The organism is Marinomonas algicola, assembly GCF_014805825.1.
Lineage (GTDB): Bacteria > Pseudomonadota > Gammaproteobacteria > Pseudomonadales > Marinomonadaceae > Marinomonas > Marinomonas algicola.
In genome coordinates, this window is the sequence record NZ_CP061941.1 from 4210021 (window position 1) to 4267691 (window position 57671).

General features: G+C 42.4%; 49 protein-coding genes (2 of these 49 only partly in view). 34 read left to right on the forward strand and 15 right to left on the reverse strand.

What is annotated here, in order from left to right; translation table 11 throughout:
* The 3 genes in view from fdhF to IEZ33_RS19375 are tightly spaced (at most 1 nt apart) and all read right to left on the reverse strand, a layout consistent with a single transcriptional unit that may run on beyond the window.
* A protein-coding gene (gene fdhF / locus IEZ33_RS19365) for a formate dehydrogenase subunit alpha (RefSeq protein WP_191601614.1) crosses the window boundary here: on the reverse strand, positions 1 to 1317 show its start. It extends 1554 nt beyond the left edge of the window; only the first 1317 of its 2871 coding nucleotides appear in the window; its start codon is at positions 1315 to 1317; its stop codon lies beyond the left edge, outside the window.
* A gap of 1 nt (position 1318) precedes the next feature.
* Positions 1319 to 2887, reverse strand: coding sequence for a formate dehydrogenase beta subunit (locus tag IEZ33_RS19370; RefSeq protein ID WP_191601615.1), 1569 nt, complete (start codon positions 2885 to 2887; stop codon positions 1319 to 1321).
* Entirely contained in the window at positions 2884 to 3408 is a 525-nt protein-coding gene (locus tag IEZ33_RS19375) for a formate dehydrogenase subunit gamma (protein ID WP_191601616.1), read from the reverse strand. The genes IEZ33_RS19370 and IEZ33_RS19375 overlap by 4 nt, the downstream gene beginning before the upstream one ends.
* A gap of 242 nt (positions 3409 to 3650) precedes the next feature.
* Here IEZ33_RS19375 and IEZ33_RS19380 point away from each other — a divergent pair, with 242 nt between their 5' ends.
* Positions 3651 to 4718, forward strand: coding sequence for a substrate-binding domain-containing protein (locus IEZ33_RS19380; RefSeq protein ID WP_191601617.1), 1068 nt, complete (start codon positions 3651 to 3653; stop codon positions 4716 to 4718).
* Between the two features lie 102 nt (positions 4719 to 4820).
* On the opposite strand, the gene IEZ33_RS19385 is transcribed toward IEZ33_RS19380, so the two are convergent.
* Positions 4821 to 5543, reverse strand: coding sequence for a siderophore-interacting protein (locus IEZ33_RS19385; protein WP_191601618.1), 723 nt, complete (start codon positions 5541 to 5543; stop codon positions 4821 to 4823).
* A gap of 367 nt (positions 5544 to 5910) precedes the next feature.
* On the opposite strand from IEZ33_RS19385, the gene IEZ33_RS19390 reads away from it, so the two are divergent.
* The 6 genes from IEZ33_RS19390 (at position 5911) to IEZ33_RS19415 (ending at position 12315) form a co-directional block, all read left to right on the forward strand.
* On the forward strand, positions 5911 to 6975 hold the full coding sequence (locus tag IEZ33_RS19390; protein ID WP_191601619.1) for a zinc-binding metallopeptidase family protein: 1065 nt from the start codon (positions 5911 to 5913) through the stop codon (positions 6973 to 6975).
* 296 nt (positions 6976 to 7271) lie between these two features.
* The gene (gene sbmA / locus IEZ33_RS19395; protein ID WP_191601620.1) at positions 7272 to 8546 is read left to right on the forward strand and encodes a peptide antibiotic transporter SbmA; all 1275 of its coding nucleotides are present in this window, start codon (positions 7272 to 7274) and stop codon (positions 8544 to 8546) included.
* Between the two features lie 265 nt (positions 8547 to 8811).
* Complete coding sequence (gmk, locus tag IEZ33_RS19400; RefSeq protein ID WP_191601621.1) at positions 8812 to 9435, forward strand: guanylate kinase; 624 nt, start codon at positions 8812 to 8814, stop codon at positions 9433 to 9435.
* Positions 9436 to 9492: 57 nt separating this feature from the next.
* Positions 9493 to 9717: a DNA-directed RNA polymerase subunit omega gene (gene rpoZ / locus IEZ33_RS19405; RefSeq protein WP_191601622.1), complete on the forward strand. Its 225-nt coding sequence runs from the start codon at positions 9493 to 9495 to the stop codon at positions 9715 to 9717.
* A 58-nt stretch (positions 9718 to 9775) separates the two neighbouring features.
* Positions 9776 to 11890, forward strand: a complete 2115-nt coding sequence (locus IEZ33_RS19410; RefSeq protein ID WP_191601623.1) for a RelA/SpoT family protein — start codon at positions 9776 to 9778, stop codon at positions 11888 to 11890.
* A gap of 38 nt (positions 11891 to 11928) precedes the next feature.
* Positions 11929 to 12315 carry a RidA family protein gene (locus IEZ33_RS19415; RefSeq protein WP_191601624.1) on the forward strand — a complete coding sequence of 129 codons (387 nt, stop codon included), beginning with the start codon at positions 11929 to 11931 and terminating at the stop codon, positions 12313 to 12315.
* 58 nt (positions 12316 to 12373) lie between these two features.
* Here the strand turns inward: IEZ33_RS19415 and IEZ33_RS19420 are convergent, their stop codons facing one another.
* A complete protein-coding gene (locus tag IEZ33_RS19420) occupies positions 12374 to 13234 on the reverse strand; it encodes an NAD-dependent epimerase/dehydratase family protein (protein ID WP_191601625.1) in 861 nt (286 codons plus the stop codon).
* A 95-nt stretch (positions 13235 to 13329) separates the two neighbouring features.
* Between IEZ33_RS19420 and IEZ33_RS19425 the strand changes: the two genes are divergently transcribed.
* Together IEZ33_RS19425 and recG are read left to right on the forward strand one after the other, a co-directional pair.
* The gene (locus tag IEZ33_RS19425) at positions 13330 to 14235 is read left to right on the forward strand and encodes a hydrogen peroxide-inducible genes activator (RefSeq protein WP_191601626.1); all 906 of its coding nucleotides are present in this window, start codon (positions 13330 to 13332) and stop codon (positions 14233 to 14235) included.
* 36 nt (positions 14236 to 14271) lie between these two features.
* Positions 14272 to 16350 carry an ATP-dependent DNA helicase RecG gene (gene recG, locus IEZ33_RS19430; protein WP_191601627.1) on the forward strand — a complete coding sequence of 693 codons (2079 nt, stop codon included), beginning with the start codon at positions 14272 to 14274 and terminating at the stop codon, positions 16348 to 16350.
* Between the two features lie 10 nt (positions 16351 to 16360).
* Here recG and IEZ33_RS19435 read toward each other — a convergent pair whose 3' ends face one another.
* The gene (locus IEZ33_RS19435; protein WP_191601628.1) at positions 16361 to 16837 is read right to left on the reverse strand and encodes an Lrp/AsnC ligand binding domain-containing protein; all 477 of its coding nucleotides are present in this window, start codon (positions 16835 to 16837) and stop codon (positions 16361 to 16363) included.
* 551 nt (positions 16838 to 17388) lie between these two features.
* On the opposite strand from IEZ33_RS19435, the gene IEZ33_RS19440 reads away from it, so the two are divergent.
* The 9 genes from IEZ33_RS19440 to phoR all read left to right on the forward strand — a co-directional run bounded on the left by IEZ33_RS19440 (position 17389) and on the right by phoR (position 26526).
* On the forward strand, positions 17389 to 18411 hold the full coding sequence (locus IEZ33_RS19440; RefSeq protein WP_191601629.1) for an amino acid ABC transporter substrate-binding protein: 1023 nt from the start codon (positions 17389 to 17391) through the stop codon (positions 18409 to 18411).
* A gap of 105 nt (positions 18412 to 18516) precedes the next feature.
* Positions 18517 to 19692 (forward strand): amino acid ABC transporter permease, encoded by a 1176-nt coding sequence (locus IEZ33_RS19445; RefSeq protein WP_191601630.1) that lies wholly within the window; start codon positions 18517 to 18519, stop codon positions 19690 to 19692.
* Between the two features lie 9 nt (positions 19693 to 19701).
* Positions 19702 to 20805: an amino acid ABC transporter permease gene (locus tag IEZ33_RS19450; RefSeq protein ID WP_191601631.1), complete on the forward strand. Its 1104-nt coding sequence runs from the start codon at positions 19702 to 19704 to the stop codon at positions 20803 to 20805.
* A 24-nt stretch (positions 20806 to 20829) separates the two neighbouring features.
* Positions 20830 to 21609 (forward strand): amino acid ABC transporter ATP-binding protein, encoded by a 780-nt coding sequence (locus tag IEZ33_RS19455; protein ID WP_275672790.1) that lies wholly within the window; start codon positions 20830 to 20832, stop codon positions 21607 to 21609.
* Positions 21610 to 21716: 107 nt separating this feature from the next.
* Positions 21717 to 22976 carry an HDOD domain-containing protein gene (locus IEZ33_RS19460; RefSeq protein ID WP_191601632.1) on the forward strand — a complete coding sequence of 420 codons (1260 nt, stop codon included), beginning with the start codon at positions 21717 to 21719 and terminating at the stop codon, positions 22974 to 22976.
* 50 nt (positions 22977 to 23026) lie between these two features.
* Positions 23027 to 23581, forward strand: coding sequence for a chorismate--pyruvate lyase family protein (locus IEZ33_RS19465; RefSeq protein ID WP_240009581.1), 555 nt, complete (start codon positions 23027 to 23029; stop codon positions 23579 to 23581).
* A complete protein-coding gene (gene ubiA / locus IEZ33_RS19470) occupies positions 23578 to 24432 on the forward strand; it encodes a 4-hydroxybenzoate octaprenyltransferase (RefSeq protein WP_191601633.1) in 855 nt (284 codons plus the stop codon). Before IEZ33_RS19465 ends, ubiA begins: the two co-directional genes overlap by 4 nt.
* Before the next feature lie 84 nt (positions 24433 to 24516).
* Complete coding sequence (phoB, locus tag IEZ33_RS19475) at positions 24517 to 25215, forward strand: phosphate regulon transcriptional regulator PhoB (protein WP_191601634.1); 699 nt, start codon at positions 24517 to 24519, stop codon at positions 25213 to 25215.
* Between the two features lie 3 nt (positions 25216 to 25218).
* Complete coding sequence (gene phoR / locus IEZ33_RS19480) at positions 25219 to 26526, forward strand: phosphate regulon sensor histidine kinase PhoR (RefSeq protein ID WP_191601635.1); 1308 nt, start codon at positions 25219 to 25221, stop codon at positions 26524 to 26526.
* A 51-nt stretch (positions 26527 to 26577) separates the two neighbouring features.
* Here phoR and IEZ33_RS19485 read toward each other — a convergent pair whose 3' ends face one another.
* Positions 26578 to 27471, reverse strand: a complete 894-nt coding sequence (locus IEZ33_RS19485; RefSeq protein WP_191601636.1) for a response regulator — start codon at positions 27469 to 27471, stop codon at positions 26578 to 26580.
* Between the two features lies 1 nt (position 27472).
* Entirely contained in the window at positions 27473 to 28246 is a 774-nt protein-coding gene (gene cysZ, locus IEZ33_RS19490) for a sulfate transporter CysZ (RefSeq protein WP_191601637.1), read from the reverse strand.
* 321 nt (positions 28247 to 28567) lie between these two features.
* Between cysZ and IEZ33_RS19495 the strand changes: the two genes are divergently transcribed.
* The 6 genes from IEZ33_RS19495 (at position 28568) to IEZ33_RS19520 (ending at position 36190) form a co-directional block, all read left to right on the forward strand.
* The gene (locus IEZ33_RS19495) at positions 28568 to 30178 is read left to right on the forward strand and encodes a peptide ABC transporter substrate-binding protein (protein ID WP_191601638.1); all 1611 of its coding nucleotides are present in this window, start codon (positions 28568 to 28570) and stop codon (positions 30176 to 30178) included.
* Positions 30179 to 30322: 144 nt separating this feature from the next.
* Positions 30323 to 31243: an oligopeptide ABC transporter permease OppB gene (oppB, locus tag IEZ33_RS19500; RefSeq protein ID WP_191601639.1), complete on the forward strand. Its 921-nt coding sequence runs from the start codon at positions 30323 to 30325 to the stop codon at positions 31241 to 31243.
* Between the two features lie 12 nt (positions 31244 to 31255).
* Positions 31256 to 32182: an oligopeptide ABC transporter permease OppC gene (oppC, locus tag IEZ33_RS19505; protein WP_191601640.1), complete on the forward strand. Its 927-nt coding sequence runs from the start codon at positions 31256 to 31258 to the stop codon at positions 32180 to 32182.
* Between the two features lie 9 nt (positions 32183 to 32191).
* The gene (gene oppD, locus IEZ33_RS19510) at positions 32192 to 33181 is read left to right on the forward strand and encodes an ABC transporter ATP-binding protein (RefSeq protein ID WP_191601641.1); all 990 of its coding nucleotides are present in this window, start codon (positions 32192 to 32194) and stop codon (positions 33179 to 33181) included.
* Positions 33181 to 34185 (forward strand): murein tripeptide/oligopeptide ABC transporter ATP binding protein OppF, encoded by a 1005-nt coding sequence (gene oppF / locus IEZ33_RS19515; RefSeq protein ID WP_191601642.1) that lies wholly within the window; start codon positions 33181 to 33183, stop codon positions 34183 to 34185. The genes oppD and oppF overlap by 1 nt, the downstream gene beginning before the upstream one ends.
* A gap of 202 nt (positions 34186 to 34387) precedes the next feature.
* Positions 34388 to 36190: a sensor histidine kinase gene (locus IEZ33_RS19520; protein ID WP_191601643.1), complete on the forward strand. Its 1803-nt coding sequence runs from the start codon at positions 34388 to 34390 to the stop codon at positions 36188 to 36190.
* A gap of 9 nt (positions 36191 to 36199) precedes the next feature.
* Here the strand turns inward: IEZ33_RS19520 and IEZ33_RS19525 are convergent, their stop codons facing one another.
* The 6 genes from IEZ33_RS19525 to IEZ33_RS19550 form a co-directional block, all read right to left on the reverse strand.
* On the reverse strand, positions 36200 to 36709 hold the full coding sequence (locus IEZ33_RS19525) for a GAF domain-containing protein (protein WP_191601644.1): 510 nt from the start codon (positions 36707 to 36709) through the stop codon (positions 36200 to 36202).
* Positions 36710 to 36840: 131 nt separating this feature from the next.
* Positions 36841 to 37548 carry a phosphate signaling complex protein PhoU gene (gene phoU / locus IEZ33_RS19530; protein WP_191601645.1) on the reverse strand — a complete coding sequence of 236 codons (708 nt, stop codon included), beginning with the start codon at positions 37546 to 37548 and terminating at the stop codon, positions 36841 to 36843.
* 23 nt (positions 37549 to 37571) lie between these two features.
* Positions 37572 to 38402 (reverse strand): phosphate ABC transporter ATP-binding protein PstB, encoded by an 831-nt coding sequence (pstB, locus tag IEZ33_RS19535; RefSeq protein WP_191601646.1) that lies wholly within the window; start codon positions 38400 to 38402, stop codon positions 37572 to 37574.
* A gap of 21 nt (positions 38403 to 38423) precedes the next feature.
* A complete protein-coding gene (gene pstA / locus IEZ33_RS19540; RefSeq protein WP_191601647.1) occupies positions 38424 to 40118 on the reverse strand; it encodes a phosphate ABC transporter permease PstA in 1695 nt (564 codons plus the stop codon).
* 22 nt (positions 40119 to 40140) lie between these two features.
* Entirely contained in the window at positions 40141 to 42396 is a 2256-nt protein-coding gene (locus IEZ33_RS19545) for an ABC transporter permease subunit (protein WP_191601648.1), read from the reverse strand.
* A 107-nt stretch (positions 42397 to 42503) separates the two neighbouring features.
* Entirely contained in the window at positions 42504 to 43472 is a 969-nt protein-coding gene (locus tag IEZ33_RS19550) for a PstS family phosphate ABC transporter substrate-binding protein (RefSeq protein WP_275672817.1), read from the reverse strand.
* Between the two features lie 398 nt (positions 43473 to 43870).
* On the opposite strand from IEZ33_RS19550, the gene IEZ33_RS19555 reads away from it, so the two are divergent.
* The 10 genes from IEZ33_RS19555 (at position 43871) to IEZ33_RS19600 (ending at position 56923) form a co-directional block, all read left to right on the forward strand.
* Positions 43871 to 44395 carry a TRAP transporter small permease subunit gene (locus tag IEZ33_RS19555; RefSeq protein ID WP_191601650.1) on the forward strand — a complete coding sequence of 175 codons (525 nt, stop codon included), beginning with the start codon at positions 43871 to 43873 and terminating at the stop codon, positions 44393 to 44395.
* Positions 44396 to 44399: 4 nt separating this feature from the next.
* Positions 44400 to 45785 (forward strand): TRAP transporter large permease, encoded by a 1386-nt coding sequence (locus IEZ33_RS19560; RefSeq protein WP_191601651.1) that lies wholly within the window; start codon positions 44400 to 44402, stop codon positions 45783 to 45785.
* Positions 45786 to 45848: 63 nt separating this feature from the next.
* Positions 45849 to 46808: an NADPH:quinone reductase gene (locus tag IEZ33_RS19565; protein WP_191601652.1), complete on the forward strand. Its 960-nt coding sequence runs from the start codon at positions 45849 to 45851 to the stop codon at positions 46806 to 46808.
* 154 nt (positions 46809 to 46962) lie between these two features.
* A complete protein-coding gene (locus IEZ33_RS19570; protein WP_191601653.1) occupies positions 46963 to 47265 on the forward strand; it encodes a putative quinol monooxygenase in 303 nt (100 codons plus the stop codon).
* Positions 47266 to 47298: 33 nt separating this feature from the next.
* Positions 47299 to 48072 carry an AraC family transcriptional regulator gene (locus IEZ33_RS19575; protein WP_191601654.1) on the forward strand — a complete coding sequence of 258 codons (774 nt, stop codon included), beginning with the start codon at positions 47299 to 47301 and terminating at the stop codon, positions 48070 to 48072.
* Between the two features lie 305 nt (positions 48073 to 48377).
* Positions 48378 to 51500, forward strand: coding sequence for a bifunctional proline dehydrogenase/L-glutamate gamma-semialdehyde dehydrogenase PutA (putA, locus tag IEZ33_RS19580; protein WP_191601655.1), 3123 nt, complete (start codon positions 48378 to 48380; stop codon positions 51498 to 51500).
* Between the two features lie 12 nt (positions 51501 to 51512).
* Positions 51513 to 52202 carry a 1-pyrroline-5-carboxylate dehydrogenase gene (locus tag IEZ33_RS19585; protein ID WP_191601656.1) on the forward strand — a complete coding sequence of 230 codons (690 nt, stop codon included), beginning with the start codon at positions 51513 to 51515 and terminating at the stop codon, positions 52200 to 52202.
* A 194-nt stretch (positions 52203 to 52396) separates the two neighbouring features.
* Entirely contained in the window at positions 52397 to 53791 is a 1395-nt protein-coding gene (locus IEZ33_RS19590; protein ID WP_191601657.1) for a DUF4856 domain-containing protein, read from the forward strand.
* A 65-nt stretch (positions 53792 to 53856) separates the two neighbouring features.
* On the forward strand, positions 53857 to 54852 hold the full coding sequence (locus tag IEZ33_RS19595; protein WP_191601658.1) for a sterol desaturase family protein: 996 nt from the start codon (positions 53857 to 53859) through the stop codon (positions 54850 to 54852).
* A gap of 205 nt (positions 54853 to 55057) precedes the next feature.
* A complete protein-coding gene (locus IEZ33_RS19600) occupies positions 55058 to 56923 on the forward strand; it encodes a di-heme-cytochrome C peroxidase (protein ID WP_191601659.1) in 1866 nt (621 codons plus the stop codon).
* A 103-nt stretch (positions 56924 to 57026) separates the two neighbouring features.
* On the opposite strand, the gene IEZ33_RS19605 is transcribed toward IEZ33_RS19600, so the two are convergent.
* Positions 57027 to 57671, reverse strand: partial view of a TRAP transporter substrate-binding protein gene (locus IEZ33_RS19605; RefSeq protein WP_191601660.1) — the 3' portion only. The gene runs 465 nt beyond the window's last position; 645 of the gene's 1110 nt are visible here — the last part of the coding sequence; its start codon lies beyond the right edge, outside the window — the gene reads right to left on this strand; the stop codon is at positions 57027 to 57029.

Consider the following 57671-nt stretch of genomic DNA (forward strand, 5'->3'; position numbering starts at 1 on the left):
AACGATCAGTTTTGCACCTTCACGTAAGCGACGACGCATCATAGAACCAAATACAGGATGGGCATCCGTTGGATTCGCGCCAATAACCAACATCACATCGGTCTCACGAATGGAATCGAACGTTTGTGTCCCAGCGGATTCACCCAAGGTCGTTTTCAATCCGTAACCCGTTGGGCTATGACACACCCGGGCACAGGTATCAGTATTATTATTGCCAAACGCGGCACGAATCAGTTTTTGTACTAAATAGGTTTCTTCATTTGTACAGCGAGATGAGGTAATTCCACCAACACTTTCACGACCGTATTTCTCTTGAATACCTTTTAAACGCGTTGCGGCAAACTCAAGTGCGTCTTCCCAACTCACTGCACGCCAAGGCTCATCAATATTGTCGCGAATCATAGGTTCTTTTATACGGTCTTTATGAGTGGCATAACCAAAGGCAAAGCGCCCTTTCACACAGGAGTGTCCTTGGTTCGCATCGCCTCCTTTATAAGGCACCATACGCACAACTTGGTCGCCTTTCATTTCCGCTTTAAATGAACAACCCACACCACAATAAGCGCAGGTTGTTACCACACTGTGCTCCGGTTGTCCCATATCAATAATGCTGTTTTCGACCAGCGTTGAGGTTGGGCAAGCTTGCACACACGCACCACAGGAAACACAGTCAGAATCTAAGAAACTTTCATTCTGACCCGCCGCCACCTTGGAGTCAAAGCCGCGACCATCGATGGTTAATGCAAAGGTGCCTTGAACCTCCTCGCAAGCTCGTACGCAACGAGAGCAGACGATGCATTTACTTGGGTCAAAGGTAAAATACGGATTCGAGGTATCTTTTTCCGCATCCAGATGATTATGACCATCAAAACCATAGCGTACTTCACGTAAACCCACCGCACCGGCCATATCTTGCAACTCGCAATCACCATTTGCAGGACAGGTTAAGCAATCCAACGGGTGATCAGAAATGTACAACTCCATAACATTTCGACGCAATTTAGCAATTTTTTCATTTTGCGTTATGACTTTCATTCCGGCATTAACAGGCGTCGTACAGGATGCAGGGAAACCTCGACGACCTTCTATTTGTACTGTACATAAACGGCAAGAACCAAAGGCCTCCAGATTGTCCGTCGCGCACAATTTAGGAATGGTGATATCGGCAATCGCGGCGGCGCGCATGACGGATGTGCCTTCCGGAACCGTGACCTCAATGCCATCAATTTCTAATGTCACCAATTCGGTAGAAAGACTGGCGGCCGTTCCATAATCTTTGTTAGGATCACTTTTTGTTGGTTCAAAATAATGCAACATATCAATGTACCTCGGCTGACGTAGAATTGGCGATGGCGTTATCTATATCTTCTGGAAAATGCTTAAAGGCACTTTGTACAGGAAAAGGCGTCATACCTCCCATAGCACAAAGTGAGCCATGGATCATGGTGTCACATAAATCCTCTAGGAGTGTCAGGTTCGCACCCACATTGACCCCAGAGCGAATTTTATCGATGACTTCGACCCCACGAGTCGAACCAATACGGCAAGGAGTGCATTTACCACAAGACTCTTCGATACAGAACTCCATGGAAAAACGCGCTTGCTCTGTCATATCAACAGTATCATCAAAAATAACAATCCCCCCATGACCTAAGACCGCTTCAATCGCGGCAAACGCTTCATAATCTAGGGGCGTATCCCATTGGCTTTCTGGCAAATAAGCCCCTAATGGCCCCCCCACTTGAATGGCTTTCATTGGACGACCTGACGCCGTACCACCACCAAAGTCATCGATCAATTGACGCAGTGTTGGACCAAAAGCCAGCTCAATCAAGCCACCTTGTTGCACGTTCCCGGCCAACTGAAAAGGCAAGGTGCCACGGGAGCGTCCCATGCCGTAATTCGCATACGCCTGACCACCTTCCGCCATAATGTAAGGCACGGCCGCTAAGGACAAAACATTGTTTACGATAGTCGGTTTACCAAACAGTCCTTCAATCGCCGGTAACGGCGGTTTAAATCGCACTAAACCGCGTTTGCCTTCAAGACTTTCCAGTAAAGACGTTTCTTCACCGCATATGTAAGCCGCCGCCCCTAAACGCACTTCTAAATCAAATTTTTTGCCACAGCCTAATAAATCGTCACCCAAATACCCTGCTGCATAAGCATTGGCAATGGCTTCTTTAAGAATATCAAAAGCCACTGGATACTCTGATCGTAAATAGATATAACCCTGAGTGGCTCCCACCGCTAACCCCGCAATGGTCATGCCTTCTATTAACATAAATGGGTCCGCTTCCATCACCATTCGATCGGCAAACGTACCGGAATCCCCTTCATCAGCATTGCATACTATGTACTTTTGATCTGGCGGGCAGTCGTGCACGGTTTGCCATTTAATGCCTGTTGGAAAGGCCGCGCCTCCACGTCCACGTAGACCGGATACCTTGACTGCATCAACAATTTCTTGACCAGTCAGCTGTAAGCTTCTGGCTAACCCTTTAAAGCCATCTAACGCTTTATAGTCATCAATGGAAACCGGATCAATGATACCTGCACGGGCAAAAGTTAAACGCTGCTGTTTTTTAAGGTAAGGCAGTTCTTCTGGTTTTCCCAAAGACAATTTATGACTCTCGCTTCCGGTTAAAAAGCCAGTATCAAATAAGCCGGTAACATCACGTGCTTCAACAGGCCCATAGGCGACTCGACCTTGATCTGTTTCGACTTCCACCATAGGCTCTAACCAGAATACGCCACGCGAGCCATTGCGAATCAGTTGAATGTCCTCACCGCGAGACTCGGCCTCCGCAACAATCGCAGCCGCTATGTGGTTACCACCCAAAGACAACGTCGTTGTATCACGAGGAACATACACTTTAATACTCATGACTCTCTCTCCTGTCTCATGGAACTTAACGGAGCCAAATCCAAGGGGACTGTCGTTAATTCATCCACCAGCTGATCAAATTTTTCTTCTGTCACTCGGCCGACAATGTCGTTATTGACTCTAATAGAAGGTCCACAGGCGCAATTTCCTAAGCAATACACAGGCTCTAATGTGAATTCTTTATCCAAAGTTGTCCCTTTATAGTCCACTCTGAGCTTTGTTTTTACGTGCTCTTCAAGCACTCTGGACCCTCGCGCTTGGCAAGCTTCGGCACGGCAAATTTGCACAACATGCTTACCAGGAGGCGTGGTACGAAACAGGTGGTAAAAAGAAATCACACCATGCACTTCGGCACGAGTTTGATTTAATGCGTCCGCTATCAGAGGGACAGCCTCAGGCGGCACGTAACCTTGAGTGTCTTGAATACCATGCAATATTGGCAGCATGGCGCCTGGCATGTCTTTCAATGACGCGATGATGTGCGTCACTTCGGCTAAATTCCATTGGGCGTGGTTTGTCATTTTTATTACCTATTCCGCTGTCGTTGGAAGCTTAGGGTTATCGTTATCCGCCTACGGTAACACTCTCGATGCACTCTTCAAATATGAAAATATGTGCCTATTTATAGGTAACCCCACTAACTTACTATTCTTATTAGATAAAGTGCTTTATTCTATTTATATATGCACAAAAACACCTATTTAATTGGGTTTTAAAAATCCTATTTGGAAAGGATAATCACTCTCAAATAGAGCGGCTATGTATGACATCAAAACGCATTCACATTGACCCTACGTGGCTATTTCGCGATGAAGCGGGTAACACACTTGACCCTCAATTATTTAGGTTATTAGCCGAGATTTATCACCATAAAAAATTGACAGAAGCCTCAAAAAGCGCGGGCATATCGTATCGCCACAGCTGGAATTTATTAGGGAAATGGGCCGACTTCTTTGGAACCCCTTTGGTCTCACTAGAAAAAGGCCGTGGTGCCTTTTTAACACCCTTAGGTGAGAAACTATTATGGGCTGAGCAACGAGTCTCAGCTCGATTCCAACCTCAAATGGAAAGCCTTGCTTCAGAACTTAATATTGAAATCCAAAAAGCCTTAGTAAACTTAACGCCTTTATTACGAGTTCAAGCCAGTCATGGCTATGCGGTCGCTTTATTACCGGATGCCTGCAAAGACATCCAATTAGACTTGCAATACAGCAGCCCAATAGAAGCCTTAGCCGCGTTAAATAGAGACGCGTGTGATTTGGCAGGGTTTCATGTTCCAAGTGGCATTGTGATAAAAAAACGTCTTAAACAATACCAACAGCTACTTAAGCCAAGAGCCCATAAAATCATACGTTTTATTACCCGTAGACAAGGCTTAATGGTTCGTCAAAACTGTCCATTAGAGATTCATGGTATAGACGATTTAGTGTCCGAGGGAGTACGCTTTATTAACAGACAAGAAGAGTCCGGTACTCGTGCCTTATTCGATCAATTACTTTTAGAAAAGCCGCTGTCCAGCAAACGTATTACGGGTTACAACAATCGAGAATTTACCCATTCAGCCGTGGCCGCTTACGTCGCATCCAATATGGCTGATGTTGGGTTTGGAGTAGAAGAAGCCGCACATAAATTTGGTTTGCGGTTTATTCCAATTTGCACCGAAGATTATGTCTTTGTTTGTCATCAAAGAAACCTCAACAAAGCCGCGATGGTTGAATTTATTCAAGCGATTAAAAGTAAAGCATTTCAAGAAAAAATCACCTCACTCGCAGGCTATGAAGGGCATCATTTAGGCGTCATTGAAGACATATCACACTTTATGCCAAGCTAAAACAGGGTGTTTTTGCTAGCGCTTTATTGCTCTTATTAAAAGCCAAATCCGTTTTTATATTGATTTGGCACTTTCAACATTGCATCTGTGAAACAAATACCGTTAATCCATGTCTTGTTGCTTAATGACTTTATGCTGGTCTTCATTATTGCCCAATTTCCAATAACTTGAGATATAAAGATTGTCTTTCGAGATGGCTTTTTCTTGCTTAAAGAAAGGTCGTAGAGCTTTCATACTAGTAAATTCACAGGCGGCCCAAACGGAGACAGTCCCTTCCAACCACGTTAATGATTTTACTTGATCGAGCAAAGCAAGTGCATTTTCACCAGGATGGGCGTTAATTACCCATTTAATATCCATGCCTTCAGGGTGTTTTAACGTTTGAATATCGTCTTCTGACACCACTTCAATGACTGCATAACCTGTTGCATGATCAGGTAGGTATTCTAAATTCACACTGATTGCGGGTAACGCTGTCATGTCTCCGACTAACAAATACCAGTCCGCATTGGTCTCAATCATCTTTCTAGGACCGGGTCCGCCAACTAAAATAGTCTCCCCCGCGTTAACCTCTTGCGCCCATGTAGACGCTGGCCCACCGTCAGCATGCAACATAAAGTCGATATCAATTTCATTTTCTCTTTGATGTCGAATGGTGTAAGTTCGCATCAAACGTTGTGCTTCCGATTGAAAAATCAATTTTACATAGGCGCTTTCTTGATCATTAGGTAGAGAGGTAACATCGTCTCCTCCCAAGGTAACCCTTAGCATATTTGTTGTTACTGGCGCTTTTCTAATGACATGCATTTTTCTAGGACTTTTCATTAAATACCCGTTTTAAAAAATCAGTGAGAATGATTATCAATTTAAACCATTTTATGGATAAATCCAAATACTGGGCCTCATATACTGGGTTTTTACTTATTTCTTATTAAAACATAGACCACGATCTGGGTTTTAATACCGGTGAATGAAACCCAATAGCATAGAAAATATCCGTCCTTTATAACAGAAGATAGGTATTTTCGCTCCTCACAGATTTCAAAAGAGTTTGCTATGGTATTTTGAATGGGTAAAACCAATAAAAAGAGGTATGTGGTTACAAAATATACATTGCTCTTTTGCACAAAAAGCCGATACTAGCGCCCTATTCCATTCCTTTTATACGCACTTTTAAAGTGGCAGGAACAGCATGAAACTATTTAATTGCCAGCAATGCACGCAAATTTTATTATTCGAAAATACACACTGTGAACAATGTCAGTCTGAGCTAGGATTTCTTGCTGATCAACTAGAGTTAAGCGCTCTGCAACCGGAAGGGAGCGTCTATATTGCTTTAGCCGATACACACAGCGAAAGACGTTGGAAATATTGTGAAAATCACCAACATAATGTGTGTAACTGGCTAGTAGATACAGCCAGCGAAGATACTTTTTGTGTTGCGTGTGAACTAAATCGCCACATTCCGAACTTAGGCAAAATAGAAGAGCGTACGGCTTGGCAGCGCTTGGAGTTTGCTAAGCACCGATTAGTGTATTCACTGCTCCGGTTGAAATTACCCTTGATAAGTAAACAAGATGAGCCAGATACCGGTTTATCGTTTGATTTTATTTCTGAAAACAATGTCATTCCTGAAGACGCGGCATCGACAACCGGCCATGCTCTTGGTCAGGTTACTATTAATGCCTCTGAAGCAAACAGCTCAGAAAGAGAACAGATGCGAGAAGATTTAAACGAATCTTATCGTACGCTTATCGGCCACTTTCGCCATGAAGTGGGACATTATTATTGGGACCGTTTAATTCTAAAAAATAAAAAAGGACTTCGAGCGTTTAGAAAGCTCTTTGGGGACGAACGCGTCAGTTATGCGGACTCATTGAAAACACATTACGAAATGCCTAATGAACACTGGAAAGAGAACTACATCAGTGTTTATGCTTCTTCTCACCCATGGGAAGATTGGGCGGAAACATGGGCGCACTATCTCCACATTGTTGACACATTAGAAACGACAACTCAACTTGGATTAAGCTTGCAACCCGCGTCAGCGTCACTAAGCAGCTTAAACGTCGTCTCCAACATTACGCCTTATGAACACAGTAGTTTTGACGACATTTTAACGCAATACGTGCCTTTAACGTTTGCGGTAAACAGTTTAAATAGAGGCATGGGGCAACCGGATTTATACCCTTTTGTACTGGTCCCAAGCGTGAAAGAAAAATTGCACTTTATCCATTCAATATTGCAACAACTCTAAACGTCACACGAATAAAAACAGCGGCTTACTATGTCGGCCGCGGTTTTTCAATCGATCTTAATAAACCTTCATATTACACATTCAAGTTGTATATTTACTGAACATAAAATAACGATAAGTAGAGGCTCTGTTCAAACTCTCTGTGTCTTTCGCCAATTTTTAATAAACTTTTCGTCAAGAAAGAACACCTTAATTGTCCTTCTTATGGCGCTAGTGTAAGCTGATGATCACCTGCCTAAACAAAGACTTCCCTTTGTCTTTGTGGCTTTTTCTTTCATTATAAGTGGGTAGATAACGTGTTCTTTTCTTTTTTTCCTAAGCCAAAACTATTTTTTCTAAGCTTTGCCATCTGGGCATTATTCTCTGTCGTTGCTTGGTATTTGATCGTACAAGATTGGGGGCCAACCTTGAGTCTTGGCGGTATCTTTGGGTATGGATTTCCTGATTCTTTAGTAGAAGGGGCAGACGATGCGGCACAAGCTATTTATAACGCCAATTTTGCAAGTGCTTTAGACATCTGGTTATACCAGTATATGTTGCTTTGTTATGGCCTTTTTGTCGGCTGCTGGATGTTTTGGGGGGGGCAAAAATGGGGCCGTTGGTCTGTCGTTGGATCAGGCCTGATTGTTTTCATTACCTGGTTTCAGGTACAGGTCAGTGTGATGCTAAATGAATGGTACGGTAACTTTTATGATTTAATTCAAAAAGCCTTATCCGAGCCTCAAAGTATTACTGCCGAGGAATATTATGGCCAATTGGCTTCCGTTGTTTTACTCCTGATGATTGCGATTACTGTCGCTGTTCTCAATAGTTTCTTTGTCAGTCATTATGTTTTTCGCTGGCGTACGGCCATGAACAATTATTACACCAGTAAGTGGGATCAGGTTCGACATATTGAAGGGGCCTCTCAGCGAATTCAGGAAGACACGATGCGTTTTGCTTCCATAGTAGAAAGTCTCGGAGTGCGTTTTTTAGATTCCGTTATGACACTCATCGCGTTTTTACCCATTCTCTGGGGGTTATCATCTTACGTCACCACCTTACCCTTGATCGGAGAAGTGCCTCAAGCACTCGTTTTTGTTGCGATCATTTGGTCTATTTTTGGCACCTTCTTATTGGCGGTAGCGGGAATACGATTACCTGGCTTAGAGTTTAAAAATCAACGTGTAGAAGCCGCATTTCGTAAAGAGTTAGTCTACGGAGAAGATTATCAGGATCGAGCACAACCACTTGAATTGGCGGAGTTGTTTAGCCACATTAGACACAACTATTTTAAACTCTATAAAAACTATCTCTATTTTAATATTGTACGTTATGGTTACTTACAAGCGGGTAACTTCATGCCACTGGTTGTTTTGGCGCCGTCCATTATTGCCGGCGCGTTTACATTAGGCGTAATGCAAAGAATCATCAATGCATTTAATCAGGTCGAAGGGTCATTCCAGTTCCTAGTAAATTCCTGGACAACCATTGTTGAATTATTATCTATTTACAAGCGCCTTAAAGCATTTGAAGCGGTGATTCATGATCAACCACTGTCTAAAATTGATCAAGATTACTTGCAAAAATAACCAACGGATCAAACTCCAGTAAATGAGCGATAAGACGTCTCTAATTATCTATTTAGTGGCGTCTTTTACCTTTCATAGCCTCACTGTTTAGGGAGTCGCTTACTCCTTTTTATTTTCTTTCTCTCTTTTAAAAAAACACAGGGAGCCCTCATTTTAAAAAACCAGAAAACAAGTGAGATAAGCTTTTTTTACTCTGTATTTATTATGCTATTATCCATCCTAGCTGGTAATAAATTCACCGATAGTAGAGAGCATTGATAGTCAAATGGACCAATCTAAAGGCAACCTTTTCATTCTTTCTGCCCCATCAGGCGCTGGAAAGTCTTCTTTGTACAAGGCATTGATAGCTGAAGACTCCCAAGTGAGAATTTCAATTTCTCACACGACCCGAAAGCCAAGAACTGGAGAAGAGCATGGACGAGAATATTACTTTGTCGATGTAGATGATTTCCTTGATATGATCGCCGATGACGCTTTTTTCGAGCATGCCCAAGTATTCGATAATTATTATGGGACATCAAAACAGGCTATCTTTGACATGCTTAATAATGGGCTCGATGTCATATTAGAAATTGATTGGCAAGGAGCGAAACAGGTACGTCAACAATACCCAGACGCTATCGGTATTTTCATTTTACCACCTTCTACGGACACGCTTGAGCATCGTTTACGAGACCGCGGGACCGATTCAGAAGAGGTCATTACCAGACGCATGGCAAAAGCCGTTAATGAAATGTCACATTACAATGAATACGACCATGTTATTGTAAACGATGATTTTCAGACGGCGTTGAACGAAATGAGTGCGATATTTAAAGCCATGCGCACTCAAAAGCACATAATTGAACAAAAACATGCCAAACTTATCAATGATCTCTTGTCATTATAAGAAGCGGTTAAGTAGAATTGAACATTATTTATATCATCGATTAAAGTAGGAATTAGAATGGCTCGCGTAACAGTAGAAGATTGCTTAGAAAATGTAGAAAACCGCTTTCAACTTGTGATGATTGCATCCAAACGTGCTCGACAATTAGCAACAGGCGGTGAAGAGGCGAAGGTTGATGTTGAAAATGATAAATTTACAGTGGTTGCTTTACGTGAAATTGCTGATAATTTAGTGAATGCAGGTAATGTTGATATTAAAAAGCAGCCTATTCACGAGTTTTAAACGTCCATGAAGATCGCTCATTTCAAAATACAGTTTGAATTAATTAATGGAGTGAGCGATGTACCGCATTGAAGACTTAGCCGTTACACTTAGCAAATACCTCCCGTACGAGCAGGTTGCGACGATTAAGCGTGCGTATTATTACGCTGAGCAAGCGCATGATGGCCAACGTCGAAAAAGTGGCGAACCTTATGTCATACACCCTTTAGCGGTAGCCCAAATTTTAGCCGACCTCCGTATGGACTGCGATGGTCTGACGGCGGCGCTCTTACATGATGTTATAGAAGACACAGGCATTAGTCGTGAAGCGCTCACTGAGCAATTTGGTGAAAGTGTTGCGAGTCTAGTGGATGGCGTCAGTAAGTTGACCCACCTTGAGTTTAATAGCCAGGTCGAGAAACAAGCCCATAACTTTCAAAAAATGGCCATGGCCATGGCGGAAGACATTAGAGTCATTTTAGTGAAACTGGCCGACAGACTGCATAATATGCGCACTCTCGATTCTATGCCCGCACATAAAAAACGTCGAATAGCCAAAGAAACACTCGATATTTATGCCCCTATTGCCAATCGCTTAGGTATGTATAATTTTCGTATTGATTTAGAAAGCCTTGCCTTTGATGCTTATTATCCAATGCGTTCTAGAATGCTTCAAAGAGCCATCCATAAACGCTATGGGCAACGAGCACAAGACAAAGAAACACTAGAACAATATATCCATGGTGAGTTAGCCGCTGATTATATCGAAGCCAGTATCAGCGTAAGAGAAAAGCATATCTACAGCATCTACCAAAAGATGCAAAGAAAGCGCCGTTCACTTGGCGAAATTATGGATGTGCTAGGCGTAAGAATCGTCACCGATAGATCTGACAATTGCTATCGAATTCTAGGGATAGTTCACTCTCTTTTTAAACCAGTAGAAGGCCGCTTTAAAGACTACATAGCCGTACCAAAATCAAACGGCTATCAGTCTCTTCATACAACCGTTGTTGCCAACGGGCTACCAATGGAAGTCCAGATTCGAACCAAAGAAATGGAAATGGTTGCCAGTAATGGTATTGCGGCTCACTGGGCTTATAAAGCCAGCAACCCTCAAGCCACGGTTTCATTTAGTCATGACAGAGCCATGAAGTGGGCTCAAGGCTTGATCGAAATTCAGCAAAAGGCGGGGAATGCCGTTGATTTTGTTGATAATGTGAAAAACGATCTGTTCCCTGGCGAAGTATACGTCTTTACGCCTAAGGGAGAGATTGTTGAATTGCCAACCGGCGCTACACCCGTTGATTTTGCTTATGGTGTGCACACTCAAATAGGCAATACCTGTATATCATGCCGAATTAATCGACGATTAGCACCGTTGAGCACTCAACTAGAAAGCGGACAAACCGTTGAAATCATTACCGCCAAAAGCGCGCAACCAAACGTGGCTTGGCTAAGCTTTGCGATCACTGGCAAGGCCCGCACTAATATTCGCCATTATTTAAAAGATAAACAAACCGAAAATGCCATTGCGGTCGGCCGTCGTTTATTAACCCGCTCTCTGAACGCCTTTAAAACCAACATTGACGATTTAGCAGAAGAACAAATCAATCAAGTACTCGAGTTTTACCAACTGTCTTCACTCGATGAACTGCTTGAATCAATCGGTAAAGGTCGACATGTCGGCTATTTAGTGGCCCGCCAATTATTCCCAAATTTTGATGAAGAAGAACTTGTGACACCCACTTCCTTCAAATTAAATGGCTCAGAAGGCATGCTTGTTTCCTATGCGAAATGCTGCTCTCCCATACCGGGAGACCCAATAGCTGGCTATGTACAGGTTGATAAAGGCATTGTGATCCATCATTTAAACTGCCCGAATATTCAAGACCATCTAGAAAACCCCGAACGCTATATACGTATGTCATGGGGCAAAGAAATTGAAGAAGATTTAAACATTAGCCTGATCGTGAGCTTCCATAACGAAAGAGGCGCGGTATCTAAGATCGCCAGCTCTATTGGTGACACAGACTACCAAGTATCCAATATTGTGATTATTGAAAGAGGAAGGATCAGTCGCTTACGTTTAAGTATTACGGTTTCTAGTCGTATCGGTCTTGCTGATGTCATGCGTAGAATCAAATCCGTTCGCTGTGTTGAAAAGGTCATTCGAGAAACGATTATCTCAAAATAACAATTTCTTAATCGTCATTTATAGTAAGGAGTTTTAATATGTCAAAAGAAGTCATTTTTACTGAGAAAGCACCGAAAGCCATTGGCCCCTATTCACAAGCTGTTCGCGCAGGCAACACGGTTTATCTTTCCGGCCAAATTCCTCTCGTACCGGAAACGATGGAAGTCATTGGTGACGATATAAAAGAGCAAACAACGCAAGTATTTAAAAACCTACAAGCCGTTTGCGAAGCGGCTGGCGGCTCTTTGAAAGACATCGTGAAACTTAATATTTACATGACAGATTTAGGTAATTTTGCGGCCGTAAATGAGGTTATGATGACGTTCTTCCAAGAGCCTTATCCAGCACGAGCGGCGCTTGGCGTTCGCGCTTTACCAAAAGATGTTGCTGTCGAAATAGAAGGTGTTATGGTCTTAGAGGACTAGATTCCTTAAACACCACAGACTGTTTTGTACTCATGTGACACACTAAAATACAAGTTAATCATGAGTACGAAACATTGGCTTTATGCTCTTCCAATAAACCTCGGTAGCCTGATAGATAGCTAGGATAAAGAAATTCATATCCTAAGCGGAGTAACCTTGCATTAGAAAGCTGTTTACCCGATACAGGCAAGAAAGACTCAACGCCCAGCTCATCTGGTAAGTTTGGTTTTACATGCAGCTGGTTAGATAGCCACAACTTAACCTCCCATTGGCTCACGGGGTTGCAATCCGTGCCAATATACACGGGCTCGACTCGCACGCCACTGAACACTTTTTCCGCCAGAAAAGCCATTATATTAACGCAATCGTCTCGATGAACTCGATTAGTCCACTGGTTTGCTTTCCATGGCTCAGATTTAGCAAGGGACTCAATCAGTCTTAAACGCCCTGGTCCATAAATACCAGAAAAACGCACACTGGTTGACGAAAAATGTTCGTTCAATAAGCGCTCCACTTCAATTAATACTTTAGCCGTGGCACTTTGCGGCAACGTAATGCTTTCCTCATCTAATTCCTCTCCAGAGTTCTGACCATAAACACTGGTGCTAGAGACAAAAAATACTTTAGGTGTTTTATCATGGCCTGCGTAGCGATCAACCAATCTTTGAGCCGTCCTCCAATACGCTTTGGTATAGGCTTCTTCGGTACGACCTTTGGGTGTCATAATTAAACACACCAAATCGACCTCGGGCAACCGATCGTCTGTCATCGTAGTTAAATCTTGCGTAATCCCTATAGCGCCCTTAGGAAACGCTGTTCCGCGGTGACGAATAGCCGTAACTGTATGATCTAATTCTATAAATTTTTCTGCGAGGCGTGAACCAATATCTCCGCAGCCAGCGATCAGTATGTTAGCCATAACATTTCCTATTTTTTCAGAATCTTAGAGTACATTTTATCAAAATATGTATTATCATAGTTATTAGTAATGAACCAAAAAAGGGCATAATCACTATGACATTAACGGAATTGAAATACATAGTCATGCTAGCGGACGAGCAACATTTTGGTCGTGCAGCACACAATTGTAACGTATCTCAACCAACATTAAGTGTCGCCGTGAAAAAGTTAGAGGAAGAGCTTGGAGCGGCCATTTTCGAAAGAAGCAAGAATTCTGTTTACATCACCCCTATCGGCGATCAAATCATTCAACAAGCCAAAAAAGTCTTAGAACAAGCAAACGTGATAAAAGAACTGGCATCATCAGGCCAAAATCAGCTAAAAGGTCCATTAAAGGTTGGCGCCATCTATACCATAGCACCTTATCTCTTCCCCCACATTATACCATCGCTGCATGCACTAACGAGTGGTATGCCATTAATGATAGAAGAAAACTTAACGGAAAACCTGAGGCCAAAGCTGCGTAATGGGGAACTTGATGCCATTATTGTAGCCCTACCTTTTAAGGAGCCCGATGTTGTCACCCAATCCATCTATGAAGAAGAGTTTGTGGTGTTAATGCCAAAAGATCATCCTTGGACCAAGTTACCAGAAATACACACAGACCAATTAAGCACAGACAATTTATTGGTGCTAGGAAAAGGGCATTGTTTTAGCGACCAGGTAATGGAAGCCTGCCCCATTCTTAATGAAGATGAATACGGCAATGCTCGTACCATAGTCAATGGCAGCTCATTAGAAACCATTCGTTATATGGTTGCATCAGGGTTGGGCGTCACCGTTTTACCCAAATCCGCCGTTACTCGTATTGATCACAATTTACTAGAAGTGAGACCTTTTGCATCACCCGTACCAAAAAGAACTGTCGCACTTGCGTGGAGAATTAGCTTTCCGCGACCAAAAGCAATTGAGGCTTTGAGCCAATCAATTAAAGACGCCTGTAAGACATTGTCTTTATGATTAACACATCCCCCTAATGATTCAATAGGACGCTTTATGTCAGGCTTAGAAACCATACCCGTTACGGAACTTAAAGGTATTGGTAGCGCGGTTGCGGAGAAGTTAGCAAAGCTCAATATACACAGCCTACAAGACCTGGTGTTTCATTTACCTATGCGCTACCAAGACCGGACAAAAGTCGTACCTATTGGACGCCTTCGGCTTGGGGATGAGGTCGTTATAGAGGGGGATGTAATTGGCTGTGAAGTAGCCATGGGGAAAAGAAGAAGCCTATTATGTCGCGTCAAAGACCACTCAGGCACACTTACTTTACGCTTCTTCCATTTTACCGCAGGTCAGAAAAAGCAATTCGAATCGGGTAAGACAATACGAGCCTTTGGTGAAATAAAACGAGGCAGCTTTGGTTATGAGATATTTCATCCCGAGTACTCTTTAGCCGATGAGTTTACTCCATCTACAGAACAGGCTCAGTTAACACCGACTTATCCATTAACAGAAGGGTTAACTCAACTCAAAATGAGAAGCTTTTGTGAACAAGCGTTAGAACGAGTTACGCCTTATAATGTCATCGAATGGCTGCCTGAGGCCATTCGTCATAAGTTTCAGTTACCACCATTAGTCGATGCTATTCACTACCTACATAAACCGCCAGCCGAAGCCGACGTTGCATTACTTGCATCGGGTAAACACCCAGCACAGTTTCGTCTGTCATTCGAAGAGCTGCTCGCCCATCAACTTAGCTTAGTCAATAAAAAGCAACAGGCGAAACTCGATCGAGCACCAATTATTTCAGAAGCAGGTGCCGTCTTAGGGAAGTTACTCGAATCACTTCCTTTTCAACCAACAAATGCTCAACAACGCGTCTTTCAAGAAGTAATGCAAGATGTGTCGTCTGGCCATCCAATGCTTAGGTTAGTTCAGGGCGATGTCGGCTCAGGTAAAACACTGGTTGCAGCGATGTCTGCCGCCACCTTTATACAAAAGGGGCTGCAAGTCGCCATTATGGCGCCAACAGAAATTTTGGCAGAACAGCATTTTAACAATTTCAAACAATGGTTTGAACCTCTGGATATCGAAGTGGCCTGGCTGGTTGGTAAATTAAAAGGCAACGCACGTATTTCACAACTAGAACGTATTGCAAACGGCACAGCATTAATCGTGGTTGGCACTCATGCTTTATTTCAAGAAAGTGTCCAGTTTAAAAACTTATCATTGGCGATTATAGATGAACAGCATAGGTTTGGTGTCCATCAGCGAATGGCATTAAGAGAAAAAGGGGTTGACGGTCTATTACAACCTCATCAGTTAATTATGACGGCGACACCGATCCCGCGAACCTTAGCCATGTCGGCTTATGCGGACCTTGATTGCTCGGTCATTGATGAGTTGCCTCCTGGAAGAACCCCTGTCACAACCATTGTTGTCTCAGATAAAAGGCGTAATGAGGTCATTGAACGAGTTAGAGCGGCCTGTAACGAAGGCAAACAAGCTTATTGGGTTTGTACGTTAGTTGAAGAGTCAGAAGCGCTGCAATGTCAAGCCGCTGAAGAGACGGCTGTTATGCTTTCAGACTCTCTGGCAGGCATTAAAATAGGACTGATACATGGACGATTAAAGGCCCCAGAAAAAGCCGCCATCATGCAAGAATTCAAGCAAGGAGACAGTCAACTCTTGGTGGCTACAACGGTTATCGAAGTAGGTGTCGATGTACCTAATGCAAGTCTAATGGTGATAGAAAACCCGGAGCGATTAGGTTTAGCACAATTACACCAACTTAGAGGCCGAGTCGGTCGAGGACAAGCGGCGAGTCACTGCGTACTCTTATATAAAACCCCATTAAGCCAGCACGGAAAAGTTCGTTTAGGCATTATAAGAGAAACGTCAGATGGGTTTAAAATAGCGGAAAAAGACTTAGAAATACGCGGGCCAGGAGAGCTATTAGGCTCACGACAAACGGGGTTAATGGAATTTAAAGTAGCCGACTTACAACGAGACAAAGCGATGTTAGAGCAAGTACAAAGTGCCGCCCTACTGATGTATCAATCACATCATGAACATATAGAGCCTTTATTGTCTCGTTGGCTACCTATTCAGCAAGATTACTTAAATGTTTAACCCTAAAATATTATCGAATATTCACTACTGTCGTATTTTTCACTTCTTCCATAGCCACATAAGTTCTTGATTCCCTTACATGTGGCAAAATTAGCAATGTCTCCCCCAGTAAAAGTCGATAGGCTTCAACATCTGAAACTCGCGCCTTCAATAGGTACTCAAAGTCCCCTGCAATAAGATGGCATTCTAATACTTCAGGAATCTTACTGACAGCCTCTTTGAATTCATTAAATCCTTCGGGAGACGTTGTTTTTAGTCGAATTTCGACAAAAACAAGTAGGCCCGCTTCTACTTTACGCGGGTTAACCAGAGCACAATACCCCGTAATATAACCATTACGTTCTAGTCTTCGAACACGCTCTAAACAAGGTGTAGCGCTCAAACCAACACGACTGGCTAATTCAACATTAGAAAGTCGCCCATTAATTTGAAGCTCTCGAAGAATTTTTTTATCAAGCCGATCTAGCGGCTTTAAAGAATTATCCATCGATAATAGATCTCCTTACAACAAATAAGGTTAAACTGACACTTAAGTATATTGCGAGCACTGGAAATGGAAAGCCCAAAATGAGTCAGTGTAAAATAATCAAAGAAAATATCGCTTTATTTGGCTTTTGTGCACCAAAATAAAACAACCCTTATGAGGGATGCGCTAAAGAAATTGCCATTAAATACACTTTTGATCTACAGAATTGCAATTTAGATAGACACTTTACACTATTTATAAAGAAACTAAGACATAGTTTTCTTTAAAGATTTTTTTTCAAGTGATTATATTTATAAATCAATAGATCACTATTTAGTCAAGTCTTACTTTAAATATCAAAAATGCACCACTAAAAACGCATTTTTCTCTTGACTACAGCGGCTGAACAGTCATTCTATATAGCAAGTGGAGATATTCACAGGATAATCCGCTGAAAAAATACAACAAAAAGAATAACAAAATGTTGGCACATGCTTTGCTTTATTAAAGTTTGAACGAAATATAAATTTTGTGAATGTTAACAATAAAAGAATGCCCTGGGAGGCTCAATAATGAAATCGAATGTAAGTAAGTTACTTTCAACTGCCGCAATTGCCGTTACAGTTAGTGCTGGAGCAACGGCAGGAACATTAGATGATGTAAAAGCAAAAGGCTTTATTCAGTGTGGAGTAAGCCAAGGAGTTCCAGGTTTCTCAAATGCGGATGAAAAAGGTGAATGGGCGGGTATTGATGTCGATTCATGCCGTGCTGCCGCTGCCGCTATTTTTGGTGATTCCACTAAAGTTAAATTCACTCCTCTTTCTGCAAAAGAACGTTTTACCGCATTACAATCAGGTGAAATTGATATTCTTTCTCGTAACACAACTTGGACTTACACTCGTGACTCGTCTTTGGGTCTGGACTTCACCGCTGTAAACTTCTATGACGGTCAAGGTTTCATGGTTCGTAAAGACCTAGGTGTTGAATCAGCTAATGACCTTGATGGTGCAACCGTTTGTACAGAGCAAGGTACAACAACTGAGTTAAACATGGCTGACTTCTTCCGTAAACACGGTCTATCTTATGTTCCTGTTATCGTTCAGAAAGCAGATGAAGCATTAGCCGCTTACGCATCTGGCCGTTGTGATGTATTCACAACGGATAAATCAGGCCTTGCCGCTCACCGTTCAAAACTTGCAGATCCAAGTGCTCACGTGATTCTTCCTGAAACGATCTCTAAAGAGCCTCTAGGCCCAGTAGTTCGTCACGGTGACAACCAATGGAAAGACATTGTAACTTGGTCTATCTTTGTTCAAGTTAACGCAGAAGAAATGGGCATCTCGTCTGAGAATGTTGCTAAAATTAAAACAGATACAAAAGATCCAGGCATCCGTCGTCTTCTAGGCGCTGAAGGTAATATGGGTGAGCAACTAGGTCTTTCTGCAAGCTGGGCTTATGACATTATTGCTCAAGTCGGCAACTATGGTGAAAGCTTCGAAAATAACGTAGGTCCTAACACAGCGGTAGGCTTACCTCGTGGCGTGAACAACCTATGGACTGAAGGCGGTGTTATGTACGCACCACCAGTTCGTTAATATTTGCTAATTTTTGCAAATACCATGGTATCGCACAGCTACAATTCAGTAGCTGTGCATCTCCCTCCTTTCCATCTGACGAGCAATTCTTTTGCCTGAAACGAGATGAGCGATAAAACTTCGACTAATAATAATAGCTTTTTTAATGATGCTGGCAATCGCGCCCTCATCTTTCAAATAGCGCTTTTAGCCTTGGTGGTTTTTGTAGGTTATTACCTATTCAGCAACCTTCAAGCTAACTTGGAGAACCGAGGAATATCAACAGGTTTTACCTTCTTAAATGAACCTGCCGGATTCCCAGTTCTAATTCACTTAATTGAATATACTGAAGCAGACACCTATGGTCGCGCTTTTATTGTGGCTTTGCTTAATACCTTCGTAATTTCCTTTATAGGTATTTTCTTCGCGACAATCATTGGCATAATCATGGGGTTAGCGAGATTATCAAAGAACTGGTTAGTCTCTCGATTGGCAACGGTATACATAGAAACTCTGCGTAATATTCCTTTACTACTGCAAATGTTCTTCTGGTATTTCGCCGTTCTGTCAACGCTACCCTCACCTAGAAACAGTATTTTGTTTGGTGACTTTATGCTCAATAAACGTGGCATATACTCACCCAACCCGATCTTTCAAGATGGTTTTGGTTTGGTTATTTTTGGCTTTATTGCGTCTATTATTGCCTCTATTGCATTGGTTATTTGGGCTAAAAAGCGCCAGACAAGAACTGGATTATGGTTTCCTGCGTATTGGGGCTCTTTAGGGATCATTATTGTAATGACCTTGGCTTTTTATTTTATGGCAGGTTCACCTATTGAGTTTGATCTACCTGCAAAAAGCCGTTTCAACATCACTGGGGGCATGGTACTTCCACCTGAGTTTGTGGCCGTTCTGATTGCTCTATCAACTTACACTGGGTCTTTCATTGCCGAGATCGTACGTGCGGGCATTTTATCGGTGAACTGGGGACAAACCGAAGCCGCCAGATCTTTAGGCCTAGCAGACAGTCTAACTCAACGTATGATTGTGTTACCTCAAGCATTACGAGTGATTATTCCACCACTCACCAGTCAATATCTCAACTTGGCGAAAAACTCTTCTTTAGGTGCGGCTATTGCTTACCCTGAATTAGTGGCCGTAGTGATGGGGACAACGCTAAACCAAACAGGTCAAGCAATTGAAACGATTGGTTTATGTATGTTGGTATACGGTTCATTGAGTTTATCTATCTCGTTCTTTATGAACTGGTATAACAAGAAAATGTCATTAACTGAACGATAAGAGGCGAATATGGCGATTATATTTAAACCTTCTCCAAGCCTACCACCTCCAATTAATTCAGTAGGTGCTGTGGCATGGGTAAGACAAAATTTACTATCCTCTCCACTGAATGTGTTTTTAACCTTATTCAGTGCGTACATTCTGTATTTGTTAGTGCCGCCTGTTATCCAATGGGGCATCATTGATGCCACTTGGACTGGGTCAAGCAGTCAAGCATGTAAAGCCGATACAGGCGCTTGCTGGGCATTTGTAGGGGCGTATTTTGAACAGTTCATCTATGGCTTATATCCAAGTGAAGAAGTTTGGCGAATCAATTTAGCCGTCATTCTATTGGTGTTAATGGTGGCCAGTTTTGCACTGAAAGGGATCAATAAACTATACCTTTCCATTGCGATTCTAGTTGTGTACCCGGTTGTTGCTTACTTTATGTTTGCTGGCGGTGTTTTTGGTCTTGCAATCGTTGAAACATCTAAATGGGGCGGACTATTCTTAACCACTCTACTTGGTGTTGTTGGTATCGTGGCTTCCTTTCCATTAGGGGTATTATTAGCTCTTGGTCGACGTTCAAATTTACCAATAGCTAAGTCAGTTTGTATTGTGTTCATTGAAACGGTACGTGCTGTTCCTCTAATCACTATCATGTTTATGGCATCTGTTATGATTCCATTGTTCTTACCAGAAGGTTTGAACTTTGATAAATTGATGCGTGTCATTATTGGTATCACCCTATTCTCCGCGGCTTACATGGCTGAGGTTATTCGTGGTGGCTTACAAGCCATTCCAAAAGGGCAATATGAAGCAGCGGACGCAATGGGGTTAACCTATTGGCAGTCTATGGTTTTGGTTATTTTGCCTCAAGCGCTTAAGTTAGTAATTCCTGGTATCGTAAACACCTTTATTGGGTTATTTAAAGATACTACGTTAGTTTACATCGTCGGTATGTTTGATTTATTAGGAAGGATTCAAGCCGCTACTCACGATTCAAACTGGTTAGGTACAAGTGTTGAAGGCTATGCATTCGCTGGTTTCGTTTATTGGGCTTTCTGTTTTGGTATGTCCCGATATTCTATGGCGATAGAACGCAAATTAGAAACCGGACACAAGCGAAACTAGACTATTTTTTTGAGGCCTATAAAAATGACTGAACGCAATATGGCACTGGCTCAACTAGAGCAGGGCGAAAAAACAATTATAGAGTTTAACGATGTTAATAAATGGTACGGTGATTTTCACGTCCTAAAGAACATCAACTTCAGTGTAAAATCAGGTGAGCGTATCGTTGTTTGCGGTCCTTCTGGTTCCGGTAAATCGACAATGACTCGTTGTATTAACCGTCTAGAAGAGCATCAAAAAGGCGATATTATTGTTGATGGTATTACCATGAATGATAACTTGAAAAACATTGAAGCCATTCGTAAAGATGTCGGTATGGTGTTTCAACACTTTAACCTTTTCCCGCATCTTACTATTTTGGAAAATTTAACTTTGGCGCCAATTTGGGTTCGTAAGACACCTAAAAAAGAAGCTGAAGAAATCGCGATGCATTATCTTGAACGCGTTAAAATAGCGAACCAAGCGGCTAAATTTCCAGGTCAACTATCTGGTGGTCAGCAGCAACGTGTTGCTATTGCACGCGGCCTTTGTATGAAGCCTCGCATTATGCTATTTGATGAACCAACATCGGCTCTTGACCCTGAAATGATCAAGGAAGTACTTGATGTCATGGTTCAACTTGCTGACGAAGGCATGACCATGATTTGTGTAACTCACGAAATGGGCTTCGCTAAAACCGTTGCCGATAGAGTGGTCTTCATGGATGCAGGTGAAATTGTTGAAGCAAACGAACCCAATGAGTTCTTCAATAACCCTCAACATGATCGTACTCAAAACTTCTTAAGCCAGATTTTGAACCACTAAAATTCAGGCTGAATGCTTAGTTTTATAAAAAGCCCCTTTTAGGGGCTTTTTATCGTTAATAATTTGATAAATTGGTTAACTTATTTTATTTATACGGGCTATATCGTATGCAGACACCGGTATCTGATGCTATCAAAGCAAGAATTGTTCATTTATGCGATCAGGCAGGGAAGCTACAGGTCATCTTTTCAGAAGCCGATATTCTCGATTTGTCTGCTCTCTCTCGGATAACAAAACGCAGATTAGAGCCAATTACCCACTTCAATGAACTAGGGGATCCACTTACCCGCTCATCAAAAATACCGACATTAATCGATAGGCGCTTGTTAACATTGAAAAAGGTGTCTTTACGCCAAGACGTTCAAGCCGATTATATTGAAATATCGGTTGAAGAGCTGGACTCTCTTTTTGAGAAAATAGATTGTTCCTACGAGAGCTTTACAATTCAGACGAACCATATCCATCCCATACATGACAATCATGCCTCTGATAAAGAACACCTCAGTGCAGCATTAGGCCGTTTCCAATCAATTCGCTTAAAACAGAGGTTAGAAGAAACATTAGAGTTGCCTCCGCTACCAGTATCGGCCAAGAAAATCATTAATTTATGCAGTCGTAAAGACGTTGATACAGATGAGTTGTGCAAAGTCATTAGCTTAGACCCTAGCCTTGCGGCTCAAGTGGTTAGCTGGGCCTCCTCACCCTATTATGGTGCTCCTGGTAATATTGAATCTGTTGAGGATGCTATTATCAGAGTATTGGGGTTTGATATGGTCATGAATTTAGCATTAGGGCTTTCTATGAAAAGTATTCTCGATTTGCCTCAGAATGGTCCAAGGCATTATCAGAACTTTTGGTATGATGCGGTGTTTCATGCAAGCCTTATGGAGGCTCTCGTTAAACGGATGCCAGCAAAGATTCGTCCAAAGATAGGCTACGCTTATTTGGCAGGCTTACTCCACAATTTTGGTTATTTGGTTATTGGGCACGTCCTACCAACGCATTTCTCAATCTTAGCTCGTCATCTCGAAGCAAACGCACACCTCCCATCCAGACTTATCGAGATGCATTTATTGCATTTTACGAAAGAACAGCTAGGATCTTGGCTATTAAGACATTGGGGGCTTCCTCGCATAATATGTAATGCCATTCGATACAGTCACACGCCTCAAATAGAAGAAGACAAGGATTTGCGTACCCTTGCAGGCGTTTTACATTGCTGTAGCGCTTTATATCATGGACAAAAAATAGAGGCGAGTGTGTTTGAAATAATTGGGCTATCAGAAGAGGAGTGCCTTTCCATCTATCAAGAAGTACAATCCTCTTCTAGTAAATTACAGGAAATGGTGGACTTACTTCAATCCTAGGCTTACTGACGAATAAACACCTATTTTTTGCGAAAACAAAGAGATTTTTTGTGCTAAATTTCAGTGTAACCAAACAATTTGACTATCATTGGCAACCTCTGTCTCAAGCTCGTATGGACAGTATTCCCAATAATCTAAAGTTCTGGCTCCGCGAGACAGGTTCTTTAACCGCGCTGTTAGAAAGACTGGGGATATTGTCCATAGAAGTCATTAATGACGGTTGGGGGCAGCCGACTCAAAGAGAGAGAAAGGCATTGTCGTTACGTGCACGTGAAGCAACAAGGGTTCGAGAAGTGATTTTGAACATTAATGGTACCCCCATGATTTATGCTCGCTCCATTATCCCAGCAAGCGCTTTAATTGGGCATTGGCGTCATTTAAGCCAACTGAAAAGCCAATCTCTGGGAGGCTTTCTATTCAAAGACAAAAAGTTAGTACGGAGTCCTATCGAAATAGTCTCTCTTCCAAGCAACGTATTTAATAACGTCAATGAAGCGGTTTGGGCTCGCCGATCGATTTTTAAACAGTACAATAAAGGCGTTTTAGTAAGTGAAGCCTTCTTACCCGCCATCACAACATTACCAGTGACACAGTTAATATTATGACAAAACTCCAAGCTTATCTTCAGCTTACTCGTTTCAACAAACCCATTGGTTCACTGCTGCTACTTTGGCCCACTCTATGGGCTCTTTGGGTATCTAGTAATGGCGACCCAGACTGGAAAATCGTCATCATTTTTATGCTTGGTGTCTTTTTTATGCGCTCCGCAGGCTGTGTCATCAATGATTATGCCGATAGACATGTGGATAGCGGTGTGGAGCGAACAAAGAATCGCCCTCTCCCTTCCGGTACGGTTTCTGAAAAAGAAGCTCTATTACTGTTCTCCGTTCTTTGTCTATGCAGCTTCGGTTTAGTCTTAATGACGGATATGAAAACCGTTTTACTCTCTTTCATTGGACTTGGACTCGCGGCTTTGTATCCATTTATGAAGCGCTACACTCATTTGCCTCAATTGTTTCTTGGACTGGCTTTTTCATGGGCTATTCCAATGGCATACAGCGCTCAAGGAGGTTCACTAACGGACCCTGTCTTATGGATGATATTTGTCTCTAATGCACTATGGACCATTGCTTACGATACTTACTATGCTATGGTTGATCGAGATGACGATTTAAAACTTGGCATCAAATCAACAGCCATTTTATTTGCGCAAAATGATTTACTCATTATCACTGTATTGCAAGGACTGGCTCTTTCTCTATTAATGTGGGTTGGTGTACTGAAATCCTTTTCTTTCATTTATTTTCTCAGTCTGATCGTCGCCGCTATTTTGTTCTCTTTACAGTATAAACAAGCTAAAAATAGAGAGCGGCAAGCTTGCTTTACCTCGTTCTTAGACAATAACCGTATTGGATACTGTATATTTTTAGGCATTGTATTGAACTATCTTTTATAAATATAAGACACAAATATGACAGTTTCATCTAATTGTCATATTCAAGGTCTTTAATAGGGATATTACGATTTAGGGGTAGATGCTGTGACGAGTAAAACTGTATTAATAATTGATGATGAATCATCAATACGAGAAATGATTGCCATTGCACTGGAAATGGCGGGATATAATTACTTTGAGGCGGAAAACAGCCAACAAGCTTACGAAATCATCATTGATAATAGGCCCGACCTCATTCTTTGTGACTGGATGATGCCCGGGGGCAGTGGTATAGAGCTAACCAGACGGTTAAAGCGAGATTCTCTTACCGCAGAAATACCTGTGATTATGCTAACCGCTAAAAGCGAAGAAGATAACAAAATTCAAGGTTTAGAAGTGGGTGCGGATGATTACATCACTAAGCCTTTTTCTCCTCGAGAACTCGTGGCTCGCTTAAAAGCCGTTCTACGCCGTGCCAACCCTCAAGGCGTAGACGAGCCTATTGAAGTCGATGGGCTATTATTAGACCCTGTAAGCCAACGTGTTACTATTGGTACAACGCCACTTGAAATGGGCCCGACAGAGTACCGCTTACTCAAATTTTTGATTACCCATCAAGAAAGAGCGTATTCCAGAGCACAGCTTCTGGATCAAGTCTGGGGGGGAAATGTTTATGTAGAAGAACGTACCGTTGATGTACATATTAGACGCTTACGAAAAGCAATCGGCGAAACTCATGATTACCTAATCCAAACGGTTCGAGGAACGGGTTATCGATTTTCAAGTAAACGAACTCCGCAGTAAATTATGAAAACGATTTGGCAACAGGCTTTTATTCGCTGGACACTGGGATTAGTTGTCAGTTTCACCATTGGCATCTTAATAGGCAAATTATTTATGTGCCTATTCTTATTTGTGCTGTTTGGACTGTGCTCCAATTTATATCAGCTGTATCAATTCCACAGCTGGGTTCGTCGGCTAGGAAAAGCCTCCCCACCAGAAGCATCAGGAATTTGGGGCGACGTGTTTGATGCTGTGTATCGACTGCAAAAGAAGCAAAGAAAATCTAAAAAACGCATGCGACGCGCACTTTCTCGAATAGAAAACTCCACCTCGGCACTGAAAGAAGGTGTCATTATGGCGGACAATTTAGGGAACCTTGAGTGGTGGAACGCGTCTGCGGGGCAATTTTTAGGTTTGATGAAACCCGTCGACAGAGGGCAACCGGTCACCAATATCGTCCGCAATCCAGAGTTCTTCCGCTATTTTACTCAGAAACGTTTCTCCGAACCTTTAGTTATTAAATCGCCGTCTCAAGAAGGCATTTATTTAGAAATTCAAACCACTCTGTATGATCAGAATGACCATCTTATTTTTGTCAGAGATGTGACGCGCTTGCATCTTCTAGAGCAAATGCGTAAAGACTTCGTTGCCAATGCATCCCATGAGCTCAAAACACCGTTAACGGTCATTAAAGGTTATTTGGAAACCCTGGATATGTTTAAGGACTCATTACCGAAGAGCATGCAAAAAGGTGTTGACAATATGACCACGCAATCAAACCGTATGGAACAGTTGATTGAAGACCTACTATTACTTTCACGTTTAGAAAGTAATGATAAAAGAGACATCGATCAATGGCATGACATCAACGAATTAGTCAACAATGTGGTGGATTCCGTCCAAGCCATAGGCACCAAACATACTATTCACATCGTGATCCGTTCAGAGTGTAGGCTGTATGGCTCTTATCGAGAGCTCTATAGCGCTTTTTCAAACCTTGTTGTGAATGCCATAAAATATTCCCCTGACGGAGGCAACATTACTATAAAATGGGAAAATCATTTAGATGAAGGCATTTTTTCGGTATCAGATGAAGGTCTAGGCATTGAAGCGAGATACATTCCACGTTTAACAGAACGTTTTTTTCGTGTCGATAAAGGTCGAGGCTCAAACACAGGAGGCACTGGGCTCGGACTTGCCATTGTTAAACACGTACTTTTACATCACGATGCTAAGTTACTTATCACTAGCCAACCAGGGCAGGGTAGCGTTTTTTCCTGTCACTTTTCAGGGAAGCGTATCCAACAGCCTTTAGCTCATAAAGAACAATAAAATCATGATAAATTCGGTTTTATGGTTCGATAAGTGAGAGCGCTATCCCTATTAAAGGCTCTTAAATAAAGCGTCAATAAATTTCTCTTTTACGTCATCCTGATCAATTAAACCCAAGGTCACGGTTAAAAAAGTGGAATCGTGTTTTTTCTCTGTCGTCGCCACACTTTGCACATAATAATTCAGTCGATTTACCGTACCCGAAAACTCCAAGTCCAATACAGACTGCCCCAATACCGCGGGAACAACGTCATCACTTTTAATTAATAATGTCGCTTCTGATTTAGCGAACTGAATCACCATACAGCGAAATTGTTTTCCTTCAAAGCGCACCATGGTGGGAATTTTCACATCTTTAATTGTGGCCACTTTTGCTGTAATAGCTGGCTTTGAGGCTGTTGCAGAGCCTGTTTTTGTCCCACCCAACAACACATCTAAAGAGCCTGCCGTATGACTTGTCATCCCCCCCTTTTTAGCCTTTGATGCACCACCTGTCATAGCGGCTAGAGCATCCGTTGCCGCAGGATTACGACTGGCTTGTGAGGTTAACGCGGACACTAAATCATGCTTCTTGGCAGCGGCCATAACCTTATTAATTAATTGCTCGCTAGAAAAAGGTTTTCCAAGATAATCCGTTACCCCTGACTGTACCGCTTCAACAATGTGACTCTTGTCGCCACGACTCGTAATCATGACGAAGGGAAGATCGGCCTTTTTATAGTTATCTTGTTCTCGACACCATTGTAATAGCTCAACCCCCGTCATCTCCGGCATTTCCCAGTCACAAAGAACCATATCAAATGTCATTTTCGTTAGCATTTGCTGGGCTTTACGACCGTTTACCGCTTCTTCTAGCTGTGCAGAAGGGAACTGCTTACGTAAAGTGCGACGAATTAAGTCTCTAGTGAAGGTTGCATCATCCACTACTAAAATTTTAACCGCCATTTTACTCTCTTACTCCAAAAGCCGAACGACCATCCAGACCATGATCCAATGTAAATATATCTGACCATAAGCAGGTAGCCGCAACAACAGCTAATGGCATAACGAATAAGTTAATAAAAGGGATTGTCAATAAAATCATTACGATAAAGCCAAATGACCAACACACGATGGGTTTGCGCCGTAAACTTGCACGCATATCTCGAAAGCTAAGCTTATTGTTATCAAATGAATAGTCTAGGTATTGTACCGATAACATCCAGGCAGAAAAAAGCAGCCATAGAAGAGGAGAAATAACATTAATCACAGGGACAAATGAGATAAATAATAACAATAGCAATCGTGGTAAAAAGTAGGCTAATTTCTGTAGCTCTCTAAGAATGCTATGCCAGACAATAGACAAAACAAAATTCAGGGATACCGTTTCTTGGATCACCTTTCCAGTCAACTTTTCTTCCGTTTTTTCGGCCAAAATCCCCATAAATGGAGCCGCTAAAATATTCACACCGACCGAAAAGCTATAAAACATCAGCAACGTACTCACCACGCCAAATAACGCATAAAACAGCCAGTCCAAAAAACCTAACCACTCAGGCAGCCACGACATCATGCTGTCAGTCATTCCCGTTAAAAAACTAAATGCAAACATGTACAAAATCGCCATTAAAGCGAAATTTGCCAATAGAGGCGCTAAAACAAATAAACGTAAGCTAGGAGAAAATAGCAATGGGAGTGCTTTTAAAAACGCGCCGATTGCTTTGAAAGGATGCGAAATCACATTAAATACCGTCAAAAATCGATTGTGCTAACAGTACCACGACTGACCCGTAACAACCAGTTTCCCAATCCTTTTATGGATAGGTTTATTCTAATTAAATCAATGCCTTTGGTTGAAAGAATAAAAAAATAAATTCGTATTTTTATTTACGCTCTGCATTCTGTTGTTCCATAAACTCTATCAGCCCATACAGAATTTCGATTGAGTCTCATGTTTATTTAACTGACTATCGAAAATACAGGAATAAAGGCCATAAAAAAGGTCTCTTTCCCCAACATTATAAAAACAGTCCAATTAATCATAAAAGGAAGTAATCGCATTATGAACAAAACACTTTTAGCCACGGCATTAATCACGGCATCTTTTGCCTCAATGCAACTGCATGCCGCCGAGGTGCCTGCAGGCGTAAAGCTAGCAGATAAACAAGAGCTTGTGCGTGGAGGTGGTTCCGAGCCATCAACAATGGACCCACAAAAAATGGAAGGCACACCGGCTTCTATTCGCTCAAAAGACTTGTTTGAAGGTTTGTATAACCAAGATGGTGACGGCAACCAAATTCCAGGCGTAGCGAAAAGCTACGATGTCAACGCTGATAACACTCAATATACCTTCCACCTTCGCCAAGATGCGAAATGGTCTAATGGCGACCCAGTTACCGCTGAAGACTTTGTTTATGCGTTCACACGCTCGGTTGATCCAGCATTAGCGTCTCCATACGCATGGTTCATGGAAATTCCGTCCATTGTCAATGCAAGTAAAATCATTGCCGGTGAAGCCGACCCTTCTACACTTGGTGTAAAAGCAGTGGATGACCACACATTCCAAGTGACACTTGAGCGACCCGTACCTTATTTTGTAAAAATGACCTCTCACCAGAATATGTTCCCCGTTCCGAAAAAAGTCGTCGAAAAGTGGGGCGATGACTGGACGAAACCAGAACATATGGTGTCTAACGGTGCGTACAAAATGGACGAGTGGATAGTCAACGAAAAAATGGTCTTTAGTCGTAATAAAAACTATTGGAACGATGAAAAAACCATCATCAATAAAGTGACTTATTTACCGATTGAATCTCCTAATGCCGAGCTCAAACGCTTTCAGGCAGGTCAGATTGATCTTACCTATGAATTACCCAATGATCACTACAAACAACTATTAAGAGACATGCCTGATGAAGTTGTCGTTACACCAAAATTAGGTACCTATTACTACCAGTTCAACACAACCAAAGCACCATACAACGATGTGCGCGTTCGTAAAGCCTTGTCCTATGCCATCGATCGCAATGTGATTACCAAGTTTGTAACAGGAACGGGAGAACTACCTGCCTACTCTTTCACGCCAGAAGTAGTCAATGATTTCTCACCAGCCACCCCTGAATACGCAACTTGGACGCAAAAAGAACGTAATGAAAGGGCCAAAGCACTTTTAGAAGAAGCGGGATACACACAAAGTAATCCACTGTCATTTAGCTTGCTTTATAACACCAATGAAAACCATAAAAAAATCGCCATTGCGATCGCGTCTATGTGGAAAAAAACCTTGGGGGTGACTGTCACTCTAGAAAACCAAGAATGGAAGACTTACCTAGAAACCAAAAAACATCAGCAATTTGATGTGGCTCGCGCGGGTTGGATTGGGGACTACAATGAAGCCTCGACCATGCTAGATCTGCTAACGACAACTCATGGCAATAACGACGGTAAATACAGCAACACAGAATACGACAAGCTATTGCATGATGCTCGTACCATGCAACAGCCAGCTGAGAATTACAATAAAGCCGAAGAGGTAGCTATTGAACAAGACATGGCGGTGGCCCCCATTTACCAATACACCGAAAAGCGTTTGGTAAAAAGCTATCTAGGCGGTTATATGCCTAATCCAGAAGACAACGTTTATGCGCGTGATATGTACATCATCAAACACTAACGCTTTGCGTCATACCGAGTGTTTTTCCACTGTGAAAAGCCTCTGTTGAAAGCATGTCCAGCGCGTTACGCGCTGGACATCTCTTGAACTCCCACAGGTTCCTAGCATTAGTCGTCTTTTATAACGCCTAATCCGGTAATTTTTATGCTGACATTTATTTCAAAACGCATTTTAGAAGCCATTCCAACATTATTAATTTTGATTACGGTTTCTTTTTTCTTAATGCACTCGGCTCCTGGCAGTCCATTTTCCAGCGAGCGTACTCTGCCGCCAGAAGTATTAGCAAACATTAACGCCAAATACCATCTAGATGAGCCGGTCATTAATCAATATTTTTACTACCTTGGCGGTTTACTTCAAGGTGATCTTGGCCCGTCTTTTCGCTATAAAGATTTCACAATCAATGAGCTAATTGCTCAAAGCTTTCCTGTATCGGCCGAAATTGGTATTTGGTCTTTTCTAGTCGCACTGCTGGTTGGAGTGGGTTGCGGTATTGTCGCTGCCTTGAAACAAAATTCGTGGTTAGATTACAGTGTTATGGGGTTTGCCAACCTTGGTATCGTCTTACCAAACTTTGTTTTGGCACCTTTATGTATCCTATTTTTCTCTATTTATAACCATTGGCTGCCGCCCGGTGGCTGGAACGGTGGGGCTTGGCCTTACCTAGTCATGCCTGTTATAGCGATGTCCACCAGCTACATTGCACAGATCGCACGCATTACTCGGGGAAGCATGATAGAAACCATGCACTCCAATTTTATCCGTACAGCACGCGCAAAAGGGTTGCCACAACATCGCATTATTTTTCACCATGCGTTACGCCCAGCCATGCTGCCAGTTCTTTCCTACCTAGGACCGGCGTTTGTCGGCATAGTAACCGGTTCCGTTATTGTCGATGTGTATTTTGGCACCGGCGGCATTGGTCAACACTTTATTAATGGCGCCTTAAATCGTGACTATTCTATGGTCATGGGTGTCACCATATTGGTTGGTGCACTAACGATTCTATTTAATGCCATCGTCGATATTTTATACGCGGTTATTGACCCTAAAATTCGCTACTAAGGCCTTTCTATTATGATTACTACAAAAGACAAAATTCAGGCCGTTGAACAGTTCGCCGAAAACGTGATGGAAGTCGAGGGCCGGAGTTTATGGCAAGACGCTCGCCGTCGATTTTTTTCTAACTATGCCGCGGTCACTAGCTTAATTGTGCTTATCATTATTACGGCAATAGCCTTACTTGGGCCATTTTTAAGCCAGTGGAATTACGACGATATCGACTGGGAAGCCTTATCTGATATTTCCGTATTGGGTCGCCCTAATATTGAGAATAGCCATTACTTTGGCACAGATACACTAGGCCGAGATATTTTTGTCCGAACGATGCAAGGCGGTCAAATATCCTTATTGGTCGGTATCATGGGCAGCGCAGTGGCTATCGTAATTGGTACGCTTTATGGTGCCGCCTCTGGCTACATTGGAGGGCGCGTTGACAGTGTCATGATGCGCTTTTTGGAAATCCTCAACTCTTTTCCTTTTATGTTCTTTGTGATTATCTTGATGACCCTGTTTGGTCGCCATATTTTCTTGATTTTTGTCGCCATTGGTGCCATTTCCTGGCTCGACATGGCGCGGATTGTTCGTGGTCAAACATTGAGTCTAAAAAACAAAGAGTACATCGAAGCCGCATACGCTTGTGGCGTGTCTACCCCGAAAATTATTTTGCGTCACATTGTGCCAAACGTACTTGGAATCGTCGTTGTTTACGCCACTTTATTGGTACCGAATATGATCTTACTGGAGTCCTTTATTAGCTTTTTAGGACTGGGCGTTCAAGAACCAATGACCAGTTGGGGCGCGTTGATTTCTGAAGGAGCTCAAAATATGGAGATTGCCATTTGGCAATTGGCTTGGCCACTCAGTTTCTTAGTCGTCACCCTTTTTTGTTTTAACTTCCTCGGCGATGGCTTACGCGATGCGCTTGATCCAAAAGACCGCTAAGGAGACCTTATGAACGTATCAAGTAAAAAAAACTTATTAGAAGTAAATAACTTACGGGTAAATTTCAGAACACCTGATGGTTTCGTTACCGCAGTAAATGATCTTAATTTTACCTTGGCGCAGGGAGAAACGCTGGGCATTGTGGGAGAATCCGGTTCAGGCAAAAGCCAAACAGCGTTTGCACTAATGGGCTTATTAGCGGGCAATGGCGTCATTGAAGGAGAGGCTCGCTTTAACGAGCAAAACATACTTACCTTAAATGAAAAAGCGATGAACCGTATTCGCTCAAAAGAAATAGCGATGATTTTCCAAGACCCTATGACCTCATTAAACCCTTATATGAAAGTCGGCAAACAACTCATGGAAGTCTTGATGCTACACAAAGGGATGAGCAAAACCGAAGCCTTCGAAGTCTCTGTAAAAATGTTGGATGCGGTAAAAATGCCTGAGGCTCGTAAACGCATGACCATGTACCCACACGAATTTTCAGGTGGAATGCGTCAACGAGTAATGATTGCCATGGCCTTATTATGTCAACCAAAATTACTGATTGCCGATGAACCGACGACGGCATTAGATGTTACTGTTCAAGCACAAATACTGACCTTATTAAATGAATTAAAAGACGACTTTAACACCTCCATTATCATGATCACTCATGATTTAGGGGTGGTGGCAGGCTTATGTGACAAGGTATTGGTCATGTACGCTGGACAAACAATGGAATACGGCACAGCAACAGACGTATTTTATCGCCCTACTCATCCTTATACTCAAGGTTTGCTAAAAGCGATCCCACGTCTAGATGTCGATGACGAGAAACTATCAACCATTCCAGGCAACCCCCCTAATCTATTGCATTTACCCTCTGGTTGTCCATTCCAAACGCGTTGCGAATTTGCCAAAGATCGCTGTGGAGAGAGTACGCCAACATTGCAAGAGTTTGCACCAGGTCAACTAAGAGCTTGTCATAAATCCGTTGATGGATGGGTCGCCTAATGAATACGTCAAATACTGTATTAATGGAAGTGAACAACTTAAAAGTCCACTTCAATATCAAAGCAGACAATGCGTGGCCATGGGAAAAAGGTCAAGCGCTCAAAGCCGTCGATGGGGTAGATCTAACCATTTACGCAGGAGAAACACTCGGTGTGGTAGGCGAATCTGGTTGTGGTAAATCCACTCTAGCTCGCGCTTTACTTCGCCTTGTCCCAATAACTGAAGGCCATGTAATTTGGCTTGGTCAAGACCTGACGGATTTGGACAAAAAACAAATGCGCAGCAAACGCCAAGAGCTGCAAATGATTTTTCAAGATCCTTTAGCCTCTCTTGATCCTCGTATGACAGTCGGCGATATCATCGCCGAACCACTTAGAACATTTCGCCCTGAATTGTCGAGGGAAGACGTAAAAACGGAAGTACGCTCTATTATGAATCGCGTTGGGCTATTACCCAATGTCATTAACCGCTACCCCCATGAGTTTTCTGGCGGGCAGTGCCAACGTATTGGGATTGCACGTGCTTTGATTCTGAAACCAAAGTTAGTGGTGTGTGACGAACCGGTTTCTGCTCTGGATGTTTCGATTCAGGCACAAGTGGTGAATTTGCTCAAAGAATTACAAGCCGAAATGGGCTTATCCTTGGTGTTTATCGCTCACGATTTAAGCGTGGTAAAGCACATTTCAGATCGCGTTTTGGTCATGTACTTAGGCCATGCTGTCGAGTTAGCAGATAAACATTCTTTATATAATTCACCTCAGCATCCCTACACGAAAGCTCTCTTATCGGCCGTCCCCGTTCCCGATCCCAATATTGAGCGAAATAAAACCATTCAGTTATTAGCGGGCGATTTACCGTCGCCCATAAATCCACCTTCTGGGTGCGTTTTTAGAACCCGCTGTCCTGATGCTAATGAACGCTGCTCAGCTACGCGACCACACCTTCAGACCGTTTCAACGACACATAAAGCATCTTGTTTACGCCTTGGTGAACTATCCGATTAACAACCTAAGTGTTAGCTGTCTCTTTGCTATAAAAAGAGAACCCTCCTCTTTAGCCGCTCTTTGAGTGGCTTTTTTATTTCCCTATTTGTCGGCCAAACTTGCGATTGTTAGATTTTTTTATGGTCAAATAGTCTATTATCAGTGGGTATCAATCACATTTACCTCTTCGACCAGTACCGTATAAAAGGATTTTATTACTGTCATGAAACTGAACCTAAAGAAAACCAAAAATAAGATTATTCCTGCCGTTTCTATCTTGACTGTATTCATGATTTCCATCACTTTGATCACCATCAATGTGATTAATTCAACTCAAAAAAATCGTTATGAAGTCACCTTTGATAAAGCACTATGGGAAACACAGCAGCTGCAAGTGCAGTATTATCGATTTTTTAATTATGTCGCTCTATTAACCCAGGAAGACTTGCCTTTAGACGGTGATTTACAGACTGAGTACGCTTACCTAATTAACCGCATCGATATACTCAGGAATGGGGAGATAAACAATGTTGCGCGTTTTTTTGAGGATGGAAACCCAATTAAACTCATTTTTTTTATTAACGGCGGACTAAATTTGTTGTCAATAGACATTGATGCGCTCGAAAAAGAACCGATCCTTGACACTAAAGAAATAGTTCAAAATCTTACTCTTATAGAAGCAAAAATAAATGAATTGGTTCGTTTAACCAACAGAAATGCCATTCAATATAGGTCAACTAAACAACAGAAGCTTGATGAAAATCTCGAGTCAATCTCTTGGTTAGTGTCGTTTCTACTCTGTGTATTATTTTTATTTATCTTTTTGTGCGCTCGTTTCTTAAATAAAAATAATCACAACCTCAAGCGTATTTCAGAACTTTCGAGAAAATTAACAACCATTACTACGGGTAGAATGCGCTTCCTATCCGTTCTTAATCATGAGCTAAGAACCCCCATAAATGGCATATTAAGCATCGCCACTATTTTACTTCGATCTAAAATAAGCCAATCACAGAAAAATATGTTGTTAACCGTACAGAATTCAGGCGAGACGGTACTTAACAATTTAAACGCTTTCTCAGATTTATCAAAACTAGAGGCCAACAGCTTAGAGCTGCATTTTTCTTATGGCAATTTACATAAACAGTTTGAAGAGGTCTGTCAAAGAATCAGTAACAACAGCAGATACTCAAGCTGTAGCCTTTTTAGCTTCATTGATTTAAACCTTCCAAGCCATATTTACAGTGACTTTACTCGTTTGACTCAAATTTTGTCGGCCTTGTTAGAAAACGCTCTCATCCTTTCGTCTGCGCATAACATCAGCGTAGTTGTTCGAGAATCTCCGATACATTCATCAGATTGGCGCCCTGATCTAAGTAAAAACCTGGATGCCATTACCATTCAAGTTTCTGTTCGTGCGGCGGGTATTACACTGACAGAAGAACAACGTAATGCGATAGGATCAAGTTTCTATTATTTGGAATCAGATGACTCTAGAAAGTATATGACAGGGTTAAATCTATCCATTTGCTATCACTTAGCAAAGGTCATAGGCGGTCAACTGCAATTTTCCACACAACACGGGATGGGAGACGAGTTTTGGATGGATATCCCCATTTATTTCGACAAAAACATCAATAAAATCAAGGAAGAAATTGTCATGGAGAAAGCGATCTCTCTATTAGAAAATAAAAAAGTACTGATTATTGAGGAAGAGCAGCCTGCACATATTATTAATATGCAGGTGAGCTCTCTTGGGATGGACCCAACATTGACAACAGAAAGACTAACAGGCCCATTAACCATTAAGGTAGATATCGTCATTATCAGTAACGATACCTATCTAGATGAATTAGACTACTTGCAGCTTACCGAGCTGGCTAAAAATCAATGTTTAATCCTCTCATCGAATAAATGCAAGCAGGTGAAAACCACCGAAATATCTCACGCCACTTTCACTTTTCCGCTGACTCAAATTACATTAAGAAAAACACTCACTGACTATTACCAACACCATTCTATTTAGAGACAAAGACTAATGAGAGCCTAATGACCAACCAAAGTCCGTCGCGTTTATAAAAGTAGCCACCAACTGTGCGATACCTTGTTGATCTTCTAATGTAAATCGGCCTTTTATTGGGCTGTCCAAATCGAATACCGCCAGTAACGTATCGGCCACCATAACCGGAATAACCAGCTCAGACTCGGTATCACCATCACAAGCAATGTGCCCAGGAAAGCGGTGAACATCCTCTACCCGCTGGACAGTTCGCGTTGTGGCGGCCGCGCCACATACGCCTTTAGAAAAAGGAATTCGAGTGCAAGCCACTTTGCCAACATACGGTCCTAAAATAAGCGCTTCACCTCGAGCAAAATAAAACCCAGACCAATTAAGGTCGGGCACGCTTTGCATAATAAAAGCGGACAATTGAGCCGCATTACAAATGAGATCTCGCTCATCATAAAGCAACCCCGTTAGCTGAGCGTCTAATTCTTTATAAAAATCCACCTTAGAAAGCGACGTATCTACTGATATCTCAAACATAGTATTTGGCCAAACAAAAAGAAAATCGATAATAATGACGAACGCAGTATAAAATCAATAAAAAAGCCGTACTCAAATAAAAGTACGGCTTTTAACATCATTATAAAAATGACTTGATTACATGCGAAGCACTATTTTACTTCATTGTCTATTTCAGAAAGCGGTACATGACGCACATCCACGCCTTTAATCATATACACCAAATGCTGACAGATATGACGAGCGTAATCGCCAATACGCTCAAGTGAACGCAGCACCCAAATCACATTAAGTACTCGAGTAATACTGCGAGGATCTTCCATCATATAAGTAACCAGCGAGCGGATGGCGGTTTTGTATTCCAGGTCAACATTGCGGTCACGTTTTGCTACCTTGATCGCGGCTTCCAAGTCTAACCGAGCATACGCGTCCAACGAATCATGTACCATAGAGGATACCATTTGCCCTATACGGTTAATTTCCACATAACCACGAGGAGATTCTCCCTCTTCAATGAGAGCAATCGTTAGAGACGCAATTTTTTTTGCTTCGTCGCCCATACGCTCTAACTCCCCTACCGCTTTACTGATAGACATAATTAAGCGCAAATCCGATGCGGCGGGCTGACGGCGAGCTAAGATGCGAGTGCACTCTTCATCAATTAGTCCATCAAGCTGATTTACTGTGGCATCTTTATCTTTAACGTCTTCCGCCAAGCTGCCGTTGCTATCCAATAACGCTTGTACGGAATCACTCACCTGATTTTCGACAACACCACCCATGGTTAAAAAGTGCTGACGCAACGTTTCTAGCTCATGATTAAACTGCTGAGAAATATGATCTGTTGTTAATTCTTTCATTATCTTCGTCCTCTGCCTTAAGCCTAACCGTAACGACCCGTGATGTAGTCTTCTGTTTGTTTTTTCTCAGGGTTAGTAAACAACGTATTGGTGTCTCCAAACTCGATCAAATCCCCCATGTACATAAATGCCGTATAGTCAGAAACGCGCGCGGCTTGCTGCATATTGTGCGTTACAATGACAATGGTGAAGTCTTTCTTCAATTCATGAATCAATTCTTCAATTTTCAGCGTGGAAATAGGATCCAGGGCCGACGCAGGCTCATCCAAAAGCAATACTTCTGGTTTAACGGCTACAGTACGAGCAATCACCAAACGTTGCTGCTGACCACCCGACATGCCTAGTGCACTTTCATGTAATCGGTCTTTTACTTCGTCCCATAACGCCGCCGAACGTAACGCCCACTCAACCGTTTCATCTAATATGCGTTTTTTATTAATGCCTTGTATACGCAAGCCATAAGCAACGTTTTCATAAATACTTTTAGGAAATGGGTTCGGCTTTTGGAATACCATACCAACACGACGGCGTAACTCCGCGACATCCGTGCCTTTTTGATAAATATTTTTATCATGTAAATTTATATCACCAGTGATACGACAGGCATCCACCAAATCATTCATTCTATTGAAGCATCGTAATAGTGTGGATTTACCACAACCAGAAGGACCGATAAACGCGGTTACTTTTTTCTCAGGAATGATCATATCTACCCCTTTAAGGGCTTCTTTTTCACCGTAATAAAGGTGTAAGTCATTCACTGACAAGCAAATTTTTTCCTCTTGAATATTCAATGCTTGCTGGCTACGTTTCATTGCTGAAATATCAATTGAGTGTGTCTTTGTTTCGCTCATAATCTTCTCTTCTCCGCCAGCTTACATTTCTAGCGATTTGTATTTTTCACGTAGATGGTTACGAATGGTAACCGCCGAAAAATTCAGTAATGCAATAACAATAACCAACAAGAGTGCCGTTGCATAAACTAATGGTCGCGCCGCTTCAACATTTGGGCTTTGGAAACCAACATCGTAAATATGGAAACCTAAATGCATGAATTTTTGATCCAAATGGATAAAAGGGTAATTACCGTCTAAAGGCAAAGATGGCGCTAATTTCACAACACCAACCAGCATGAGAGGAGCCACTTCCCCAGCCGCGCGCGCCACAGCAAGAATCACACCGGTCATAATCGCAGGGCTGGCCATAGGCAACACCACACGCCATAACGTTTCTGCTTTCGTTGCACCAAGAGCCAAACTGCCTTCACGCACATTACGAGGAATACGAGATAAGCCTTCCTCAGTTGCTACTATGACTACAGGGACGGTTAATAAAGCCAACGTAATCGATGCCCACATAAGACCACCCGTACCAAACGTTGGCGAAGGTAGCGCTTCTGGGAAGAAGGCTTGGTCAATCGATGACCCCATAAAGTAAATAAAGAAACCGAGACCAAACACACCGTATACGATAGAAGGCACACCCGCTAGATTGTTTACTGCGATACGAATAACCCGAGTTAACACACCCTGAGAAGCGTATTCACGAAGATAAACCGCCGCCACAACACCAAACGGCGTCACCAATACCGTCATCAGCAGTACCATCATAACCGTACCAAAGATGGCCGGAAAAACCCCACCTTCCGTATTGGCTTCACGCGGGTCATCGGATAAGAATTCCCATAACTTTGAGCCGTAAAAAGCCAGTTTTTCGATAATGCCCATTGAATTTGGACGATACGCACGAACAATCTTAGCGACACTTTGCTCAATTACCGTACCATCCATTGCTTCGACTAAAACCGTATCACGGTTAATTTGAGCGTATAAGTCGATTAGCTTTTGTTGCAAAACTTTGTATTCAGCATCAAACATCGCTCTTTCGGCTTCAAGATCCGCTTGGCGTTCAGGCGTTAATGTACCTTCCAGCACATAGCCTCGCTCTTTGAGGCGAAGGCGTTCCAAGCCATGATTTATTTTACCAATATCATGTTTCTCTACTTGGTAAATATCGTCATGTATCACTAACGCACGTTCGATGCGCTCTTGCATGATATCCCATGTCGCTAAGGACGAATCGGTTGGCGTCTTATCTTCGGTAGAAGCAACGACGTTACCATTTTCTTTTACCGCCAATAAGTAGCCATACATGTTACCCCACTCACGACGCTCAGCGGCAAACAACATTTCTGGACGAACAGTGTCTTCCATATAGTTATCAATAACCCAACGAAAATCAGCACCATAGACATCACGGTTACCTACTTTCATTAAGGTACGTTGCATAATCTGGATAGATTCATCAACGTTAATGCCCGCTTCTACTAACTGTGCTGATGGTACATCAACGCTTTCAACACGCTCTGCAACGATTTTATAAGGCTCGTTACCTGGTAGTGCATAACGCCCTTCAACAATATCAGCGGGCCAAAAATGACCCAGACCTCGAACGGCAATGAGTAATAATAACCCAATGACCATAATGACAGAGATTGCTACTGCGCCAGCGTTAAGCCATACCCATGGTTCACCTGACTTAACCCAACCCGATACGGATGTTTTCTTCATTGTTACTCTCACTTAGAATAAGTTACAGCGAACCGTATTTTTTACGTAAATGCTGACGCACTGTTTCTGCAATAGTGTTCACCACAAAGGTAAAGATAAACAGAACGAACGCGGCTAAAAATAGAATTCGATAATGGGAGCTATCTACTTCGGACTCTGGCACCTCTACCGCTAAGTTGGCGGCCAATGTCCGCATTCCCTCAAAGATATTGAAGTCCATTATTGGTGTATTACCCGTTGCCATAAGCACAATCATGGTTTCACCAACAGCGCGCCCCATACCAATCATGACCGCCGAGAAAATACCCGGGCTAGCCGTTGGTAGTACAACTCGCGTCATGGTTTGCCAGTAAGTGGCCCCCAATGCCAAAGACCCTTGAGTTAATGCTTTAGGCACACTGAAAATAGCGTCTTCGGTAATCGAGAAGATGGTAGGAATAACCGCAAAGCCCATTGCAAAACCAACCACTAAAGCATTGCGTTGGTCAAAGGTAATCCCTAGGTCATTCGTGATCCAGGAACGAATATTACCGTCGAAGAAGTTCAGCTCAATGACGGGACTCATGGCCACACAGAACCAACCCAAAAAGACCACGACAGGTATCAGAATCAACGGCTGCCAACCATCAGGTAATAACCAACGAATCTGAGTCGGCAAACGCGACCAGATATAGGCAAATGCTAAAATTCCAACAGGTAGGATAATCAAGATACTAAAAGCGGCCGCTAAGTTTTCTTCTAGGAAAGGGGCAAAGAACAAGCCCGCTAAGAAACCTAAAATAACAGTAGGTAATGCTTCCATTAACTCGATGACTGGCTTCACTTTACGACGCAATTTTGGCGCCATGAAATACGCCGTATAAATCGCTCCACAAATGGCTAAAGGCACCGCCATCAACATGGCGTAAAAAGCGGCTTTAAGCGTACCAAATGCGAGAGGCATTAAGCTGTATTTTGGTTCAAAGTCGTTATTTGCCGCGGAAGACTGCCAAGTATAAGTTGGCTCTTGATACCCTTCGTACCACACTTGACTCCATATTGAAGACCAAGAGACTTCTGGGTGCTCATTGTCAACGTGGTACACTTGAATACCACGACTGTCCTCAATTAAAAGCGCATTAGCACGTGGGGAAAAGGCAATTAGATGAGCGGTTTCATCACTCAAACGTTCATTAATGACTTGTCTTTCTGACGTTGCATTGTAGACCGCAATCACACCACGATCATCCAAGGTCGCAAAGCCTTTACGACGATGCTCCATAGCAATGTTTTCAATGGAAACAGGCTGCTTCACATCACGTATAAAAGTAAGTATTTCTTCGTTATCATCATTACGAACATTAAACCATTGACTGACTCGACCTGATGTATCCGCCACCATAATGGAAGATTGTCCAAGTAAGTACGTCATTGACACAACTTGAGCATCCCCTTTGGTTAACTCAAATTGCGCTTTTAAGCTAATGTCATCAAAATCTCGTAGATCAAATTCGGTCAAAGAACCTTGTATCGATGCGACGTATAAATAACGTTGATCACCACTAATTAACATTTCCGCCGTGTTTGGTACGAAAGGCAGTGATTGAGTAGTTTCCGTTAGTTCAACCTCTTCAGTGATAAAGTTAACGTCTTTATCCAGTTTAGTAATCGCACTCTTGGAGTCGCCTAAACTGGCTATGGTTAACTTATCGTCACTGTCACGCAGTGCCAATTTACGAATAGCAAAGTCGCCCGCTGATATTCCATCCGTACCGTAAGGGTATTCAACAACAGGGCGAATATGACGAGTACCGTCTGGATACGAAATAATGTACTTATGTTTTACTAATAAAACACGCCCATCTTCATAACCAAAACCTAAAAGAAAGCTCGTATCCGATTCAACAGCAAACGCCGTCACTTTTGCATCTATTGGGTTATCTACTTGCTCAATGACCGAACCATCTGCAGTAGAAAAGAAGATTATCTGTCCTGTTTCAGAAACACGCATACCGACTTCGGTTTGCTCTTCTGTTGTCAGATAGACACTTACACCTTGCTCTTTGGCTGGCAAATCGTAAGCCGCTCTTTTCTCTACTTCTGCCCCAGAAAACAAAGGCATTACTTCATAAAGCAAATAGAAACAGATCAAGAGAACCGCCAAAATAACACTACAACCACCGATGGCAATGCCAACCGTTGCTGATCGATCTTTTAGCGCTCGAACCTTCCTATGACGTAGCAAAGCAGGCGTATTGAAATCCAACTCCGGAATATTACGGTCAGTTAATTTACTCATCCGAACTCATCTTTATTACAAAATTATGACAACCTTGAAAGCAGCAAAAACAGGAGAAGTCGAAACCCTCCTGCTTTTCATCTTTAGCGAACTAATTCAGACTCGAATTAGTTAATACCAAGATCTTTCAAGTACTTGTTAGCTACTTTCGCTGGTAAAGGAACATAACCGTCTTTTACCACAACTTCTTGACCCGTCTTAGAAAGAACCATTTTAACGAACTCGCGCTGTAATGGAGCAAGTGGTTTGTTAGGTGCTTTGTTTACATATACCCATAGGAAACGAGACAATGGATATGCGCCTGTTGATGCATTCTCGATGGATGCATCAACATATTTCCCATCTTCTTTCTTAGAAATGGCTACAGCACGAACAGAAGACGTTCTGTATCCAATACCTGAATAACCAATGCCGTTCAAAGAGGTCGATACAGACTGAACGACAGAGGCTGAGCCAGGTTGCTCATTAACACTGTTTTTGAAATCACCTTTGAAAAGTGCATTTGATTTAAAGTAACCGTAGGTACCAGATACCGAGTTACGACCAAATAATTGAATATCACGGTCAGCCCAAGCGCCAGTTAGACCCGCTTTGCCCCAATTAGTAATGTCTTCACTGTGGCCACCCTTACGAGTAGAAGAGAAAATGGCATCAACTTCAGGCAGAGACAAACCTTTAACTGGGTTATCTTTATGTACAAAAACCGCCAGTGCATCGATAGCTACTGGAATAGCGGTAGGTGCATAACCGTATTTTTTCTCAAAAGCGGCAATCTCTTTGTCTTTCATTTTACGAGACATAGGACCGAAGTTAGATGTACCTTCCGTTAACGCTGGTGGCGCAGTAGAAGAGCCAGCCGCTTGAATTTGAATGTTCACATTAGGATATAGGCGTTTAAAATCTTCGGCCCACAATGTCATCAAGTTAGCCAACGTGTCAGAGCCAACGCTTGATACGTTACCAGAAACGCCACTTGCTTTAGCGTAAGCAGGAAGCATTGGATCAATATCAGCCATTGCGTTAGCCGAAACACCAACAGCGGCCGCCATTGTTAAACCTACAACTAAATTTTTCATCATCATATCAACCTCAGTGGTTACATCTAATTAAAGAGAGAAAAGCCGTTTGCCTTTGCTATGATTGATACTATAAAAGACGAATGTGACAGTTATGTTAAAGCCTCCTATTTAACTAAATAAATTATTGCTTATTCTGTAACTCACTAAAAGAACCGTCATAGACACGTTCTTATTAGTAGATAATACCCATTCGTAACATGGTCACCACACCTAATAACCTAATAGAGAGACGTTTCACCATGAATAAATACAGAATCAACGTCAGATTAACGTCTTATGGTCACCTCAGATAACCCAATCTATTCCCATAGATAGCGTTATCCAATAAACTGACGGCTCAATTTTTATTCGACTTATCATTCAATAACATTAATTAGCGTTTAATAGGTACCTCAATGGTTAACAAACACGTCTATTTAGCGGAGGCCATTTCTTCGTTTACAGGGAAATGTGTATCTTGGCTAACACTCGTAATGATGCTGCTTACTTGCTTAATCGTACTTTTAAGGTATGGATTTAATATTGGCTCCATTGCATTACAAGAATCCGTTCTCTATCTTCACGCATTGGTCTTTATGCTCGGTGCCGCTTACACTTTCAAAGATGATGAACATGTTAGAGTGGATGTCTTTTATCGCACTTTCACGGCACGAAAAAAAGCATGGGTAAATATTTTAGGTGGCTTATTCTTCCTATTACCAGTCACCTTATATACTGGCTATTTAAGTATAGAATACGTTGGAGCCTCGTGGCGCGTACTTGAAACCTCTCAAGAACCGGGTGGTTTACCTTTTATTTACTTATTAAAAACACTCATTCCTTTAATGATGGTCAGCTTAATCATTCAGGGCATTGCCGACATAATAAAAAATATTGGTGTCTTGCAGTCTTCTTCTAATATCTCGGTTGATCAAGGATAAAGTAATGGTCGAATTAATCCCAATATGGCTGTTTGCAGCCGTTTGTATTTGTTTGATGTTTGGTTACCCAGTGGCCTTCTCGCTTGGTGGTACGGCCCTTATTTTTGCCGGAGTTGGCAGTCTTGTAGGTACGTTTGACAGTGTGTTCTTGGAAGCCCTACCCAATCGCCTTTTCGGTATCATTAGAAATGAAACGCTGATTGCCGTTCCTCTTTTTGTTTTAATGGGAGTTTTACTCGAAAAGTCCAAACTCGCTGAAAAATTACTAGAGAGTATGGCCATGCTGTTCGGCACGTTACGAGGTGGTCTCGGTATTTCTGTCATTCTAGTCGGCGCATTATTGGCCGCCAGTACCGGGATTGTGGGTGCGACCGTCGTCACGATGGGAATGATTTCTTTACCCACCATGTTACGTCGTGGCTACGATCCTTCCCTTGCTGCAGGAACTATCTGTGCAACCGGCACCTTAGGTCAAATCATTCCACCTTCCATTGCATTGGTTCTGCTTGGCGATGTTATGTCGAATGCGTTTCAAAAAGCACAACTGCAAATGGGCATATTTTCTCCTAAAACAGTCTCGGTTGGAGACCTTTTTGTTGGTGCCTTAATCCCAGGCCTTATTCTGGTTGTGCTGTATATTGTGTATGTCTCTTTGGTCGCATGGCTACAACCTCACAAGGCCCCAGCGGTCTCAAAAGAAGAACTGCGCCAGGGGTCAACCGAATCCATGGCGATTATGTTGATTAAAGGTCTTGTCCCTCCACTAGCACTGATTATAGCGGTTCTAGGATCGATATTATCTGGTGTTGCGACACCCACTGAAGCGTCAGGAGTTGGTGCTCTTGGTGCCGCAATGTTGGCGTACATAAGCGGTAGATTGAACCTAGCGACTCTGAAAGAAGTCGTCCACTCAACCACAAAAGTCACCTCCATGGTGTTCTTAATATTAATCGGAGCCTCTTTATTCTCTTTAGTGTTTCGTGGGTTTGGTGGTGAAGAATTGATTCATGAATTCTTTCATGGCCTTCCAGGTGGTGTTGTTAGTGCCATGATTATCGTCATGCTAGTGATGTTTTTATTGGGCTTTATTCTAGACTTTATTGAGATCACCTTTGTGGTTGTACCTATTGTGGCACCCGTCTTATTGGCCATGGGCTTAGACCCTGTTTGGCTTGGTATTATGATGGCGATTAACCTGCAAACCTCTTTCTTAACGCCACCGTTTGGGTTTGCTTTATTTTATTTACGTGGCGTTGCGCCAAAAGAGCTCAAAACATCAGCCATTTATAAGGGCGTTATCCCTTTTATTGGAATACAAATTTTTGTTTTAATTTTATTGACTGTTTGGCCAGCATTGGCAACTTGGTTACCATCCGTAGTTTATGATTAATGTCTTTAAGAGCAACCTCGGTTGCTCTTACTTTTTAAGTAACATAGATACAAAGGAAAACACATGAAGGCGATTCAAATACAGCAATATGGTCCAGCAAGTGAGTTGGCCTTAGAAGAAACGGCTATTCCGTCTATAAGCTCCGAGCAAGTTCTTGTGGCAGTTAAAGCGGCAGGCGTAAATCCTGTTGATACCTATATTCGCTCAGGCACCAATAATTATACAACAACCTTCCCCCACACCCCTGGTTTAGACGGATCAGGAGAGGTCGTAGAAGTTGGGGAGAATGTTAACGGCTTCCATGTTGGTCAACGCGTTTATTTTAGTCGTAACCTCTCAGGGTCGGCCGCTGAATTTGCCGTTTGCATTCCGACACACACTTTTCCTTTAGCGGATGCATTAAGCTTTGAAGAAGGCGCCTGTCTAGGCATTCCTTATACAACAGCGCATCGTGCATTATTAGGCCGAGCAAACGCCAAAACAGATGAGAAGGTATTAGTTCATGGCGCCACTGGTGCTGTAGGTATAGCCGTTATTCAATTAGCTAAAGCCTTAGGTATGAATGTGGTGGCTACCGCAGGCACGCCGGAAGGCCGTACATTATTAGAACAACAAGGAATACATACTGTACTTGATCATACCCAAGCAGATCATTTAACGCCCTATCAATCTTTAGAGCAAGGCTTTGATGTTATTATTGAAATGTTGGCCAATCATAACCTTGACCAAGATCTAAAAGCACTAGCTTTCGGTGGCCGAGTCGCTGTTGTAGGTAACCGAGGAACAGTGGAAATCAATCCTAGGGATTTAATGGCAAGAGATGCGGCTGTCATGGGTGTAGCCTTAGCAAACATTAAGCCAGCGGAGCTTGATTTAATCGCAAAATCACTCTATCCATTGTTGAATGGCGGTCTTCTTAAGCCTGTTGTGCGCAAAGTCTACTCATTAGATGCCATCTCACAAGCCCATGAAGATGTGATGAAGTCGGGCGCTCAGGGAAATTTGGTTATTAAAATAAATTAAAGAAGCGTAAAAACGCAACGTATGTTTACGTATGTGTATTTTATAGCCACACTTAAAAGGGAAGCACTATTCCGTCTTCTCTTTTATTTATCACATTTAGATGATATATAAATTCTATATGGGATTTATATATCACTTGTGAGGAGTGTATTCTATGAGTGTCACTGTTGTTGTTACCTTTAATGTTAAACCAGATTTAGTGAAGCCTTTTATTGAACTATTAGAATCCAATCAAATCCATATGATTCAAGCTGGGGCTCTGAGTGTCGTGCTACTAAAAGGCCTAGAGAAAAGTAATCGTATCGTCGAAATAGAAAAGTGGGAGAGTATTGAAGACCATAAAAATTTTGGTAAAGTGCTACTAACTTTACCGCATTTTAAGCATCTTGATGAATACCTTTTAGACCCCTATAAAGTAATGTATTTAGACACACTAAGTAGAAAAGACGCATTCTAAGCTCTATAAGTAATACAAAATTACAACTTTTTGGTGAACGCCTTGAACCCAACTGATATTGTTAGTTTACCCAGCCAAGCCAGTACTCATGAGCATGACTATCATCAGCTCGTGATTGTATTGGACGGCAATACAGACTTTGATATCAATGGCCATGACAAACAATTACAAGTAGGCCAAGGCTGCCTGGTTCCATCCTCTGAATACCATGCATTTCAAGGCCTAGGGGCCAACAGAGTAATGTTGGTTAATCTTCCCGCTCCGACGAATAAAGCCATTACTGAAGAAGAGTACGAAGCCGTATCCCAGCTTTTTGATCAAGCGGCTTTTTTTCGCTTAAACCCTAGGCTGCAAGTACTCGCTTCCGCATTAAGTGGTGAATTACAACAGTACCCTGAAGACAAGATGCTGGCGCGAGCATGTGGTAATACATTATTAAGTGCCATCCGCCACCAGCTCAATGACACCAAAGTCGCTCGGCCAAAAGGCAATAAACTGAACATTGATCAACTTGACCAATTCATTGAACTTAATTTGTCTCGCAAAGTACATATTAATCAGTTAGCGAATTTCTGTTTTTTAAGCGTCAGCCAGTTCCATGAACGCTTTAAGGAAAAAACAGGCATTACGCCCCATCAATATTTAATGAAGAAACGTTTAGAGCGAGCTCAAACACTCTTAATAGAAGGCTTTACACCAATACTTGTCGCTGAAATGTGTGGTTTTTCCAGTCAAAGTGCCATGACGAGCCTATTCACCCAAATGCTAGGCACAACGCCTATAAAATTTCAGAAACAGTGGCGATAATTTTTTCGTAAAAAAAACGCCCTTTTTATAAACATTTTTTACTTTTCAATTTTTTTTGCACACTTAGAAAGTCGCTGTAAATTTCTTGTAAAAAAACCAGACTTTTTTATAAAAAAAAACGATTTTTCTGAAAGACGCAGAAGGCGTTCTATCAGTACATTAGCGTCACAAATTATGCACCTATTAAACCGTCTGAATTACGATTTTTTAAGATGGGTGCGACATGTCATGCCCTACGACTTATTCTGTCAGCTGTATGTAAGGCCAGACGCTTTAATCGATTGTTGCGTTACGGAGACTCTATTATGTTCAACGCTATTGAAGTTTTAAAGCCTACTTTCATTGAGAAACCTCTCAATGAATTATGGCAGCTCATTTCACCTTTGTATAAAGCCGACGAAGCCGCTTGGCTGAGAGAGTTGCTACCACTGGCTAGACCATCTGATACCGAATTAAAGAACAGTACAGAAGTGGCAACAAAATTAATAGAACAAGTTCGCAAAGACGACGACAGTATGTCTATGATCGATGCCTTGTTATTGGAATACAGCCTCGATACTAAAGAAGGCATTTTGTTAATGTGTTTAGCCGAAGCTTTAATGCGCGTACCAGACAAAGAAACCGCGGATGCTTTTATTAAAGACCGCTTAAGCGTCGCTGACTGGGCCTCTCATGCAAAAAACTCAGAATCCTTTTTCGTAAACGCGTCCACTTGGGGGCTTTTACTAACGGGCAAAATCGTCACAATGGATGAAGTTAAAGACGGCGAGCCTTCAAAATTAGTTAATCGTATGGTTAACCGAGTCTCTGAACCGGTTATTCGTAAAGCGATGAACCAAGCCATGAAAGTTATGGGGCATCAGTTTGTATTAGGTCGTGATATTAAAGAAGCGTTATCTCGCGGTAAAAACTACCGTAAAAAAGGCTACGCTTATTCTTTCGACATGCTAGGCGAAGCCGCATTGACAGCGGATGACGCGACAAAATACTTACGTTCCTATGAGAAAGCCGTTGATATTGTTGGTCAAGATAGTTACCCGTCAGGCCCTCGCCCTACCATATCAATTAAGTTATCTGCATTGCACCCACGTTATGAAGTAGGCAATGAAGACAGAGTCATGACGGAGCTTTTTGAAAGCGTAAAAAGCTTACTTATCAGAGCCCGAAAGGTAAATGTGGGCATCACTATTGATGCCGAAGAAGCCGATCGTTTAGAAATGTCATTAAAACTCTTTGAAAAGCTTTATCGTGACGAAGCAACTCAAGGCTGGGGATTATTTGGCTTAGTTATTCAGGCTTACTCTAAACGTGCTCTACCAGTGCTAACCTGGATCGCAGCGCTAGCACGAGAGCAAGGAGATAAAATCCCACTACGTCTAGTAAAAGGCGCTTATTGGGACTCTGAAATCAAAATTTGCCAACAACGTGGTGTAAATGGTTATCCTGTATACACCCGCAAAGAAGCAACCGATGTGTCTTATTTAGCCTGCGCTCATTTTCTTTTGAAGCCGCACACAAGAGAGCACATCTTCCCACAATTCGCGAGCCACAATGCGCATACCATTGCTACCATTACGAGTTTGTCGAAGCTCTTAGGCGCGTCTACAAATGAGTTTGAATTCCAAAGACTGCATGGAATGGGCGACGCATTGTACGACACATTAATCAAAAACAGCGGCACAGACGTACGAATTTACGCGCCTGTCGGCAACCATAAAGACTTGCTTCCTTACCTAGTAAGGCGCCTTCTTGAAAACGGTGCAAACAGCTCATTCGTGCATCGCCTGATTGATGCGACGTACCCAGTTTCAGACTTAGTTGGTCACCCTGTTCCTCTACTAGAAAGCCGTAAATCGTTAGCAAACCCCTTTATTAACTTGCCAATCAATTTATTTAGCGACCGTAAAAATTCTTATGGACCTAATATTGAAATTGAGTCTGAGTGGACTCCTTTCAAAGCTCAAATCGATACCTTTATGGGCCAAGAAACTCAATGGAGAGCGTATCCGATTGTGGGTGGTGAAAAAATCACTACAGGCCGCACTCACACAATTACCAGCCCTTACGACTTAAGTGAAACCGCGGGTAAAATTGATTGGGCCGATACGGACACAGTAACAAAAGCCATTGACCTAGCGGAAGCGGCGTTTCCTGCTTGGTCTCAACGGCCAACGTCTGAACGTGCCGACTGTTTAGACCGCATGGCTGATTTAATGGAAAAACACTACCCTGAATTGATGGCGCTTTGCCACCGTGAGGCGGGTAAAACCATTCAAGACAGTATTGATGAGGTGCGTGAAGCGGTAGATTTCTGTCGTTATTACGCGCAACAAGCGCGCAGCAAGTTTTCTGAGCCTCAAGTATTCCAAGACTTCATCGATGACGAAAAAACAATCGAACGTCAAGGTCGTGGTGTATTTGCTTGCATTAGCCCTTGGAACTTCCCTTTAGCCATCTTTATTGGCCAAGTATCGGCCGCGCTTGTGGTTGGCAACACCGTTGTTGCCAAACCTGCAGAACAAACAAGTTTAATTGCAGTACGTGCCATTGAGTTGCTATTAGAAGCGGGGGTTCCTGGTGATGTTGTGCATTTATTGCCAGGCGATGGAGCGACTGTTGGCTCTCCATTAACCAATGACAACCGTATTGCTGGACTCGCATTCACTGGCTCTACAGGTACGGCCCAATTGATAAACCGTACGCTAGCAAGCCGTGATGTAGCGCCAATTCCTGTTATTGCTGAAACAGGCGGTCAAAACGCCATGATTATCGATTCCACCTCCTTGCCAGAACAAGTGGTTCGTGATGCTGTTCGTTCAGCCTTTGCCTCCGCAGGACAACGTTGTTCAGCATTACGTGTCATGTTTGTTCAAGAAGACATTGCTGATCGCGTTATCCTAATGATCAAAGGTGCCATGAAAGAGCAAGCCGTCGGTTTACCACAATTGCACAGCACCGATGTGGGCCCAGTCATCGACAAAAAAGCGCAAGCGATGTTGCTAGAACACATAGAACGCATGAACGTTGAAGGCAAATTAATCGCTCAGTCCGACTTACCTGATTGGGCGGATAAAGGCACCTTTGTTGCACCAACAGCGTTTGAAATTAACAGTATTGATCTATTAACGGAGGAGAAGTTCGGCCCCATTATGCACGTCGTACGTTATAAAGCGAAAGACTTGGATAATATTATAGATACGATTAATAACTCAGGATTTGGCCTTACAATGGGTGTACATAGCCGTAATGAAACGACCTGTGCTCGTATCGCCAGCCGTGCTCGTGTGGGTAACCTTTATATAAACCGAGATCAAGTGGGTGCCGTCGTTGGTGTTCAGCCATTTGGTGGCCAAGGATTATCTGGTACAGGTCCAAAAGCAGGTGGCCCACACTATTTACACCGTTTCGCCGTTGAAAAAGTTCTTTAGGAGTGAATTAAGATGACACAAATACAACCATCTCAAATTAATACAGCATTAGAGTCTCTTGATCACTGGGAACAGCTCGGTATAGAAGAACGCGCTCGTTTACTTCGCTTATCTATCCAAAACCTGAAAAACAGACCGAGACATATGGCGGAATGGCAAATTAGTAATGCCTTATCCCAAATTTCAGAAGTCGTCTCTTTACCGGGGCCAACGGGTGAAAAAAATGAACTCTCAACGCAAGGAAGGGGAGTATTTCTATGTACCTCTCACCTAAAAGCGATAGACTCTAAGCACCAAGTCGCGCTAACTGGCCAAGTATATGCCGCATTAATTGCCGGCAATACCGTCATTGCGGCAGGTGATTTTGGTGACAATATATTAATGTTGATGGCTTCTACACTACCGGAGGGCACTATTCAGAGTGTTGATGAGTTAACAGAGGAGCTTATTATTGACTCACCTTTGATTGCAGGTGTTGCCGTAATAACCTCAACAGAAAAATCCATCGATCTTGCTCGTCGGTTAGCAAAAAAAGACGGCGTTATCTGCCAATTAGTAGAAGAAACGCATCCTGAAGACTTGCTCACTATTGCCAACCCTAATTATATTTTGCGTTTTGTTACAGAACGAACGGTGAGTATTAATACAACGGCGATTGGTGGTAATGCAACCTTGTTAGAATTAGGCGTTATGGAAGAGTAATTCCTTCCGTCTCAAACCACTCTTCTTTCTAAAGCATTTTATGGTCGCCACCTGAGGACTGTAAAATGCTTCCCCCTTCTCTTTTCTACTACAGATAAACAGCACACCCATCAACACCAATGATAACCAATTTCATTTGCATTTTTGTTATGATAATATTTACTGAATTATCCCGTTTTAGTTAGGAGAGTTCTGTGAAGAAACGTTTGCTTGCGTCACTAATTGGCTTACATATTGCGTTACCTGTGACCGCTATGGAGTACGACTTTAAGATCACATTAGCGGATTATCAGGGGAGCTCGAGCTCCTCCGTATCATATGGCGGCCAAATTGCTCGCCATGCTTTACATAATTCTTTAAAGCAATTAACAAAAAAAGCAGATGGCTCAAACAGTGAAGAAATTAAAGCGGAACTCTTAGCCTACTATGCAGGCAAAGGCGCGGATCGCAAGATCATAGATCCCGTCAGTAAACCAGAGTTCCCCATATTGCAAAACCAAGTTGATGCGTTAGCAAAAGATAAAGACTTAAAATCCAGTGCATACAAAGGAGTCATCACTGGGTGGCCTGGAAATTTATCAGGTGAAGAAGTTCTCACCGACATGATAGAGAAGGCGAGTAAGACGCATTCAGGCTTCGACCCCATCAATGGTTATGATTACACTCAGCTCATCTCTAAATTTGCCATGGGTGCGGTCTTCTACAACAAAGCCGTTAATCATTACTTAGATGAAAAACTGGAAGCTGACGTCTACCCAAATGATCAAGCCTACAAAAAAGGCGCGTCTTATACTGGTAGAGAACATGTCTGGGATGAAGCGTTTGGTTACTTTGGTGCCCCAATTCATTCTCTTAATTTAACACCCAAAGACATAGTACAAATTGTAAAACTTAATCCTGCTTATCTTGCTAAAGCCGACTTTAACCAAGATGGAAAAGTCGATTTAGTAACAGAAATGGCTTATGCTCACGCTTATTACGCCGCCTCGATAGACAGCTCAAGCGATACAGAATATTTCCATACCATAGTAAAAGCATTCTATGATGGTCGAGCATTAATTCAGAGTGCCGAAGGTAAGAAACTCACGTCATCGCAATTAAAGACATTACACGCTTACGCTAAAACCATTAAAGGCGCTTGGCAGCAAGTCATCGCAGAAAGTGCCTTTAAATACGCAGGTCAAGTCTACAAAGACTTAGAAAACATCGAACTGTTAAATGAAAATGGTGGTGATGTGAAAAAAGTTTTTCGCGACTACATTAAACATTGGGGTGAAATGAAAGGTTTTGTGTTGTCGTTAAGCGCAGCAGGTCAAGAACTGGGCGCGACACAAGTTCAATTAGACAGGCTAATTGGGTTCAGTCCCGTACTATTTGGTGGTTCACAGGTCATTGCGATGAATCAGCAAGGAGACTATGTTCAATCTGCTTCTATCAGTATGAAAGAATACCAACTTAATATGATCAAAGTACAAAACCTGTTAGGTAAAGCATTTTCTTTGACAGCACGCTTAAACGATAAATCATCAGGTATTACCACCGTATTAGAGCAACTTGATGCGGAAGCAAACAGTGCAGAAAATGACTAATACAATCGTTCAAGTCAATTGAATTCAGGCAGGAGCGGCCTCTTAAAAAAGGGGCCGTAGACATATTGGCGCTATTTTTTGATTGGTTTACACAGAACCTAAACGAGGCATTTAGTGAACTTCTTAACCCTAAGAAGCGAGTCTCCATACTCTACTTATTGTCTGCTGTAGTATTTGCTATCACTTGGTATGTCGGTAAATATGGCCGACAAGGTCTAAAACCTTCTGTGCAATGGCTATCGCCAAGTGTTTGGTGGCATGCCTCGTCACGGCAAGACTATGCTCTGTGGCTAATCAATAAATTCTTTTTTTCTCTACTCGCGCCAAAACTACTTTCTCAAGCCGCCATTGCTACTTGGATTTACTATCAAGGTTTAAGCGGGGTTATCTCCTTCCCTTCTATTGTGCTTGCAACCCATTGGGTAATCGCACTTTTTACCTTAAGCTTTTTTCTGCTCGATGATTTCTCGCGTTTTTTGATACATTGGCTAATGCATCGCTCTCCTCTGCTTTGGGCTTTTCATCAAGTCCATCATAGCGCAACAACGATGACGCCTTTTACGGTTTTTAGAACTCACCCCATAGAAGGGCTATTATTTTCATTAAGATCCGCCATTTCTCAAGGTATAGTGATTGGTCTCTTTGCGGCCACCTTCCCTCAGCAAATTTCATTGTTTACTGTCTATGGCGTATTGGTCAGCACCTATTTTTTTAACCTGCTAGGCGCAAACCTTCGCCATAGCACATTGCCTATTTCTTATGGGAAATCCATTGAATCTGTCTTTATTTCACCCGCTCAGCATCAATTGCATCACTCGTTAAATCCGATCCATTTTGATTGTAATTTCGGCGTTACGCTCGCTGTGTGGGATAGATTATTCGGGACCTTAAGATATGGCGACGATCATCAGGAAATACAGTTTGGCGTCGCAGGTAAAATTAGGAACGCCAAACTGGTTGGGCTGTATTGCTTGCCTTTCCAAATCGCTTGGCGTATTTTCATTCGAAAGCTAAAAACGACATTGAATTCGCTGTACAACACTTTAACTACGTCAAAGTAAAAACGACACCAACCCCTTATATGTTTCACCAGAGCCCTCTCTAAAAGAGACATTCTGTACCCTCGTGTACTTTCTACATTGGCAAAACAGAACAATACTTTATCCTTCAAGCTATCTTAAGTAAATTGAGCATGATGCTTATATTGAGCAAGCAGCACGATCCGTATTGCCGTTAAAGCGTCAATCTCATATAAGGAAACGTATTATGAAATACTCTTTACGTCCATCATTGATCGCACTATCAACCATGACACTCGGGGTAACAGGTTGTTCAAGCTTAATGTTGAATAACAGCTTTAGTGAAGTAGATGACATTCAAGTACTGGAACCAAGTGGCTCTATTGATCAGCGGGTCAGTTTGGATCAAGCTTGGGATAAAACAACAAAAGAAAACTTCTGGTTTACCAGCCAAGGATCTCAAATTATCCCCTACAGCTGGTTCACTTGGTTAGAAGTGGCGGACAGCGAAGACTTATTCCGCAGCAGTGAACACATGAGCTATTTAGGCTATCTCCCAGTTCAGCCCTCACAGAAAAACCCAGCAGGTCTACCTATTGGGTTCGCTATGAATACAGATAAGCAAGGTGATGCCTGGGTCGGCATGACCTGCGCGGCCTGCCATACGAACCAGTTAGACTATAAAGGAACCAAGTTTTTAATAGAAGGCGCTCCTACGCTCGCTAACTTTGTCCTGTTTTTCGATCGACTTACAGAAGCGATGAATGCAACCAATAGTAATGATGAAAAATTCACTCGCTTTGCAAAAAATGTCTTGGCAGATGATTATTCAATTCAACATGCCATGCAGCTGCGTCAAAGCTTTACTAACATGGCAATTCAAATAGCGCAGCGCCAACACGTTAATGCCCTACCAAAGAGCTACCCAGAGAGCTTTACTAGCTACGCAAGGCTTGATGCTTTTGGTAATATCCAAAATCAGGGTACGGCCTTTGCTCTGCATGATTTAAGTAATAAAAACATTCCAAATGCTCCCGTTTCTTATCCTTTCTTATGGGGAACACATCAATCAGACGTTGTGCAATGGAATGCCTCGGCACCAAACACTCCAGTTGTTGGCCCTTTGTCTCGGAATATCGGGGAAGTTGTCGGTGTATTTGGCGGCTTATCTATTGATAAAGCACCGTGGTGGAAAAGGCTTATTGGCATCAAGACATCCTATTCGTCCAGTGTGGATATGATCGGATTAGGCCAATTAGAAACATCCGTCAAAGCATTACGCTCACCTCAATGGCCGCAGAATTACCTTCCCCCGATTAATACTCAAAAAGCCGCTGCAGGCAGCATTCTTTATCAAGCACAATGTTCTGGTTGTCATCAGGTCATGACCAGAGAGCAAGAAAAAGACCTGTATATTGCGGTAAAAACACCGGTTGGAGAGATAGGGACAGACCCTATCACCGCCTGGAATGCCGAATTTCATGAAGCTAAGACTTTGATCCTAGAAGGTCAAAAGCAATTAATTCTAGCTGGAGATAAATTTGAAGCTGAGGCCGATGCCATTAGTATCCCTGTAAATGGTGTTGTTGGATTAATTTTAAAAGAACCTAAAACAGCACTAAAAGCCGGCTTAATGCCTCTTGGTAGTGATTCTAAAGAGCGTAGGAAATCACTGAAAGAGTACGCAAAAATGCACGCTCAAGCCAGGGATGCTATACAGCAACCGGTTGATGATAATGCACCTTATATGAAAAACGGTGAACTTAACCTAGATGGGCTCGTTTATAAGGCTCGTCCGTTAAATGGTATTTGGGCAACCGCGCCTTATATGCATAACGGCTCCATTGCTAACCTATGGGAAACATTACAAAAACCGGAAGATAGACAAACCTCTTTCTGGGTAGGTAATCGCAATTTTGACCCGCAAGTGGTCGGTTACGTTAACCAACAAGCCGAACCAATCGGAAACTACCCCAGCCCATCCAGCAAATTTAATGTCTTAGATTCAAAAGGCAATATTGCAATGGGTAACTCAAATCTTGGTCATAACTATGGTACAGATCTAACAGATGAAGAAAAATGGCAACTCGTGGAATACATGAAAACGCTTTAAACTCATGCATTCTTTTTGATTAATACCTTGTTAGAAATATAAAAAAACCCAAACTATTAGAGCTTGGGTTTTTTTATTAACACTAAAGAATTACCAGCGAAAATTAGTCACCATCACGAGCATTAATATAAGCACGCTCAGAGATAGAATGCCAAGCACTTACTTTTTCACGAAAATCTTTAAATGAGGCGTATACTTTTGCACTCATTTCATCCGAAGCAGCCAATTCCTCTAACGTTTCTTGAGACGACACTTTAAGTGCCTGTAAGACGTCCTTAGGGAATGGTCTTAGCTGTACATTATGCTCTTCCACCAATGTTTTTAAAGCGTCGTTATTTAATGCCGTAAATTCATCCAACATGTCTTGGGTTGCTTGTCGAGCGGCTGAACGGACAATCAATTGTAAATCTTTTGGTAAAGCGTCAAACGCCGTCTTATTTACCATCGATTCCATTGAAGAGCCTGGCTCATGCCAACCTGGGTAGTAGTAGTATTTAGCCGCTTTATACAAACCAAATGCTAGGTCATTATACGGGCCCACCCACTCAGTTGCATCAATTGTACCTGTTTGTAGCGCAGTAAAAATTTCACCGCCAGGCAAGTTAACTGGAATACCACCGGTTTTTTTAAGTACTTCGCCGCCTAGACCAGGCATGCGCATTTTTAAACCTTGAAAGTCGTCAACAGAATTGATCTCTTTATTGAACCAACCACCCATTTGAACACCCGTGTTGCCCGCAGTTAAAGG

Excerpts from the sequence above, each read along its gene's own strand:
- IEZ33_RS19585 (WP_191601656.1), top strand. The coding sequence starts at position 51,513 with ATGACACAAATACAACCATCTCAAATTAATACAGCATTAGAGTCTCTT.
- IEZ33_RS19555 (WP_191601650.1), top strand. The coding sequence starts at position 43,871 with ATGGTTAACAAACACGTCTATTTAGCGGAGGCCATTTCTTCGTTTACA.
- IEZ33_RS19390 (WP_191601619.1), top strand. The coding sequence starts at position 5,911 with ATGAAACTATTTAATTGCCAGCAATGCACGCAAATTTTATTATTCGAA.
- IEZ33_RS19415 (WP_191601624.1), top strand. The coding sequence starts at position 11,929 with ATGTCAAAAGAAGTCATTTTTACTGAGAAAGCACCGAAAGCCATTGGC.
- IEZ33_RS19435 (WP_191601628.1), bottom strand. The coding sequence starts at position 16,837 with ATGGATAATTCTTTAAAGCCGCTAGATCGGCTTGATAAAAAAATTCTT.
- IEZ33_RS19550 (WP_275672817.1), bottom strand. The coding sequence starts at position 43,472 with ATGAAAAATTTAGTTGTAGGTTTAACAATGGCGGCCGCTGTTGGTGTT.
- IEZ33_RS19525 (WP_191601644.1), bottom strand. The coding sequence starts at position 36,709 with ATGTTTGAGATATCAGTAGATACGTCGCTTTCTAAGGTGGATTTTTAT.
- ubiA (WP_191601633.1), top strand. The coding sequence starts at position 23,578 with ATGACAAAACTCCAAGCTTATCTTCAGCTTACTCGTTTCAACAAACCC.
- IEZ33_RS19560 (WP_191601651.1), top strand. The coding sequence starts at position 44,400 with ATGGTCGAATTAATCCCAATATGGCTGTTTGCAGCCGTTTGTATTTGT.
- IEZ33_RS19375 (WP_191601616.1), bottom strand. The coding sequence starts at position 3,408 with ATGACAAACCACGCCCAATGGAATTTAGCCGAAGTGACGCACATCATC.
- IEZ33_RS19450 (WP_191601631.1), top strand. The coding sequence starts at position 19,702 with ATGGCGATTATATTTAAACCTTCTCCAAGCCTACCACCTCCAATTAAT.
- oppB (WP_191601639.1), top strand. The coding sequence starts at position 30,323 with ATGCTGACATTTATTTCAAAACGCATTTTAGAAGCCATTCCAACATTA.
- IEZ33_RS19420 (WP_191601625.1), bottom strand. The coding sequence starts at position 13,234 with ATGGCTAACATACTGATCGCTGGCTGCGGAGATATTGGTTCACGCCTC.
- IEZ33_RS19460 (WP_191601632.1), top strand. The coding sequence starts at position 21,717 with ATGCAGACACCGGTATCTGATGCTATCAAAGCAAGAATTGTTCATTTA.
- IEZ33_RS19545 (WP_191601648.1), bottom strand. The coding sequence starts at position 42,396 with ATGAGTAAATTAACTGACCGTAATATTCCGGAGTTGGATTTCAATACG.
- rpoZ (WP_191601622.1), top strand. The coding sequence starts at position 9,493 with ATGGCTCGCGTAACAGTAGAAGATTGCTTAGAAAATGTAGAAAACCGC.
- recG (WP_191601627.1), top strand. The coding sequence starts at position 14,272 with ATGTCAGGCTTAGAAACCATACCCGTTACGGAACTTAAAGGTATTGGT.
- oppC (WP_191601640.1), top strand. The coding sequence starts at position 31,256 with ATGATTACTACAAAAGACAAAATTCAGGCCGTTGAACAGTTCGCCGAA.
- gmk (WP_191601621.1), top strand. The coding sequence starts at position 8,812 with ATGGACCAATCTAAAGGCAACCTTTTCATTCTTTCTGCCCCATCAGGC.
- IEZ33_RS19600 (WP_191601659.1), top strand. The coding sequence starts at position 55,058 with ATGAAATACTCTTTACGTCCATCATTGATCGCACTATCAACCATGACA.
- oppF (WP_191601642.1), top strand. The coding sequence starts at position 33,181 with ATGAATACGTCAAATACTGTATTAATGGAAGTGAACAACTTAAAAGTC.
- IEZ33_RS19495 (WP_191601638.1), top strand. The coding sequence starts at position 28,568 with ATGAACAAAACACTTTTAGCCACGGCATTAATCACGGCATCTTTTGCC.
- oppD (WP_191601641.1), top strand. The coding sequence starts at position 32,192 with ATGAACGTATCAAGTAAAAAAAACTTATTAGAAGTAAATAACTTACGG.
- IEZ33_RS19380 (WP_191601617.1), top strand. The coding sequence starts at position 3,651 with ATGACATCAAAACGCATTCACATTGACCCTACGTGGCTATTTCGCGAT.
- phoU (WP_191601645.1), bottom strand. The coding sequence starts at position 37,548 with ATGAAAGAATTAACAACAGATCATATTTCTCAGCAGTTTAATCATGAG.
- IEZ33_RS19455 (WP_275672790.1), top strand. The coding sequence starts at position 20,830 with ATGACTGAACGCAATATGGCACTGGCTCAACTAGAGCAGGGCGAAAAA.
- IEZ33_RS19445 (WP_191601630.1), top strand. The coding sequence starts at position 18,517 with ATGAGCGATAAAACTTCGACTAATAATAATAGCTTTTTTAATGATGCT.
- IEZ33_RS19425 (WP_191601626.1), top strand. The coding sequence starts at position 13,330 with ATGACATTAACGGAATTGAAATACATAGTCATGCTAGCGGACGAGCAA.
- IEZ33_RS19520 (WP_191601643.1), top strand. The coding sequence starts at position 34,388 with ATGAAACTGAACCTAAAGAAAACCAAAAATAAGATTATTCCTGCCGTT.
- putA (WP_191601655.1), top strand. The coding sequence starts at position 48,378 with ATGTTCAACGCTATTGAAGTTTTAAAGCCTACTTTCATTGAGAAACCT.
- IEZ33_RS19410 (WP_191601623.1), top strand. The coding sequence starts at position 9,776 with ATGTACCGCATTGAAGACTTAGCCGTTACACTTAGCAAATACCTCCCG.
- pstB (WP_191601646.1), bottom strand. The coding sequence starts at position 38,402 with ATGAGCGAAACAAAGACACACTCAATTGATATTTCAGCAATGAAACGT.
- pstA (WP_191601647.1), bottom strand. The coding sequence starts at position 40,118 with ATGAAGAAAACATCCGTATCGGGTTGGGTTAAGTCAGGTGAACCATGG.
- IEZ33_RS19370 (WP_191601615.1), bottom strand. The coding sequence starts at position 2,887 with ATGAGTATTAAAGTGTATGTTCCTCGTGATACAACGACGTTGTCTTTG.
- IEZ33_RS19385 (WP_191601618.1), bottom strand. The coding sequence starts at position 5,543 with ATGAAAAGTCCTAGAAAAATGCATGTCATTAGAAAAGCGCCAGTAACA.
- IEZ33_RS19485 (WP_191601636.1), bottom strand. The coding sequence starts at position 27,471 with ATGGCGGTTAAAATTTTAGTAGTGGATGATGCAACCTTCACTAGAGAC.
- IEZ33_RS19565 (WP_191601652.1), top strand. The coding sequence starts at position 45,849 with ATGAAGGCGATTCAAATACAGCAATATGGTCCAGCAAGTGAGTTGGCC.
- phoR (WP_191601635.1), top strand. The coding sequence starts at position 25,219 with ATGAAAACGATTTGGCAACAGGCTTTTATTCGCTGGACACTGGGATTA.
- IEZ33_RS19440 (WP_191601629.1), top strand. The coding sequence starts at position 17,389 with ATGAAATCGAATGTAAGTAAGTTACTTTCAACTGCCGCAATTGCCGTT.
- IEZ33_RS19570 (WP_191601653.1), top strand. The coding sequence starts at position 46,963 with ATGAGTGTCACTGTTGTTGTTACCTTTAATGTTAAACCAGATTTAGTG.